Origin of the sequence: Vibrio sp. Vb2880, assembly GCF_033337975.1 — a bacterium.
Classification (GTDB): Bacteria; Pseudomonadota; Gammaproteobacteria; order Enterobacterales; family Vibrionaceae; genus Vibrio; species Vibrio alginolyticus.
The window spans coordinates 57672-99599 of record NZ_JAWORT010000019.1; the positions used below are offsets into that span (position 1 = coordinate 57672).

The window sequence follows — 41928 nt, forward strand, 5'->3', positions numbered from 1 at the left end:
ATTTCGCTGTATTCACTTTTCCGCCCTGAATCGCGGTCGAAAGATAGTCGGTCAAGTCTTGCCCAAGTGCCAGAGTCGGTAGATAGCGCCATGTTTCACCCGCGTTGTAGAGATCCGCTTCGGCATAGAACGATAAAAATGGGCTTTGTTCTTTTGGAAAATCAAGACGGAATGCCCCCAAGACTTGAAGATCAGGCGTTGCTGCCGTCACTTTATCCGCCCACAAACGCCAACCCGCATCATCTTGCTGCCAGATAATATCGACTTCACCTTGTTTGATATTCAGCGGAGCTTGGAATACATCGCCGTACGGAAAGACATCATCAATGACGGTGACTTTTGCTTTAGCTTGATTCACATCCCCCGATACGCTGCCCTGTACGTGATGAAACCCGGGTAGGAGCTCCCATTGTGTCATCGCGAGTTCATCCAGTTCAGCCGAGTAGCGTAAGGTGTCTAAACCACCGTTCATTGACAATCGGACATCTTCGACCCGACCTTTCGGTGCTAGTTTGTTAATAAGGTCACTGGTCGACTCTGACTCTGGAGCCAGCTTGATGAGCGGAATGAGTGCTTCGATGTCGAGCTGAGAGAGATTAAGCATCCAGCCGTTTGGTTGCCAATCAAACGCGACGTCTAGCTCTGGCCAAGGGGTATTATCGGTTCTGATCTGAAGTGAGTGACCATTTACTTTCCAGCCTTGTTTATCTGGTCGAAGATTGAAAATTCCAGACTCAATAAACAGCTCATGATGTCCATCTTCATTCCACACCAACTCGGAAGGCAGCAATTCAACATAAGCATCATGCGGTTGGCTATGTTTGAGCGTTAGCCAAGTATTTAAGCTGACTTTACCCGACTCTGCTCCTGACTCTTCTTGCATGTAAGTGGTCAGCCAAGGTGTGACCGAGACATCTTGAGCACTCACGTAAAACTCACCAGATACATCGCGCAACGAGCCATGATCTTTAAAGTTAGCGCTTACTAACAATGAGTTCAGGCGAACATCGGCAATGCTAACCGTGCCTTCGGCTACGTGACGTTTCCCTTGATTGCTCCAACGAAGCTGCTCAATATCTAAACGGCGAGTTTCACCAGACACCGACTTATACCAAATCCGTGAATCGCTAATAGTGAAGTCTTCGAACTGACGTAAAAGAAGTGAGTCGAGTTGGTCAATGAGTTTCACTTCGCTCTTATCCACTTCAGGCTTCGGATCTTGACGATGAGAAGTCGGCAGAATGTCTACCGTGTGAATGTCTAAAGCGAGGTTATGAATGGTAAGGTCTGCAACTACAGGTTTAAGTTGAAAAAGAGATTGAATAAGGTCGAACTCAATTTGGACTTCTTCAACAGCGAAGCGTGCATCTTGCACGTTTGGTAGATTTGCCTCTAAACCCAGTAACGCAATTGAGGGATGATTATTGCGCCACGTCCCTGCGACATTGGCAATAGAAACGTCAAAACCTGTGCCTTGTTTGACCCAGGTTTTGATCTCATCTTGGAAATGGTTAAGTTGCGGCAGTGTGACGCGAAGCGTGGTTACTAATATGGCTAATAACACCAATACAGTAACTAAACTCCACGCACAAAAACGCCCAAAACGGTTAACACCAGAATTCACAAATGTTCCAAATTACATCATTACGACGTCAAACTGTTCCTGAATGTACAGGGGTTCAGCCTGAACTCGCACTTGCTTGCCAATAAATACTTCGAGCTCTGCCAACGCATGAGACTCATCGCCCAATAGCGCTTCAGCAACAAACGGCGATGCGTACACGACAAAATTATCGGCGTCGTAAGCACGGTTCACACGAGTAATCTCGCGTAATATCTCAAAGCATACGGTTTCGACCGTTTTCACGCTGCCACGGCCTTCACAAGTAGGACAGCCAGAACACAAGATATGTTCAATACTTTCTCGTGTGCGCTTGCGCGTCATTTCAACTAAGCCAAGCTGGGTAAAGCCGTTGATGTTGGTTTTTACTCGGTCTTTCGCCAGCGCCGTTTCCAGTGAGGTAAGTACTCGCTGACGATGCTCTTCGGATGCCATATCGATAAAATCAATAATGATGATACCGCCAAGGTTACGTAAACGTAGCTGACGCGCAATAGCTTGCGTTGCCTCTATATTGGTATTGAAGATAGTCTCTTCGAGATTACGACGACCAACAAATGCACCCGTGTTGATGTCGATGGTGGTCATGGCTTCGGTTTGATCGATGATCAAATAGCCGCCCGATTTTAGCTCGACCTTGCGCTCTAAAGAACGCTGAATTTCGTTTTCGGTGTCGTACATGTCAAAGATTGGCTTGTCACCTTCGTAAAGCTCAAGCTTATCTGTTAACTCCGGTACATACTCAGAAGTGAATTCTTTCAGGTTTTCATATTCAAGGCGGGAGTCGACCATGATCTTATCGAGCTCTGTGCCAACAAAGTCACGCAGAATGCGTTGAGCTAAGCCGAGTTCACCGTAAAGTGTTGAACGCGTTTTGTATTTTGAGCGACGCTCCATGACTTTTAACCACAAACGCTTTAAAAATGCCGCATCTTGAGAGAGCTCTTTTTCATCAGCGCCTTCTGCCGCGGTACGAATGATAAAACCACCGTGCTCATCGCAGTAATGGTTCACCACCTTTTTCAAACGCTCGCGCTCTTTTTCACTTTCAATACGCTGCGAAACACCGACATGGCTGGCCCCCGGCATAAAAACAAGATAACGCGAAGGTAAGGTGATATCCGTCGTTAAACGCGCACCTTTCGTGCCGAGCGGATCTTTGACCACTTGAACAACAATGTCTTGTCCCTGGCGTACCAGCTCAGAGATATCACGGACTTGAAACTGCTGTTTTTCGTTTTCTGCCACACATTCGGTATGGGGAACAATATCTGATGCATGTAAAAATGCCGCTTTATCTAAACCAATGTCGACGAAAGCCGCCTGCATGCCTGGTAACACTCGGCTTACTTTGCCTTTGTATATATTGCCCACAATACCGCGACGCGATTCGCGCTCGATATGTATTTCTTGTAGTACTCCACCTTCAATCATGGCCACACGAGTTTCACTCGGGGTCACGTTAAGCAGCAATTCTGCACTCATGTGCACACCTCAAAACAATTATAAAAATTCTTGAATTAGCTGATCGGTTTCGAACAAAGGTAAGCCTACTACAGCGTGATAACTGCCTTCGATTCGGGTGACAAATCGCCCTCCGAGTCCCTGAATACCATAACTTCCAGCTTTATCGCATGGCTCTCCTGACTGCCAATATTGTTCGATTTCTTCGTGAGTCAGTGGTTTGAACCACACGTCAGTGGTAACGACCACTGAATGTTGTTGTTCCGATGATACAACGCTCACCGCAGTCATCACTTGATGACGACGACCCGATAAGTCAGTAAGCATACGCTTTGAATCTTCAAAACTTTTTGGTTTTTCTAGCACACGGTCATCGCATACTACGACCGTATCAGAGCCCAATACAACGGAATCAGGCTTAGCCAACGCTAAGCCTGCCTGAGCTTTTTCCAAAGAAAGGCGCAACACGTAATCTCGTGCTTGCTCATGAGCCTGTTTGGCTTCCTCAATATCAGGCAATACGATCTCAAAATCATAACCCAGTTGAGCAAGCAGCTCTTTTCTTCTCGGAGAACCCGATGCGAGAACGAGAGATAAGCTTTTCTTCACCGCTTTACCTTACGTGCCATGCACGACGAACTCGTCGCATTAATAAAAACATCCATGGCCAAAGTATACAGTTTATTGCCGCCGTCCACAGAGATAATGGATTAAATACTACGTCCTGGTTCAAATATTCCCCACAGAATATCAAAACTTCCAATAACGCAGTAAAAAAGGCAATTAAAATCGACTGTTGCCACAATGCCATGTTGCGAATCAACAGGAAATTCAGCGCCACAAGGTAGATAACGATCGACATCATCATGCCACGAATTCCAAGCGTTGAGCCGATCAAGATATCCCACAATAAGCCCAACACTAGCGCAGTTCCGACATTCACTCGGTGCGGTAGTGCCAACACCCAATAACACGTGACAAGGAACAACCATGACGGACGTAACACATCTAACACACCTGGCCATGGAATGGTTTGCAGTACCAGCGCAACGAAGAAACTGACGCCAATCACCATTCGGCTAGTCAATACATTATTGGCCATCGGTTACCTCTTGTTCTTGCTCTAACCCTTCATCTACATTGGACCGCAGTACTTTGTGTTGACGGTCTTCATTCGGCCAAATCAGCAGTAGGTAGCGTAAGCGATCAAACTCCACAACCGGCTCAGCCTTGATTGAAGCGAACTCTTGACGCGTATCGTGATCCACATTGGTAACCGTCGCGACTGGATATCCCTCAGGGTAAATGCCACCTAAACCGGATGTCACCAATAAATCACCAACCTGAATATCTGTGCTGGTTGGAATGTGCTCTAGTTGGATTTCATCCATTTCACCATTGCCCGATGCGATCACTCGGATATCATTGCGGATCACCTGGACAGGAATTGCATTTTTCGCGTCCGTTAGCAGCAGAACACGTGCGTTGTGCGCTGCGACAAACGTGACCTGACCGACGATGCCTTTCTCGTTGATAACAGGCTGACCAACGTAAACACCATCAATACGGCCTTTATCGATCACCACTTGATGACGATAAGGTGAAGTATCAACCGCCATTACTTCTGTCACGACTTTCTTTTCATCACGGACAAATGAAGATCCTAACAACTTACGTAAGCGTTGGTTTTCTTCTTTATATTGGTCGAGCAAGATAAGCTCGCTTTTCAGGCGTAGCACTTCTCGCTTTAAGCTGCGATTGCCTTCAACCAATGCCTGATGAGAATTAAAACGTTCAAATACGCCATCGAACATACTACGAGGCAAATTCGCTGCGTACTGAATCGGTGCAACCATACTGTTTAGTAGGTATCGAACGTTGGAAAACGTATCTAGACGACTATCGGCCAGCATTAAGCTCGCCGACACGATGACAGCAAAAAACAGACGTAATTGCAGAGACGGACCTCTGCCGAAAATCGGTTTCATCTTGTTTTTGACCTGATTGCTTCCATGATTATTGAGCCTTACTTGGCAACCTAAAAATACTTAACTAAATACGTTTAGGTATGGAGCATGTTTGAATTACAGAGAGAGCAGAAATGAAGGTGAAGCCCGACATGAGCTTCACCTAAACCTTTATTCTTCAGAGAACAGATCGCCACCGTGCATGTCGATCATTTCTAGAGCTTTACCGCCACCACGAGCCACACACGTTAGTGGATCTTCCGCGATAACCACAGGAATACCAGTTTCTTCCATTAGTAGACGGTCTAGGTCTTTAAGTAGTGCACCACCACCGGTTAGTACCATACCGTTTTCAGAAATGTCTGAAGCAAGCTCTGGTGGGCACTGTTCTAGTGCAACCATGACTGCTGATACGATGCCAGATAGCGGCTCTTGAAGCGCTTCTAGGATCTCGTTTGAGTTCAAGCTAAAGCTTCGTGGCACACCCTCTGCAAGGTTACGACCGCGAACTTCAATCTCTTGAACTTCATCACCTGGGTAAGCAGAACCGATTTCGTGTTTGATCTTTTCAGCCGTTGCTTCACCAATCAAGCTGCCGTAGTTACGACGTACGTAGTTGATCACAGCTTCATCAAAGCGGTCACCACCGATACGTACAGACGATGAGTAAACCACACCGTTTAGAGAGATAACGGCAACTTCAGTTGTACCACCACCGATATCGACCACCATTGAACCTGTCGGCTCAGATACGCGTAAACCAGCACCAATTGCCGCCGCCATTGGCTCGTCGATTAGGTAAACTTCACGGGCACCAGCACCAAGTGCTGATTCACGAATTGCGCGACGCTCAACTTGGGTAGAACCACAAGGAACACAAACAAGAACACGTGGGCTTGGCTTTAGGATGCTGTTGTCATGCACTTGCTTGATAAAGTGCTGAAGCATTTTTTCGGTTACGTAGAAGTCAGCGATTACGCCGTCTTTCATTGGGCGGATAGCGGAAATGTTGCCAGGTGTACGACCAAGCATCTGTTTTGCTGCGTGACCGACTGCAGCAACGCTTTTTGCAGAACCTACACGATCTTGACGAATAGCAACTACAGAAGGTTCATCAAGGACAATTCCTTGCCCTTTTACGTAAATTAGAGTGTTGGCTGTACCTAAATCGATAGACAGATCGTTAGAAAACATGCCACGAAGTTTCTTAAACATACTCTTCGCTCATCCTGCAAAAATATAGAAGACAAAAATTGCTCTAAATGTACCAATGCCTCGCTGTCACAGCAAGGTATTGGTACACAAACATGAGCAGAAAGCCTCAATTTCTTGCAGTTTCCTAACTTAAGGGCAAAAACCTAAGTTGTTACTGTCCGGTTAACCCTGGCTCACCACGGTAAATCACACGGTCATTACCACGGTGAATACCGAAGGTGACGACGGAGGATGGGTTTTCTTCACCAGCTTTCTTATTGTCCCAGTTGTACTTGAGCCAAGGTAAGCCATTTTTTGAATCATCAAGATCTAACCAAACGCGCGTTTGCTGGCGATATGGTTCAGCTTGAGTTGCAGTAATAGAGCGAGAAGAACCTGAAGAAACAGTCCCGCCATCGCCTAGAGTTACCTCTTTTGCACTATTATCTGTCGGCCAAATGTGCACCTGAGAGTCATCCTCAATTTCTCCAAACACTTTAGTTTGGCTGTCATCAGGGTTAACAATAAAACGGCTACCATTCCAGTATTCAACTCGAAGTGGTACATGCAATGTCGAACCTTGGTTGCCGCCTACATCATCTAGATCAACGCGACCAAAGCGGATGTCGGGTTGCCTAACTAAACGGGAGTTGAAATCTTCGTTAGTAATATACTCAACAGGGTCAACATTGCTGGTATACACCAAACCTATCTCTGATTTGGCAGTACCAGTCACAGAGTTAAATGGTCCATCAGGGTAGCTACCACCAAGATCTTTGTTCCAACAAGCACTGCCGATACACTGACCACTATTACCGACTGAGAAGTCTCCGATACTTTTATCAGATTCTTTACTCCAGTCTCCTGCGCCAAAATCAGGTGCATCGAATCGATCAGAGTAATGGTCAATATCGTCTAGGTTGAACTCCGCTTTTGTAACAAAGTCTGCATAGTTCTTAATCGCAGATTTGTTAGCATTCAATGCCTCCACGCTAAACTCGACCCCATCAAAAGGCTGATTCATATAAGCAAAACTTTGTGAACCAGGGTAATTCCAATCGCTGGCGATGACTTGGAAGTATTTAGGATAGAAACGACCAACGGTGACGTCATATTCATCTAGTTTCTCTCCCAAATACGTTGCTTTAGTTTTAAGGTTTAAAGAGCCAACTTCATCCCAAACGTATTCAACTGTTTTACCCGCTTTAGCTTCTTCAGAGCTAAAGTCTAAACTTGAACCTTTACTTGGGTCTAAGTTGGCGATATCACCACCCGATGGGTACAAGACAGAAAACTCAGCATCAAGTGGTGCAGCCGTATTTGAATCAGAGAAATAGTTTTGTGTCAGTGGGTATTCACAAACATTGGTAGCATTACCACGTGAGTCGCTATGAACGACTGGTTTATAGGTCACATTAAAGCTTTCAGCAGAGGCAATAAAGCCATCACCAGTAGCTTGTGTCGCAGGGTTAGCTTTTCCACCATTTTTCGCCACAATATTACATGCGGCAATTTTCCATGGTCGAGACTTAACGCTGAATGAGCCATTGAGAACCACTGATTCTTGCTCACCTTTATCTTCATCCGGAGCGATTGGACACCCATCTGAGTACTGAGGATCACACGTGAAATTCGCATCTTCGAGTTTGATTGTGTACAAGCCCGACTCCATTAGCTTAAAGGTATCTGATGTCTTACCTTGCTCTGAGTCAATAAATTTAGGCTCATATGTTAATAAGCTCGCGTCACTGCGCCCGTCAGCTGGTGTTTCGATTTCCAACTGAACACTTGGTGAGCCCGTGTAACTTTTCACTACCGTTTGCTGGCCATCGCCACAAGCTAATACTCTTGTTTCTATTTGATAATTTTTACCAGCTACGATTGCTTGGTCATCTACGTCAAACTTGAATGGTACAAATTTGAAAGTAGACGTCTGCGTTTTTGATGGATCATTGTCCACCGTAACCTTTAACGTATATTCGTCATTAAGCTCAATACCATTTTGATCTGTAACGGTAACTTGTAGCTTCAACCTACCAAGCTTCGAAGACACATTGCTTGTAGTAAAGCTTGGGTAAGTGCCTGTACCAGTGCTATCAGCGACTTCTACAGAGAACTTATCGGCATCAGGGTAAACCTGCACAGTAACCCCTGTACTTTCCGCATAGCCATCATTCTTGGTTTCTATTTCAAAGCTAGGTTGCTCTGTCCCGCACATCAGCGCATATTGTGTTGCTGGTGATAGCGTTACTTCATAGTTGTCAGAAGGCGTAAAACAGTGGTTGTCGGTAGCATGGATTTCAGCATTATTCGACATCCGAATGTTTTTGGCCGTAATCGCACCATTCACAATCACATTGTTACTTAGAGGCACATCAATCTCGCTGTATAACAGCCCAGAAAATGCAGTGTTGTTACCAAAGTTTACATGACTAGACTGCGAGTCATGCACTAGTACAATTAACTCACCACCTTCCAACTCACCAAAAAAGCTGTTGTTGTTACTGATAGAAACAGACTTTGCATGAATGGTAACTTTTTCATCATCGGGAATAATGATCTTGCCTGCATTATTGATATTGATGGCTCCAACCCAATAAGTACCGGATTCAAAATAAACAGTTCCCGTTTCTTCAACTGATAAATTACCAATGATTTCGTTGTTATTGAACGTTCTTTCACCCACACCATGCTTTCCACTCACAATCACATTCTGCAGGTTAGGATCTTGCGGGCTCCTAAAGCTTTCAAGTGTTTGTTTCTGCACCATCAAGCCAGAGTCACCTAAACAACTCTGGTTGTCACAACTCGCGTTATTGTGCATTGTAATTTTACCCGGCTTGAAACCTACATATCGCTTACCATTACTTAGGCTTGCACCAGAGATGAGGGTGTTATTACTCATCACTAGTTCACCATTTGTATTGGTGTCCCATGTTTGAGCCGGAGATGGAAAAAGCTGACATACATCATCAACTGGCGGCTTATCGAATAAGAAGTACGAAAACGGCTCGACAACGTGACCACGCTCAGAGTCTCTCTGCATATCTTCTTCATTGATAAAGGCCACACCTGTTTTTGTCACTGAGCAGCGACGTAGCCAACCACCATTGTTACCATTACGCGTTCTTTTAGACGCAAGTAATACAGGTGCAGACTTAAAGCCAGAAACAGGAAAATTACTCACTTGTAAGCAACCCTCTGTAATTGGTTTAATGACGTTGTCGTCCAATGCTCCCAACGTATTTCGTGTAGAGCCATCCCCTAACCAGAACTTACGACCATTCACAAAGCCTTGCCCGAGACCAGCAACAAAAGCTACGTCCTCAGATTTAGCTAGCACAGCATTCTTCGTAACTTCTGAACGATCTAAAATCAATGAGAAGCCTTGTACTGTAGGATTAAGTGCAATTGAACTCAGCCACAAAGGTTGCCCATTAATGTAGTTATTCTTAGTTTGTAATTGAACTAAGACGCCAGGGGCAGACGCAAAAGAAGTATTTAGACCAAAGTCCCTAAATAGCACATTTTTACTTTTGTAGGTTGTACCACCAATATTCGAATAAGTAAGGTCGGAGCTTACCTTACCCGCAACAATCATGGCATCCCCATCAAACTTGATAACACCAGGTTCGATAACGAGGTAGTCTATGTCTTCCATGGGAGCATCAACGAAAGTCACCCTCTCACCTTGATTATTGTTGTCCGTGCATCGCCACTTCCCATTATTGTTTTGCTTCAATCGCTTACATGCCGCGCTATGTGGCGGAAACAACTGCTTTACTGTGGCCTGAGTTTTGGACTTTGACCATATACGTAAATTTGAAGGATACTCCGTCCTCTTATCCGCGAAGTTAGACATTGACGCATCAATCGTCGACATCACAAAGACAAGCGGCTCTTCATCGTAGGTGTTCTGAAACTCGATATCACATGTAACACCACGTTCATTATTCAATACCTTACAATTTTCAGCAGGGATGGTGCCAAATTCAAACTGAGGGTTGTTATTTACTGCAGCAAAACTGATTGACGAAAAAAGGAAAAGAGCTACCGTAAGTAACGATGTTATTATTTTTTTCATTGTAATTTACTCCCTTACCCAAACTTCTTGCTGACGTTGAACTTTAGACACTCCAGAACCACAAACAGCCACACTTTTAACCACATATAGCACCACTTCTTCACCAGGAAAGTCCCCTGGTAGCTTACCTGCCTCCTGACATTCAATCGTTGTAACTTTGCATGCTTTATCAAACAAGCCACTGTCAGGCTTAACGCTTTTAGCCTTAATATCATCGCAACGAGTTTCAACAGCAGCGGAACCACCTAAAGGAAAAAACTGAGTTAACACCCAGTCATTACTCGATTGGGCTGTAAACCATGCCTTTGTACCCAAAAACTCACGCGTTAAACCACTTTGATTAGACCAAGTCACTTTCATTAGTGATGCAGCCAAATACCCCATTACGATAATGACAAAGAGCGTCACAATTAACACATTGCCTTTTTGCTTATTATGGAACATTCAGCACCTGCACATCTTGTTGGTACACACTACTTTCACCGGACTGTTCAAACACGAACCTCAGATGCACCAGCCCGCCTCGGTGAAGCGATGTATCGTCATATTTGAAATAGCTCTGAGATTGATCATCAACATAAACAAGATTGTCGGCAATTATTTCGCCGTTACGCTGTATCTGTGCGCCTACAAAGCAATATTTCACTGACTTAGATGAATCATAGAGATAATGTCGATTAGAAACGGAGCGACTAGTTACTGAACTAGCGCCGTTAATGATCTTGTATGATTTATTCGAATCTGGAGAAAGCGCTCCAACATCAACACTATGAGTGGATGAGGTTAAATCACTTAACCGTGTTGGGTTAATCACCATTTTCAAGCCACTATCAAATTCGGGAGCATTATTACCAAAAAAACCCACCACAAACTGTATATCATTACCAGAAATCGCATAAAAACCAGAGTGCTCTATAGGCATAAACATCAGGCAGTTTTTCTCTTTCTCATCGATAAAAAAACTATTCGGCACCGCATGACGAATCTCTCGAGATATTTTCTCAATAACGAATTGCGCCTGAGTTTGTAGTCTCTGCCTATCAATAGTATCAGCATAGCCCTTTGCTCCTAACTGCAAATAACCAGCAATTCCGAGCATGATAAAACTACCAATCACAATAGTGATGACCATTTCTATTAAAGTGAAACCACAACTTTTCATTAGTAATTTCCCCTTATCGCAGACAGTGTTAAAGGCTGTGTTTGTCCGGCGTAAATAGTCATAGTGACTCGTTTGTAAGGCGTGATATCTTCCTGTGAAGGATTATTGACACCCGTTCCATCTGATTCAACGTATTGCACTTTCACTTCAACTCGAAAGTTCTTGTAATCATTTGCCATAGACGTGCCAAGAACGTTACTCAGCTCGTATAACGGCGTAGAGTTACATTTAGCCTTTGTGCTTTTCGTATACCAGCAACCGATATAGTCATCGACATCATTAAAACTAGTTGGATTGGATTCACCACTATCCGCCCCAAGACTTGTGGAACAATCCGTACCACCAAGGACAGTCTCACCACAGCGTACCAAACCACCATCAAAGTCGCTGTTTTCATCGAAGCCTCGCGCCAATATCTGAGACATGAAACCTTGGCCTAATGCGGCCGCGCGGGTTTGATAATGAGGGATGGCGGAATCTCGAATCTGAGGGACAAGAAAAGAAGTAAACGCCACCATCGCAATGCCCATTAAAACAATCGCGATGATCATTTCTATCAAAGTCATGCCACTAGATTTCTTCATGAGCATGTACCTTTTGAAACATAACCTTGAGTATTAATTTCAACTTGGCAGCGGCTTCGACCATGTTTATCTTCAATTAAGATGTTTACAGCACCACTTACAGGATTGCCGAGAAGGTTAAAATTAATTGTATTTGCGGCACCGCTGATAACGGAAAACCTTGCGGACTTATCGATAACCACGTCACTACGGGCATCTTGTGCACTGCCTGTTAGAGCACAGGCAGTAACCGAACCAACACATGAGCTAGAAACTTGTAAACGAAAGTTGTTATCAGGACTTGTAGCATTCGACTGCATACGATTCACCTGCACTTGGCGAATCACAGAAATCACGCGTTCTTGTAATGCATATGCAGAGAAACTGCCAGATCCCATAAAACGGCTGGCTGCAAAAAGTGAAAGGATAGAGAGGAGAACAATCACGAGGATTAACTCCATTAACGTGAACCCTAATGCAGAGCTGCGAATTTTCATAACCCAACCTTAGGCTTAGAACAAGCGAGATAAGTATACGATGAAATTATGAGATTAATGATAGGTTTATAATTTTTCGATTCGAAGTGTGAACAGACGAACAAATAACCAATGTCTAGTTATTTTGCCCTTTTGAACGACCAATTTCTTCTTCAATTCGATCGTAGGTTTCTTTGTTGCTTAGCGTCTCAGAAACGTGCTCAGCGGTTTGCTTGGTTTGCTCCCACTTGGCTTCATAAGTTTCTGGTTCAAAGCTGATAAATCTTGGTAATACCACATAACCGATCACACCTAAGATAACCAGCACAACTACAAACTCTATTGCACTAAGACCCGATGATTTACGCATATGAACTATTCCGAAATTAATCAAAATAAAGAGATAAAGGCCAGACTAGCTGGCCTTTTGAGTAATATTTATTACTTACACTCATTCGCAGTTTTAGTAACAGCGACTGTTGCTGGAGTATCTTTGTCTTTAGCTTGAGTGTATTTAACACATTTCGTGTCGTAGTTATCGAAACCGTATGAAATGTATTTAGGGTCAGCATTAGTATCTACTTTCTTAACAACCCAATCTTCCGATAGACCATCAACAACTAGAGATAGCGCTGCCGAAGTTGCTTCTGGGTAACCAAACTCTAGGTTTAAAGTTGAAGTACCGATACTGATTGCACCGTCAGCTGTTGCCTCTTGACCTTCAATTGCAGCTTTACCGTAAGTAATGCCAGCAGCACCAGTCATAGCACCTTTCAAACCATCAAGAGCTGAATCACGAGCATCATCTTGCAGGTTAAGGAAACGTGGTGCTGCAGTTACCGCTAGAATACCTAGGATTACAATTACCACTACCAATTCGATAAGGGTGAAACCACCTTGTCTTTTCATTGTTTACTCTCTCTATGTAAGCATGCAGTACAACTGCAAAGTTTCGTTTAGGTCACGCGACCATTTTGGATATTGTCAAAACGGTTTGGGGCAGCAACGTTCACTAAAACTGACCGTGAAGTGGATACTGTATCTACCGCTTGAGCAGAATGACGATTCGCCATTATTCAGTTCATGCTGCAATGAGAAAAACACATTATTGTTTACCCTCTATTACAGCGTCTTACTTATGGTAATGATTGCATTATACCGACTTTGATTACCAATTATAGTGATTAGGTGTCAAAAAATTCACTCCGCCGACATTTCGACGTCTATTTTCAGTTGATTAGCTGTTGAAATAACTACAATCGACTGACCATTTTCATAAGTATAGTGACAGACATAACGATCAGTTTTAATGGCTCCACTGATATCTATTAACTTATTGGTCATTATTTTACGTTGTGGATAATGCACTGCTAGCCAATAACCACAATCTAAAACACCTTGCTGAGTAAAGGGAGACACTAACCCGTCCTCAGTCATAGTAAGGTTAAAACCATCCATCAGCATATGCTCTGGCTCGCCTTGTACTAGCCAAGCTTGACGATAACGCTGAACACTATCTTGCATCCAAACTCTCGCCAACTTAGCCCCAGTTACTTGTGCTTGCTCGGTCACAGGACGTAATTTGACCGCCAAACCCACCGCCATAATCGTAGCAATAACCCCAAACACAATAAGCGTTGCTCGGCTTTGATTTTCAACCACCTATTAGCCGCCTTTGATGATGTCGAGCATTCCCCACATTGGTAAGAAGATACCCAATGCCAGCACCATGACCATGCCTGCGACAATCACCAAAAGTAATGGTTCTATTCTTGCGGTCAGCGTTTTTAGATCGTAATCGACTTCTCGATCGTAAAAGTCCGACACCTCCAGCAGCAACTCATCAATACGACCAGTTTCTTCACCTACTGCAATCATCTGAATCACCAATGGGGTAAATATTTTACTGTTGATGGCCGTCACTGAAATGGTGCTACCCGCTTCAATTGCGGACTTCATCTCAAGAATTCGGTTTTCTAAAAAACGGTTCCCTAAGGCTTCCCCGGCCAAAGCCAAAGACTGGTTAAGTGGCACCCCTGATTTCAGCATCAACGAGAAGGTTCTGGCAAAACGAGAAAGCTGCGCACGATTAACGATATCGCCTACAATTGGCAGCCGAAGCCGAAACTTATCGAACTTCTCCCGACCATCAGCCGTCGCCACCCACGCTCTGAATACAGTAAACGCGCCAATCATTGCCACAACCAGCAACACCCAATAATTTACAAAGAAATTAGAAGTCGCGATCAAAATACGCGTCGGCAATGGTAGCTCAACCCCAAAGCGCGTGAACATCGATGCAAACTCAGGGATCACCAAGATATTCAATACAAACATGGCGATGGTGATAAAGATAATGACAAACGTCGGATAACGCATCGCCGCTTTAATGCGTTTGCGAGTCTCAAGTTCCTGTTCGTAGTAATTCGCCAGTTGCAATAGCGCTTGGTCAAGCCGACCCGTATTCTCACCGACGTTGATCATAGAAACGAACAGTGGGCTGAATACTTTGCTGTGTTGCTGCATCGCAGAAGACAAACCTCGGCCATTACTCAGTTCAGAAACGACATCTTCTAGCGCCTCTTTGAGCTGTTTGTTTTCGCAATTTTGCAACAAGCCACGCATAGAGCGCAGCAAAGGCACGCCAGCTTTAGTCAAACTAAACAACTGGCGAGAGAAAAGAATAATTACTTCCAACGGAATAGCAGGCACAAACAGCTTAGACAAGCTCACTTGGCTTTTTGCCGACTCTTTCTCTAACCGTACATTGAGCGGGATGACCCCTTTATTCATCAATGCTTCCGCCGCAGCTTCTGAGTTCACTGCTTCGATTTTGCCGTTAGTGGATGAGCCGTCTAGCGTGCGGCCTTGATAACGAAAAGTTGGCATTCACTTACCTATATGAAAATGGGATCAGTCTTACCAGAAGCATCACCCTCACCTAGGGTCATCACTTCATCCAAACTGACGGTGCCTTGTAGCGCCAGTTCCATTGCAGAAGCAAGCAGTGGCTTATAGTTTTCTGAGCGGCGCGCGGCTTGCGCAAAGCCAACCGCATCATTGGCGCGCAATTTATCCATCATCTCTTGCTCAAGTTCGAGCATTTCAAACACACCGATTCGGCCTCGATAACCAGTCAAGTTACAGTTTTGGCAACCTGCGCCTTTATAAAAAATGGTGCTAACTTGATTTGGGAAACGCCCAGCTAACCACTGCTGGCGAGACTCATCTAAGTGGTCTTCTGTTTTACAATCTGGGCAAACTCGGCGCACAAGACGCTGCGCCACCACGGCTCTGACTGCACTGGCAACCAAGTAACCCGGTGCGCCCATATCGATCATGCGTAACGCACTGTCGACAGCATCGTTGGTGTGGAGAGTACTCAATACTAAGTGACCCGTTAGTGCAGCTCGCAGACCAATTTCTACCGTCTCTTGATCACGCATCTCACCAACAAGAATGATGTCTGGGTCTTGACGTAAAAAGGTTCTAAGAACACGCGAGAAAGTTAGATCGATCTTACTGTTAACCTGTACCTGAGTGATGCGAGGCAGACGATATTCAACCGGGTCCTCTGCTGTAATGATCTTTTTCCCAGGTTCGTTGAGCTCACTCAATGCGCCGTAAAGCGTGGTGGTTTTACCGGAACCTGTCGGCCCGGTAACCAAAATCATGCCATGCGGACGCGCCAACTGTCGACGTAAGCGAGCAAGCAAGTCTGGCGGCAAGCCCGACTCTTCTAACGGACGCAAACCAGCGGACTGGTTAAGCAGACGCATTACTACAGATTCTCCGTACTGCGTTGGTAACGTCGACATACGAATATCAATTGATTGGCCACGAACTTTGATATTGAATCGGCCATCTTGTGGCAAGCGCTTTTCAGAAATATCTAGGTGTGCCATCAACTTCAGTCGAAGAACCAAAGCCGATGCAATGTTCACTTCATTTAAGAGCGTTTCATGCAATACGCCATCAATACGCTGGCGCAAACGCAATACTTGATCGTCTGGCTCAATATGAATATCCGAAGCTCCAACCTGTACCGCATCTTCAAACATGGAATTAACCAGCTTTACAACGGTAACCTCTTCACTGTCGGCCTCATCAATACCGTAATCAAAGCTTTGTACATCTTTATGCTCTTCATGCAGCTGTTCAGCAAAGGAGGCGATCTCTTTAGTACGGCGGTAATAACGGTCAAAGCTTGAAATAAGCTGACGCTCTGAAGCAACAATGAACTCAAGGTTGTATTGACCTAACAAGTTCATCAATGATTCTTGAGTGAACAAGTCCGCAGGGTCGCTCATAGCAACGCGCAGGGTGTCCCCATTTCGAGCAACGACCATCGCACGTAAGCGACGTGCGTGTACCTCAGGTAGAATCTGCACGGCTTCGGCATCCACAGGCGCACGACCAAGATCGATCAGTGGCAAACCAAGCTGCTGAGACAAGAAGTCCAACATTTGCTTTTCGGTAATAAAGCCAAGGTCAATTAACGCATCCCCTAGCTTCTGCCCGGTACTGCGTTGTGCGTTTAGTGCTTGCTGGATTTGTTCTTCAGAGACGATACCTTCCTCAACCAGAAGATCGCCCAAGCGTTTTCTCAACTGAATTTTCATTGTGCGCTCTCCAACTCTTTCAAGATGCTCAAACGGTCACGGATAAATGCTTGCGATTGATTCGAAATGCCAACTTTACCCAGAGCTTGGTTGTAAGAGTGAATCGCGGCAGTAAAAGCCAGGGCGCGCTCTTGTTGAATAGCCAAACCTAACCACCAGCGCGCGTTTTCCGGCTCACGCTGAGTTAGGAGTTGATAGCTCTCAAGCGCAATGTCATTTTGCTTGTGTTTTTGTGCCAATGCCGCACGCATCGCCAAGTAATCTCGACTTGGTACTGGAGGCAAATGAACAAGCGGGCTCAGCGCCGCTTCAGGTTGATTAGCTTTCACTAACAACTTAGACAAGGCCAAGCGGAGTACTTGGTTGTTCGTATCTAGGTTGATGCCTTCTTGAATAATCTCATATGCTTTACGCGTGTCACCTTTACCAAAGTACAACGCTGATAACTTTTGACGCGTGTCTGCATTCATTGGCTCATAACGCAACGCCTCGGCATAAGCCGACAACGCTGTTTGCATATCGTTAGCATCGAGTGCCTTTTCCGCTCGGCTAACCGCTTTAAGAGATAATTGGCGGTGAGTAAGCTCAACCTGCTCAATACGCATTGAGCTGTTTTCTGATGTCGTGCGGGTTACGTGATCGTATTGCTCCTCGCTCGGCATCGTTGCTAACTGCGCGAGTAAAACTTCATCTTCAGAGGCGATATTTATCTCAGATCTTAGCGTGAACCTATCAGTCTCTTGCATGTGAGGCTGTTGCGCTACCGGCTGTGTGGCTGGTTTGGTGTAAACCACTTGAGTTGTATCGGGCGTCATTTTACTCGTTGGCGAGTGAGTGCGCTCCGATGAAACAATTGGTGAGACATTCACAGACGACAGTGGCATAGCGTCGGTTTGAAACTGTGATAGCTCGCCTGAAGGGACAGAACCGCGAGAGACCGCCCAGCTACCAACCGCAAGGCTTAACGAAAAACCGGCGACAAGCCAAAGCCAAGGTTTACTACGTGAGACCCTTGGAATCTCCGCACGAGTAAGCTCTGACGGCGATGTTTTTTCAGCAAGTTCTGATAATGCTTTATTGATGGCACTCAAGGTTGACTCCATCCCCAAAATACGGGTGTTTTAAACTTAGGTTTACGGGCATCAAACGTATCGTGCATAGCGGCGTAAACGTGATGATTTTTCAATAGTGTGCAACGCTCATTAAATGCAGCAAGCAACGACTTGTGGCTAATTTGGTTTATCAAGCGCGGAATCCCCATGGATGAACGCCAAATCGCTTTTTTCTGTTCAATAGAAAAAATGTGCGCCCCATTTCCTGCTTTATCTAAACGATTATTGATGTAAGCCACGCCTTCATCGATAGAGAGAGGACGTAACTGGCAGCTAAACGTAATGCGTTGACGAAACTGCCTTAGCTCATGGTTAGCCAATCTTTCATCCAACTCAGGTTGTCCGAATAACACCAATTGAATGAGCTTATCTTGTCCCGTTTCTAGGTTGCCAAATAGACGCAATGTTTCTAAAGCTTGTGGGGAAAGAGCTTGCGCTTCATCAACGATCAAGACGGTTTTCTTTCCCAAGGCATGTACTTGAATCAAGTGCTCTTGAATGAGGGAAACGATACGCAGCGGATCATCGTTCTCGATACCCAACTCTCTGGCGACAGCAAACTGCAACTGTTCCCCATTCAACACTGGATTGGGTAAGTAAATAAGCTCAACTTCAGATTCAATCTGCTCGATCAGCTTACGGCATACCATGGTTTTTCCAGTGCCGACTTCTCCCGTCACCTTAATCACCCCTTCTCCCATTTGCACGGCAGCTAGGATGGTTTGGATCGCCTCATAGTGAGGGACTAACCCCAAGAACATTTCTGTATTTGGGGTTAACGAAAAAGGCTGAACTCGGAACCCAAAGTGTGACAAGTACATACTCGAATCACAAACCTATTGAAAAACAGAACCTTTCCCAGCGCTTATTGCGCATCTGGGAACCACTCTTGCAGCAGATCACGAGAGCGCTCTAGCTCTTTCTGCCAAGAGTTCACGCCAACTACGGTCGGTTTTAGCAAGATGACCAATTCTGTTTTCTCAGTTACGTTATTCACGTTGCGGAACAAATGCCCCAGTGCTGGTACATCGCCCAAAAATGGGACTTTAGAAACAAGCTCACGATTTTGCTGTTTCATCAAACCGCCGATAACCACAACATCGCCATCTTTAGCACGAATAACCGAGTCTGATTCACGAATAGAGCTTTTCGCTAATGGCAGTTGGATGTTTTGGAAATCTCCGCCTAAGTTCAATTGCTTCACTTCTTCTGTAACTTCAATAACTGCGGGGTGAACATGCAGGAACACATTGCCTTTGTTATCAATTTGCGGAGTCACATCGAGGGAAATACCCGAGAAGAATGGCGTCAGTTCCACTTCAGGAACTGCATTTGAGTTTTCACCGTTGCCTGCATTGCTCGATAGCTCGGTAACAAAGTACTCATCGGTACCCACTTTGATGACAGATTTTTGGTTGTTGGCAGCGGTAATACGAGGGCTCGAAAGGACGTTTAAGTCACCTTGCGTAGACATGAAGCTCAATACAGCATTGAAGTTACCATCCGAAATAGTCACGTTAGTTTGACCGCCCAATAGCGTGCCAATCGCATCCAATGGTGGTAATGTCGACGCAGGGCGGTTGACTACGATACTACCCGAGTTACCAATTGACGCCGATAAGTTTGACCAGTTGATGCCTTGTTGGTAGCCATCATTCAACGTCACTTCTAGGATTTTAGCTTCAAGAATGACCTGGCGCTGCATGCGCTCCTGCGATACACCTAAGAACTCGCGTACTTCGCGAATATCATCTGGAAATGCTCGAACCGTAATAACTCCCGCTTGTGGCGTTACAACCACACTTTGCCCTTTGCCTGAACCAATTAGATTCGCAACAGCTTGCTGCAGCATCGGCCAGAAATCACTTTCAGTGATGGTTTCAATGCGTGTACCGCCCGTAGATGTGGTCGAGCTATCGTTGTTGTTTCCATTGTTAGAGTCTGACGAGTCAGAACTGTCTGAGCTACCACCAGAATTAGACGTACCAGCCGAGGTTACAGAGCCCGTAACAATGCTGGTTAATGAGCGACCAGAACGCTTGAACTGCAGGTAATCGACTGGAATGGTCACAGTACGCATATCTGCTGGGTAGATTTGAATAACTTTGCCAGACCTCACCACGTCATAGCCATACATATTCTGTACGACATTCAGAACTTCATCCAATGTCACATCTGACAAGTTGACAGTGATATTACCTTGTACCGATGGGTGAATCGCCACACTGTACTCTGTGCCTTTCACCAACGAAGCGAAAAAGCTTCTTGCATCGACCGCATTCGCTTGAATACGAAAACGCTTCGAGGTGCCTTGCTCTGATGCAACGTTCGAGTCTAAATTTGGCATCAAGTCTGCCTCAACAGAAGAAGGGATTTCTTCCAATGTGCGGCTGTTCGCTTGATTGATCGATTCATTGAGCGCTTCTTTAACTTCCACTGGATTCCGATGACCCATTGAACATCCCATTAAAGAAGCAATCGTTATTCCTACAACTAATTTGCGCATATCTGATCGGGCTCTGGTTATTATTGTTTTACGTTTAAATCAAAAAGCTCTAGGTCCCACTGACGGTTACCACGCTTTAAAGTTACAAATTCACTATTAATGCTCGCGACGCGATAACCCTTAAATAGCTCGCCTTTTTCGACAAGTTTGTTATCCATAATCGCGATACAATCAGTACTTGGCTTACACACAATACTGTTGAGCTTAGGCAGTCGGTACCGTTTAACTTTTGGTTTCGCTGACGTTTCAACCGCTGGCTTTTCCCAACCAAGTGGGGCCGTTGGGTCCTGGTTTGCCCAAGCGGTTCCTGCCGCTGCCATAACAAGCAATGAGATGATGAGTTTGTTAACCACCAATAAACTCCTCTCTAGATCCTAGTGTGTAGACTTCTAACACAAGCTTCGCTTTCGGGTACTCTTCGACTTTATAACTAAAGCTTCGCCAGTAATAACTCGCAGGAAGGCTCTCCAATTTATTCAGATAATTAGCAATAGAAAAATAGTCACCAGTCAGTTCCATACGAACAGGATGCACGTAGTAACCAGAGTATTGCGATGCTTCTTTATCTTCCGTTATTGGCTCAGATGGCAAGGTTTGCAGAGACAAAAGGTGAATGCCACTTTGCTGCTCCAACACATTTTCAAGCAGCTCAGCCATTTGCGAAGGTGTAATAAGATGCTCGATGATCTCCGCTAATTGCATCGAAAGATGCTGACTCTCAGCTAACAGATTAGATATCGCGCGATCAATCTCAGCATTTGGATCTTTCTTAAGTTGCGCCTGAATACGTAGCGTATCGATTTCAATCTTTTGATTTGCTTGCTTTAAATTACTTAGTTGCCTCTCATTACTGATGATCTCGTTAAGCTTTGGCTCCAATACCAGCGTAAAGAGCAACATGATTACGACAACTAAACCGCACAATGCAGTGAGCACTTTTTCACGCGTACTCATTTCGCCAAAGCGCCCTTCTAATGAGAGCCAGAATTCGTTCATTTCTCTTTATCCTCGCGCGTTTTTAGTTCAAACGTCACAATATCCTTATCATTTCGACCTATTTTGACGTCGTCAAACGTTCGGCCAACCAAGCTAATTTCGTTTTTAAATTGGCTAACCCAATTTGGCACTGAGCTCGGTTTTTTCGCTAGTCCCTTCAGGTCTAAGGTATGGGTATTGATTCGAATTTCGGACAAAGAAATTTCTTGGTTTCCTAGCTTCGCTAATGATTGCATCACGCCAGAGTAACCCGTGCGTTGCGAGTCATCGTATTTCCCGACAGCTTTAAGCGAGTCTCGCTTCGCCTTGACTTCACGCTCTAAGCGGGCTTTAGCTGCCAGCTTATTATTGTCAGGTTGATGTTTACGTAGCTTGACTTGATAACGTTCAAGCTCTGACTTCATGATATCGCCTTTACTTTTTACAATAGCAATCTCATCTTCCAAACCGCTGCTCTGCCAGGTGACATAACCGTAAGAAAATAGAATTGCAGCCGCCGCAACGCCCCAAGATAACGCGATATTTTTTAGCGTCAGGAGCTCTTTTTTCGGTTTTAAGTAATCGGGATATAAGTTGACGCGTCGAGTATTTGAAGTAGCCGCAGTGTCAGCCAAAACATGTCCTGATAGCTCATGTTCTGGTGGTAATAACGGTGAAACCTTAGTACTTAAACGGTAGTTCAGAGCCTGAACAAGCTCGCTCTCATCCTCTTCATCACAGCACACTTTCAATTGATGTAATTGCACGTGGCGTAACTGAGATGAAAGATAGTCAATCGAACGTTGCAGTTCTAACGACAGACTGTCCATCTGTAAATCGCTAGACGGAACCCCCGTTAACGGTGGCGTCACACTGCGAATAGAGCGGTGGAACGCAATAGTATTTTCGACAAAAGCGCTTATACGGAAATGACCACGCACACTGCGTTGTAATAATAGGAAGTTTCCTAGTTCACCCGCAGTCTCTCCCCAAATATCGTCTTCAGGAAGAATGGCTTCTAATGGTAACTGGGCTCGACTGGCCAGTAACACAATCTTATCCAATATTTTTCGCGATAAGACGTATGCTTGCACTTTGGTTGAATTCGGTAACTCGACCGCATCGGCAATAATGTCGATAGCACGCTCAGAGATCAGTTCTTTCAACAAAAACGGTAATGCGGCTGGCCATTCTTGACGCGGCATGACCGGTTTGTCGATTTGGTACATCTGGTAATAGTTATGAGAAAGAACAACCGTTAATGAATCATACGCACTCGCTGCAACGCTCAATGCTTGCTCAACGGCTTTTTCCCAATTGGACTCAGAAATATCAAATTGGTATGGACGACTACTTTTGATTGAAGATGATAAATAAACGGCGTCTGGCTGAATAACCAAAAAGCAGGAGCGATCACCACTAGATGATCGCTTAAGCTTGTCGAATAGTGCTTTGAAATCCATGATTATTATCTTTATTTTTTCCGCCAGCGATTTCGTCTTCCCAATTTAACTTGGGATTCTGATTGAGAATTCGGCAACGCTTGGGGACGAGGAAGAAACTGCTGCTCCGCAGAAAAGTAACGCCCTTGCCCACCATAAACCCCGAGCTCAACTAATGTGTTGAGCTCGTTCTGATTCTCAATACCCACTGCTATAATTTTAGTTTTACTGTTTGCCGCCGCACCTAGCATACTGCGGACAAATAGCTGGTTTTCATGTCGTTGGTCGATTTTTGCTACTAAACTACGATGAAGTTTTAGGTAACGAATGTCCACTTCTTTTAAATAGTGAGTGCTGACGATGGTACGCCCAGCCTGCCCAACCATTAAGTGGCACCCCAAACCGGCCAGCATTTTAGCGACTGGTCGCATAAAGTCTAAGTGTCTTACAAATTGTGCTTCAACAAACTCAAAACTGAGACACTTTCTCTGCTCACGTGACAACTGTAAGAGTTCATCACGAAACCATTTAAAGTACTCTCGGTTAGAAAATGGCGTTACATTCAAATTGAGCGCATACGATCTTGAGTTATCAAAATTATCCTTAAACTCTCTTAAGAATTTATTAATAACTGACTTATCCATTTGCGCTTCATAACCAACCTGTCTGATCGCAGAAATGAACCGAGACGCTTTAACAATCCCATTCTCAGGATCGCGAATCCGACATGTTAACTCTTCATATAATGATTTTTTATGCGTCGCGTCACTTATTGGATGCACAGATTGTGCGTAGAGTATCACACTTTCTGGTGTAAGTGCTGTGTCAAATAACGTTCTCCATCTCACACTTCCGCGAGCTTCTTCATCGTGGTTCCATTTTTTGAAGCGACTCCAATTATTGTTATTTTGTAGTTGCGCACTACGCAAAGCAGTCTCGGCTTCATCAATGATTTGGCTGTGTCGCTCACCTTCTTTATAAGTGGTGATGCCAATATGGCACCAGTTGTCTGGATCAAGTGGCTCTGGCGGCATTAACTTTTCTAACTGGCGAATGCATTGCGAGGCAAGGTTAGCCACATCTTTCGCACTTTGGTGCGGTAGAAAAAGCGCAAAATCAGCATCGTAATAACGGGAAAATACAACATCTGGGTATCGTTGAACTAAATTGGACAATAAACTCCCAACTTCAACAATAAACTCATCCGTAATTTGCTTATCTTGCTCTTCTTCAACCAGTTTCCAGTCTTGAATACGAACTAGCAACACGGCGCCGCGAGCCCCACTTTCTAGTAACGCCGATTCCAACTTGCTATCAAATAACACTCGGTTAGCGGTACCGGTTAGCTTATCAAGGAAGGTTTGAGTTCGAATAAAGGTATCAAATCGGCTTCGCTCTTGACGCGCATCTTGTAACTCTTCGATTAATACATCGAGCGCTTCACTGGCGGTGTAAGGCCATTCTTTTTTGTCACCTTTGGCATACTGCTCCACCCTACCAGCCAGGATCATTCTGCCTCGCTCTTCGAGCATTTCGGAGCCTTCTAATTGTTCCTTAAGCCATGCCACGCCGCGCATTAAGCAGAAGATGATCAATATAACGGCAAGCGTGATCGACCAAAGCGCCTGCATTGAGTAGCTGTAACCTAAGTAAGGGGGAATTGCTTTAAAGTGAATCGTGTAATCTTGATTGTGAGTCAACTGGTACTCAGCCTCAAACAAGACTGACGCTTCCATTTGATGAGAAGTATCTTTGAAGCGATAAACAACGGCGTTGTTGGTCGACAACGTCATTTCGACAATATTGGAAGCCTGCAGCATCTTCGGCATCCAGCGCTGCATAGAATAAGCGGCGTCAGGATCTTCCATCTCCTTGTCGACCACCTCTACGATCCCTTCTAAATAATGGGTGAGATATTCCTGCCCAAGACGTTTAAAAGAGAGGGTGCCACCGACAAACAAGATAAACATGGCGCAGATAACGATCATGGTGACAAAGGCCACCAGCCGTGTGCTTAACTTAAGAGTTGGGGTATACCTCATGAATACCAAATTCCTTTTTTATTCATCATATACCTTATTGAAATATTTATACTTGATAAGAGTTCATCAAACAATCGGATTAGTCTGATAGTGAGAGGCTGGAGCATAAAGAAAATCACACTCATTGATAAGTTTTATTGTTACGCCTAACCTTGCCAAGATAAGCCTGTGAGATCATTAGATTGCGACAATAAAAAAGGCCGCGATATTCGCGGCCTTTTCGATTCAAGCATAAGCAGAATTTAGAACGGGATATCGTCGTCAAAATCCATTGGTGGCTCATTGTACTGCTGCTGTGATTGCTGCGGAGCCTGTTGTTGTGGTTGCTGTTGCTGAGGCGCATTGTACTGCTGCTGAGCTGGCTGTTGAGGCTGACCCCATCCACCTTGTTGCTGCTGTTGACCGCCCATAGGTGCACCGCCACCTTGAGCACGACCGCCAAGCATTTGCATAACACCATTGAAGCCTTGAACAACGACTTCCGTTGAGTAGCGATCTTGACCACTTTGATCTTGCCATTTGCGAGTTTGCAGTTGCCCTTCAATGTAAACTTGAGAGCCTTTACGCAAGTACTCACCTGCTACTTCCGCAAGTTTGCCGAACAACACAACACGGTGCCATTCCGTTTTTTCGCGCTGTTCGCCAGTCGCTTTATCACGCCATGAATCAGAAGTCGCAATAGTAATGTTTGCTACTGCACCGCCATTCGGCATGTAACGAATTTCAGGGTCGTTACCTAGATTCCCCACCAAAATAACTTTGTTAATTCCACGGCTGGCCATGATGTGCTCCGTTTCACTCTGGATATATAAAATTTTAGCGCATTAGAATAGCACGCTTTAATGTTTTGATTAAAGTCTAATACCATTGTGATCTATTGAGTCATCCTCTAGAACCCAAATCGTATTTCAACTTACGTGTGTAGCATTTTTGATTCGCGTTGCAGACATCGTTTCGTGAAGCTTTGAATTCGAACGCATTTATTCAGTAAAGCGATGGTTATGGCCTCTCTTTAATGCCAGTTTATGGCTTCTATTGAACCCAGGGAGATTGGAACACGTGAGAAAGTCGGCTTACGCAAGAAAGCTATTTCTGATCAGTATGGAAGATAATGCGCAAAAAAAAGTGGCGGCACTCGAAAAGTACGTTGATATGAGCATCCCGGTGATTTCAACCGCAGCACTCATGGAAGCCAAGCCACAACACCGTAATAAAATTCTACTGATCGACTTCAGTGAACATAAATCACTTGTTCAATCGATCAAAAACTTGCCTCTTGTATGGAAAAACTTTGAAACCGTTGTCTTCAACGTGCCTAAAAGACTAACCACGGATGAACTTCTTTCATTTGGTCAATTAAAAGGTGTGTTTTATTCTGAAGATACGCTAGAGCAAATTGGAGAAGGGTTAAAAGGCATTGTTAACGGTCAAAACTGGCTGCCGCGTAATGTAACCAGTCAACTTTTACACTATTACCGCAATGTCATTAATACTCATACTGCACCAGCTACGGTAGACCTAACCATTCGTGAGCTACAAGTACTGCGTTGCCTACAAGCTGGCGCCTCGAACAGTCAGATGGCCGAGGAGTTATTCGTCAGTGAATTCACCATCAAATCGCACTTGTATCAGATATTCAAAAAGCTATCCGTAAAGAACCGAGTACAGGCAATCGCCTGGGCAGACCAAAACTTAATGTCATGATGCAATGTGAGCGGCTCTGATAACTGAAATGACGAGTCGCTCATCTTTTTTCCGCACCGAGTCTCACATTTTTTCCTACTTTATTCATGATTCATTGATACCTCTCGTGTTAAAGTTATGCGCAGATTCTTGATAAAAACGAGATAGGATATTCCCCCAATGATAAAAAAATGTCTGTTCCCTGCTGCAGGCTATGGCACTCGCTTCCTACCGGCAACGAAATCTATGCCAAAAGAGATGATGCCAGTCGTGAATAAACCGCTTATTGAATACGGTGTCGAAGAAGCAATCCAAGCTGGTATGAACGGCATGTGTATTGTGACAGGTCGTGGCAAGCACTCGATCATGGACCACTTTGATAAGAACTACGAACTGGAACATCAGATTAGCGGTACCAACAAAGAAGAGCTGTTGGTAGATATCCGTGAAATCATTGAATCTGCAAACTTCACTTATATACGTCAACGCGAAATGAAAGGCTTGGGCCACGCGATTCTAACTGGACGAGAATTGGTAGGCGATGAGCCATTTGCTGTTGTTCTTGCTGATGACCTTTGTGTGAACGAGCAAGAGGGCGTACTGGCTCAGATGGTGGCACTATTTAAGCAGTTCCGCTGTTCTATCGTTGCAGTGCAAGAAGTACCAGCCGAAGAAACGCACAAATACGGCGTTATCTCTGGTGAAATGATCAAAGACGACATCTACCGCGTAGACGACATGGTAGAAAAACCAGAGAAAGGCACGGCGCCTAGCAACCTTGCTATCATTGGCCGCTACATCCTGACTCCCGATATTTTTGAACTGATCGAAAACACTGAACCAGGTAAAGGTGGTGAAATTCAAATCACTGACGCGCTGCTAAAACAAGCAAAAGCGGGCTGTGTATTGGCTTACAAATTCAAGGGCAAACGCTTTGACTGTGGTAGCGTTGAAGGTTACATCGAAGCAACTAACTATTGTTTTGAAAACCTGTATCTAAAAGATGAAAAAACCTCTGAGCTAGGTAAGCACGCAACACAAAAAGCAGTATAAAGCATCGTCTTAGTACGAAATTACTGTATCGAAAGCCCAGCACAACGCTGGGTTTTTTACTTTACTGTTTTTTTATCCAGTAATTTTCTTTGCACATTTCTCACACTATGTAATACTTGCCCCACTTGGTTATACATAGAGCAAAAACGATGGATAAAATAGAAGTTCGCGGTGCCCGAACCCATAACCTTAAAGACATTAATCTTACAATTCCTCGCGATAAACTGATTGTCATTACTGGACTAAGTGGCTCCGGTAAATCCTCTCTCGCTTTCGATACATTGTATGCAGAAGGCCAACGACGCTACGTAGAGTCTCTCTCTGCCTACGCTCGTCAGTTTTTGTCTCTGATGGAAAAACCCGATGTCGACCACATTGAAGGGTTATCACCTGCGATTTCTATTGAACAGAAATCTACTTCTCATAACCCACGTTCAACTGTCGGTACAATTACCGAAGTCTACGACTACTTACGTCTATTGTATGCTCGTGTGGGCGAACCCCGCTGTCCAACGCACCATGCCCCTCTTGCTGCGCAAACCATCAGTCAAATGGTGGACAAAGTCCTAGAGATGCCGGAAGGCAGCAAAATGATGCTGTTGGCACCCATTGTCAAAGAGCGTAAAGGTGAGCATGTTAAAACGCTTGAGAACTTAGCGGCTCAAGGCTTTATTCGTGCGCGTATTGATGGAGAGACTTGCGATCTGTCCGATCCTCCAACCCTTGAGCTACATAAAAAGCACACCATTGAAGTCGTGGTAGACCGCTTTAAAGTTCGTCCAGACTTACAACAGCGCTTGGCCGAATCTTTCGAGACAACACTCGAATTATCAGGCGGAATTGCGGTTGTCGCGCCAATGGATGGCGACGGTGAAGAGATTATTTTCTCCGCCAACTTCGCTTGTCCACAATGTGGTTACAGCATGCAAGAGTTAGAGCCGCGACTTTTCTCATTCAACAACCCTGCTGGTGCATGTGGCACTTGTGATGGCTTGGGTGTTCAACAATACTTCGATCCAAGCCGAGTCATTCAAGATGATTCATTAAGCTTGGCACAAGGTGCGATTCGCGGTTGGGATCAAAAGAACTACTACTACTTCCAAATGCTCACCTCATTGGCCGATCATTATGGTTTTGACCTCCATGCCCCTTTTAATTCTCTGCCAAAGAAAACGCAAGATGTCATTCTAAAGGGCTCAGGTCGTACTGAGATTGAGTTTAAATACATCAACGATCGTGGCGATATTCGCGTTAAACGCCATCCATTCGAAGGTATTCTGAATACCCTAGAACGTCGCTATCGTGATACAGAATCCAACTCTGTCCGTGAAGAGCTTGCAAAATACATCTCCACTAAATCTTGTTCAAGCTGTGGCGGTACTCGTCTACGCCTCGAAGCACGTAACGTGTTTATTGCTGATACGACACTACCTGAGATTGTTGAACTCAGCATTGCTGATGCATTGGAGTTCTTCCATTCCTTGAAACTGGAAGGTCAACGAGCCCAAATCGCTGAAAAAGTGATGAAGGAAATCAACGACCGCCTGCAATTCTTAGTTAACGTCGGTTTGAACTACCTAAACTTATCACGCAGTGCAGAAACCTTATCAGGCGGTGAAGCTCAACGTATTCGTTTAGCAAGCCAAATTGGTGCAGGTCTTGTTGGTGTCATGTACGTCTTAGATGAACCGTCGATTGGCCTCCACCAGCGTGATAACGAACGACTCCTAAAAACACTGACTCATTTGCGCGATTTAGGTAATACCGTACTTGTGGTAGAACACGATGAAGATGCGATTCGCTGTGCAGATCATGTCATAGATATTGGTCCTGGTGCTGGCGTACATGGTGGTAATGTTGTTGCGGAAGGCACCATGGAAGAGATAGTCGCGAATCCGAATTCTCTGACAGGTCAGTACTTAAGTGGTGTTAAAGAAATCGCAGTACCGAAAGATCGCACGCCGCGAGATCCGAAAAAAACGGTTGAGCTATTAGGCGCAACAGGTAATAACCTTAAAAACGTTAACCTTTCAATTCCTGTTGGGTTATTCAGCTGTATTACAGGGGTATCTGGCTCAGGTAAATCAACGCTGATTAATGATACTTTCTTTAAAATTGCGCATACCCAACTTAACGGAGCGACAACGGCTCAGCCTTCGCCTTATAAATCGATTAAAGGTCTAGAGCACTTCGATAAAGTCATCGATATCGATCAAAGCCCAATTGGCCGTACACCTCGCTCTAACCCTGCAACCTACACGGGGATCTTTACCCCAATCCGTGAACTGTTTGCAGGCACACAGGAGTCGCGTTCTCGCGGTTACAAGCCGGGCCGTTTTAGTTTTAACGTACGCGGTGGTCGTTGTGAGGCCTGTCAGGGTGACGGTGTTATCAAAGTAGAAATGCATTTCCTACCAGATGTTTATGTGCCATGTGATGTGTGTAAAGGTAAACGCTACAACCGTGAAACGCTCGAAGTACGTTACAAAGGTAAAACTATTGATGAAGTGCTAGAAATGACGGTCGAAGATGCACGCACCTTCTTCGATCCAGTTCCTGCCATCGCTCGCAAACTACAAACACTGATGGATGTGGGTTTGTCGTACATACGATTGGGTCAAGCGGCAACAACACTCTCCGGTGGTGAAGCACAGCGTGTGAAACTGGCGCGAGAGCTATCCAAACGTGATACAGGAAAAACCTTGTACATTTTGGATGAACCAACAACCGGCCTTCACTTCCATGATATCCAGCAGTTGCTCACTGTACTGCACAGACTTCGCGACCACGGAAATACTGTCGTGGTGATCGAGCATAACCTGGACGTCATTAAGACTGCGGACTGGATTATCGATCTTGGTCCTGAAGGGGGTCAGGGTGGCGGCGAGATAATCGCTCAAGGCACTCCGGAAGATGTGTCGCAAATCGAGGGTTCGCACACAGCTCACTTCCTCAAGCCTATGTTGAAGTAGAAAAAACAGGTAAAGTATCGAGACCAGCAAGTGCTGGTCTTTTTTCATTCAAAACAACGCAATAACTATGGCTACTATACATGTAAGTGGAACAAAGCTTTCTCCCGAAAAAGTACAGGTTCCCCTCAATCGCAAGTTTCTCATTGCCTTGGCAACACTATTTGTGTTGGCAATGCACTTTTTCATGCCCAACCCCGGCGGTTCGGGGCTTTCGCTTTCGTTCAATGCGACAACTTGGATTGCTTTTAGCTTTGCATTAGGCATTGGGTGTTACCAACTTGCGAATAATCGAGTACTACGTTACTCAAAACTAACCATCGGCTTGTTCATTAGTGCTCTTATCATGACGGTGCCCATTCTGTACCCAAATGCGAATAGCAGTTTGGCAGCCAATAAGCTCATTGGCCTGTGGTGTGGTGTCCTGTTCTTTATTGTCTTACAACAATTTCATTTCAGTAATAAACATCGCCAACGCCTATTATGGTTCATTGTCCTTGCGGTTGTTATCGAAGCCATTTTTGGTTTGACACAATATCTGTATCTCAAACCAGGCAATCCGTTTGGTTACGACACGGTGGCCAATCGTCCTTATGGTATTTTCCAACAGCCCAATGTAATGGCCAGCTTTCTTGCGACAGGGTTGGTGATTGCCAGCTATTTACTTGCACGTCAGCCCTACAAATACGATCGTAAGTTAAGCGATGTTTACCTTCTCTATGCCGTACCAGTTTTAACTTTACCACTAATTGTGGCGTTGGCTTCACGCACTGGTTGGTTAGCCTCGGTCATCGCCGTGTTGTTGGTCATTCCATACATGTACCGCTTTGCAACCAAAGGGCGCTTTATCCGCTGGGTTGTGTCACTTGTAAGTGGGCTCTTACTCTCAGTCGTTGTCATGCATCTTGCCTTTCCTGATGGAGGTGGGTTAGCCGCAGAAAAAGTAAATATGGAGTCTCCTCGAGCGTATACTTTTCCGCAAACATTAGACATGGTGATTGAAAAGCCTTTTACTGGTTATGGATATGGCAAGTTTGAATCTGAGTACATGCTGTATACGGCTCGTCAACATGCCCTAAATGAGAATTACCCAGCTGGTTTGCCAGCCATGGATCATCCGCATAACGAGCTGCTTTACTGGGGAGTAGAAGGTGGCTTACTGCCAATACTCGGCATCTTCTTAGCGATGGCACTGGTACTGTATCGAATCTATCAAGCCAAACGCGGAACTCGTCTTGCGTTGCTGGCCTTGTTTATACCTATCGTATTGCACTCACAACTGGAATACCCTTTCTACCACTCTCTCGTGCATTGGTTGATCTTCGTTATCCTACTGTACTGGGTCGATCAGCGCGTCTCTCGTTATCGACAAGTCGGCTTTAGTACTATGACCAAAAGCTTGCTGCGTGTTTTTAGTTTGGTACTTCCCGTTGCGTTTACGTTTTACATGGTAAGCGCATTACATACGAACTATGTATTGACGAAGTTTGAGACCACTAGACCAACTAACCCTGATATTCTGAATCAAGTCAGTAACCCTGTAGTTTGGAAAGACAGGTTTGATTGGGATGTCTACAGCACGTTTTTAAACCTTGGGCTGTACCAACAAGACGCAACCTTGATTCAGCCTTATATCGATTGGTCGCTAAAAATCATCAAAGATAAGCCTCGTCCTGCATTTTATAATAATTTGATTTTGGCCTACCAAGGCTTAGATGACTCAAGTAAAGCGGAGCAAATTAGATCTGAAGCGCAGTTTTTGTTCCCGAAGATTGATTTCAGTGACGTCAATAACCAGCCACCTTCTCAAGCAATATCTGCCTCACCAGCCCCCACTTCAGGAGCTGAGTAATAAATACCAAAAAGCGAAGGGATGACCTTCGCTTTTCTTTATCTCATTGCTGTATGATTTTATTCAGTGAGTGACTCTTCTAACGCTTTTAAGCACAGCGCAACGTTTTCAGATCGAGCGCCGTAACCCATTAAGCCAATACGCCACGCTTTACCAGCTAATGCCCCAAGGCCTGCACCAATTTCTAGGTTATAGGTTTCTAGCAAGTGAGCACGAACTTTTGCTTCATCAACTCCTTCAGGCACGTAAATCGCATTTAATTGTGGCAACCGATGGGCTTCGTCCACAACAAATTCAAAGCCTAACTTTTGTAAGCCATTTTTGAGTTTTTCATGCATCAGTTGGTGACGAGCCCAAGCGTTTTCTAATCCTTCATTTTTCAGTATCAATAAAGCTTCATGAAGCGCATACAAGCTATTAACTGGCGCCGTATGATGGTAACTACGCTTGCCTTCTCCACTCCAATACCCCAAAACTAAACTCTGATCGAGGAACCAACTCTGTACTGGTGTTGTTCTTGCTTGAATCTTTTCAATCGCGGCAGGAGAAAACGTCACTGGTGAGAGCCCAGGTACACATGACAAACATTTTTGACTACCAGAGTAAACCGCATCCAGTTGCCACTCATCCACTTTTAACGGCACACCACCAAGTGACGTCACCGCATCAACAATAGATAATGCATTATGCTGTTTCGCCAGCTTACCCAATGCTTGAGCATCACTGACTGCACCAGTTGAGGTTTCCGCATGCACAAAAGCAAGAATTTTTGTATCTGGGTGCTGTTCGAGTGCTTGCTCGACTTTATCAATGGAAACAGGCGTCCCCCATTCATCATCGACGATAACAACTTCACCACCAGCACGGACGACATTTTCGCGCATGCGTTCACCAAATACACCGTTACGGCAGACGATCACTTTGTCGCCTTTCTCGATCAAGTTTACAAAGCAGGTTTCCATCCCTGCACTACCAGGGGCTGAAACCGCAATAGTGAATTCATTGTCAGTTTGAAAGGCATACTTCAATAGCTGCTTGAGCTCATCCATCATACCGATAAACAGAGGATCAAGGTGACCTACCGTAGGACGGCTTAGTGCTTGTAACACTTGAGGATAAATATCAGAAGGACCAGGTCCCATTAAAATACGGTGAGGCGGAATAAAGCTTTGGATCGACATGTCAGCTCCTTGATTATCTTTTATCCTGAGCATTCTAAAAGTTCTATTCAATAACATGGCTCAGGTGTAGGGTTCTTCACCCTAATAGATTTTTCCTCTATCAGCAATTAGCCGTAAGTATGGAGGTCAAACCAGTGTCACAAAATCGTTAATAAAAAACACCATAAAGGTTGAAATATTGATTGACATTAAGGCCTCAAAACCGTTCAATGTTTGAGCTTTATGTAGAAGAGGAGCGCTACCCAGGTAGATGATTTGTGGAACCGCAATTCCAACACCAATCATTGAGGGGGAGTAGTGCCGAGGTAAGTCAAAGTTGCAGGATTTGACTTGTCGGTTGAATTGGGCTGAATCCCATCAACTGTCATCAGCGCAGTCTGATGAAGGGCTTCTGAGGGTAAATTTTTCAAATAGCATTCTAAATACCTCTCTTTTTGCTCTGTTCCTTTTCTCACTAAACATTGGATGTACAATTTTTTAGGAAGTCGTGGGAGAACGCAGTGAGCGCATTTAACGTAGCTAAATTCGGTGGAACCAGTGTTGCCAACTTTGAGGCAATGAGTCGTTGCGCCACCATTATCGAAAACAATCCAAATACTCGCCTGGTCGTGAGCAGCGCTTGCTCTGGCGTCACCAACCTATTGGTAGAACTCGCCAACGGTGTTCAGGATCAAACGCACCGTACTGAGCTGCTGCAAAATCTGGCCAACATTCATGACGCCATTTTAACTCAGCTCGAAGACAGCACGAAAACTGCTGCCGAGGTGTATGGCATATTAGATACCGTAACCAGCCTGGCCGAGGCTGCATCTATCCAAGCTAGTGCGAAGTTAACCGATCATTTAGTCGCATGTGGCGAACTCATGTCGACGCATATTCTAACTCAGTTAATGTGTGAGCGAGGCATTCAAGCTGTGCGCTTTGATATCCGCGATGTGCTGCGTACTGATGACAACTTTGGTCGCGCGGAGCCAAACATTGAAGCAATTTCGACGCTTGCGCAAGATAAACTCGTACCACTTTGCCAACAATCCGTTGTTGTTACTCAAGGCTTCATAGGATCTGACGAAGCCGGTAATACAACAACATTAGGTCGAGGGGGCAGCGATTACAGCGCCGCCTTAATTGCTGAGAGCGTTAAAGCGGCAGGGCTAGAAATCTGGACTGATGTTCCGGGTATCTACACAACAGACCCGCGAATTGCACCAAAAGCCTCACCAATTCCCGAGATCAGCTTTAGTGAAGCTTCAGAAATGGCTAACTTTGGCGCTAAAATCCTTCACCCTTCTACGCTAGTACCCGCATTACGCCACGACATTCCGGTATTTGTAGGGTCATCGAAAGAGCCTGAAAAAGGGGGAACTTGGATTCGCCACCAAGTCGAAAGCTCACCGTTATTCCGTGCGCTAGCTTTGCGTTGTAACCAAACCATGGTAACGCTACGCAGCGCCAATATGTTCCACGCATACGGATTCTTAGCGAAGGTTTTTGAGATCCTTGCAAAGCATAAGATATCTGTCGATTTGATCACAACATCTGAAATCAGTGTATCGTTAACACTTGATCAAACCGATACATCCGGCGGCGCGCCGCAGCTGCCGCAAGCTGTACGAGAAGAGTTAGAAGAGCTATGTAAGGTAGAAGTTGAACATGACCTATGCCTCGTTGCTCTCATTGGTAACAACATGAGTGAGAGTAAAGGCTACGCGAAACAGGTTTTTGGCACGCTAGAAGACTTTAACCTACGCATGATTTGTTATGGCGCTAGCCCTCACAACTTATGCTTCTTGCTCCATGAATCGGTATCGAAACAAGCCATACAAAAACTCCACACCGAGTTGTTTGAGAAGTAAGTTCAACTCAATAAAACAAAGGGCTGCGTATCTGCAGCCCTTTGTTGTTTCATTAGTTGTTACATTTGGACGAGGTAAACATCAATTTAACCGTTAATGTTTGGCCCTAACCATTTTTCAGCCTCGATCCTATCCCACCCCTTACGATCGGCGTAACTCTCTAGCTGATCTTCTTGGATCTGTGCGATCGCAAAGTAACGTGAGTCAGGATGAGAGAAATACCAACCAGAGACTGACGCGCCCGGATACATTGCATAGCTGGAGGTTAGAGTCATGCCAATGTTCTCTTCCACATTAAGTAGCTCCCAAAGCGGTCCTTTTTCAGTATGCTCAGGGCACGCTGGATAACCTGGTGCAGGGCGAATACCTTGGTATTTTTCACGAATGAGATCATCGTTAGATAAATCTTCATCCGCAGCATAACCCCAAATTTCTTTACGGACACGCTCATGCAAATACTCAGCAAACGCTTCGGCTAGGCGATCCGCCACCGCTTGAATCATAATTGCGTTGTAATCATCTCCCTGTGCTTTGTATTCATCAGCAAGCTCTCGTTCACCAATACCACCAGTGACAGCAAATGCCCCTATCCAATCATGTTTACCCGACTCTTTAGGTGCGATGTAGTCGGATAAACAATAGTTGAATCCTTTTGGTTTCTCGGTCTGTTGTCGCAAGTTACGTAATACTTTCACAACGTCGGTACGAGTTTCATCAGCATAAACTTCAATGTCGTCCCCCACGCTCGCAGCAGGGAATAAGCCACACATTCCACGCGCTTTTAACAGGCCTTCTCGCTCAACTCGATCAAGTATCTCGTTGGCATCTTCGAATAAACGTTTTGCTTCTTCACCAACTTCTTCATGTTGGAAAATTGTTGGATACTTACCCACAAGTGACCAAGTCATAAAGAATGGTGTCCAATCAATGTATTGACGTAATATAGCCACATCAAAATCATCGAAGATATGAATGCCAGGCTTAACAGGCACTGGAGGGGTGTAAGCTTCCCAATCGATCGCAACTTTATTCGCTCGAGCCGCTTCTAATGTCACTGGTTTGGTTCTCGGTTTCTTTCGATTATGTTGATCACGTACTCGGTCGTAATCAGCTTCAAGTTTCTCAACAAATTCAGGACGACGTTCATCTGACAATAGAGAAGTACATACGCCCACCGCACGTGAGGCGTTGTTCACGTAAACCACTGGATGCTTGTAATTTTGCTCAATCTTAACTGCTGTATGGGCTTTTGACGTTGTTGCGCCACCGATGAGAAGAGGTAAGTTAAAGTCGAGACGCTCCATCTCTTTTGCAACATGCACCATTTCGTCTAATGAAGGCGTGATCAACCCTGATAAACCAATAATATCGACGTTTTCTTCTTGCGCTACTTTTAAGATCTTTTCGCAAGGAACCATGACACCAAGATCGATAATTTCGTAGTTATTGCACTGCAATACAACGCCAACGATATTTTTCCCGATATCATGTACATCACCTTTGACCGTCGCTAGCAAAATCTTACCGTTTGTTTGTCCCACCTGCTTTTCTGCATTGATGTAGGGCTCCAGATGCGCGACTGCTTGCTTCATCACTCGTGCAGATTTTACGACCTGAGGAAGGAACATTTTACCTTCACCAAACAAGTCTCCGACGACGTTCATCCCATCCATTAATGGGCCTTCAATCACCTCTAATGGCTTTGAAGCGTTGACACGAGCTTCTTCGGTATCATCAACGATGAACTCAGTTATTCCTTTCACTAACGCGTGCTCTAAACGCTTTTCAACAGGCCAAGTTCTCCACTCAAGTGCAGAGGCATCCTCCTCTTTACCTACCCCTTTGCCTGCATATTCCGCCGCGATATCTAACAATCTCTCAGTGGCGTCATCACGACGGTTAAGAACGACATCTTCCACAGCCTCACGCAATTTTTCAGGCACGTTATCGTAGATTTCTAACTGACCCGCATTCACAATCCCCATATCCATACCATTTTTAAAACAGTGGTAGAGGAACACCGCGTGAATCGCTTCACGTACATAGTTATTGCCACGGAAAGAGAATGAGACGTTAGAAACACCACCCGAGATCATCGCATGTGGTAAATCACGTTTGATATCGCCAACGGCTTCAATGAAATCCACCGCGTAGTTATTATGCTCCTCGATCCCCGTAGCAATGGCAAAAATGTTTGGGTCAAAAATGATGTCTTCTGGTGGAAAGCCCACTTCATCAACAAGAATTCGGTAAGCGTTGGTACAAATTTCTACTTTGCGCTCACGTGTATCTGCTTGCCCAATCTCATCAAACGCCATCACAATCACAGCCGCACCGTAACGGCGGATCAACTTAGCTTGTTCAACGAATTTCTCTTTGCCTTCTTTGAGAGAGATCGAGTTAACAATGCCTTTGCCTTGGATGCACTTAAGACCGGCTTCAATAACCTCCCACTTGGAAGAGTCAACCATGATTGGTACTTTTGAGATTTCAGGTTCTGACGCACAAAGGTTTAAAAAGCGAACCATACAAGCTTGTGCATCCAACATGCCTTCATCCATGTTGATATCGATAATTTGAGCGCCATTTTCAACTTGTTGACGAGCCACATCGAGCGCTTCATCGTACAGCTCTTCTTTAATTAAGCGCTTAAAACGCGCAGAACCGGTTACATTCGTACGCTCACCGACATTGATAAATAAAGAGTCTTTATCAATAGCGAGTGGCTCTAGGCCAGACAAGCGACAAGCAACGGGAAGTTCAGGTAATTGACGAGGGGCGATATTTTCAACCGCGAGTGCCATTTGGCGAATGTGCTCAGGAGTTGTACCACAACACCCACCAATCAAGTTTAAAAAGCCACTTTGAGCCCACTCTTTAACATGCTTAGCCATATCTTCTGGCGACAAATCGTATTCGCCGAATGCATTCGGAAGCCCAGCATTTGGGTGAGCGGAAACAAAAGATTCTGATATACGCGAGAGCTCTTCAACATAAGGACGCAGCTCATCTGGACCAAGTGCACAGTTCAAACCAAACGAAATCGGTTTAACATGACGTAATGAGTTGTAAAACGCTTCTGTGGTTTGACCGGATAATGTCCGACCGGAAGCATCAGTAATAGTCCCCGAGATCATCACAGGTAACTCAATACTCATCTCTTCAAACACACTTTCAACAGCAAATGAACAAGCCTTAGCGTTAAGCGTATCGAAGATGGTCTCGATAAGAATAAGGTCTGAACCACCTTTAATAAGCGCTCGAGTCGATTCAGAGTAAGCCTCAACTAACTCGTCGAAAGAAACATTTCGATATCCGGGGTCATTTACATCAGGAGAAATAGAACAAGTTCGGTTTGTCGGCCCTAAAACCCCTGCGACATAACGTGGTTTATCGGGTGTTTTTGCGGTCCATTCGTCTGCAACTTCACGTGCAAGCTTGGCAGCTGCAAAGTTAATTTCTTCACTTAGGCTTTCCATCTCGTAGTCAGCCATTGCGATAGTTGTTGCGTTAAAAGTATTGGTCTCAAGAATATCTGCACCCGCTTCTAAATATGCAGCGTGAATTTCCTTGATAAGTTGAGGCTGACTTAGAACCAACAGGTCGTTGTTACCTTTTAGATCACAATGCCAATCCGCAAAGCGCGTTCCTCGATAGTCTTGCTCTTCAAGTTTGTACCCTTGAATCATGGTTCCCATACCACCATCAATAAAAAGAATACGTTGCTTCAATTGAGCTTCAATCTGTTGTATTACGTTACTTCCCACAGTACAGCCTCATTCCTTTAGTTATCTTTCCATCCTATCACACAAACTTCAGGAGTCTAGACGTCTAAACGTAGAATTAATGATTATTTTATATCCTTCTTAACTTGCAAAATAATCACGAAAAAATGTTTGCTATTTAAGCAGCATCAGCCGAGAATTCCATTCATAAAATGTTACAAATAGAGAGCTCTATGTCGGTCTATCATACTTTATGTTTTCTATCCGCAGCTGCGATGCTAATTGCTTTTGTAAACAGCAAGATAGGAAAGATGCAAACCACCATTGCGATTACCGCAGGTTCAATGGTGCTTTCACTTCTAATCTTAATTGCGGGTCAAAACAACTGGTTCCATCTCACCGAAATTGCGACGGAGACGGTCACAAGGATTAACTTCGAAGATTTCTTGCTCAAAGGCATTCTTGGCTTCTTACTATTTGCTGGTGGACTAGGCATCAAACTCCCGAACCTTAAAGATCAAAAGTGGGAGATCACTGTTTTAGCCCTTGGAGCTACACTGTTTTCTACGTTCTTTATTGGATTTGCGCTGTATGGGTTTTGTCAGTTAATTGGCATCCAATTTGATTTGGTCTACTGCTTACTATTTGGTGCTCTAATATCGCCAACTGACCCAATCGCTGTATTGGCTATTGTGAAAAAACTAGATGCTCCTAAACGTATCTCCACTCAGATTGAAGGAGAATCGCTCTTCAATGATGGCTTCGGTTTGGTTATCTTCGTCACTCTATTTACGATTGCATTTGGCACTGAGGCACCAACTGTAGGTAGTGTCACCTTACTCTTCATCCAAGAAGCTATCGGTGGTATCACATATGGTTTCGTCCTCGGTTTGCTATTCCACTACTTGATCAGTGCCACCGACGATCACTCAATGGAATTGTTACTTACCATTGGTGTCCCAACAGCAGGTTACGCATTTGCTGAATACATCCATGTATCAGGCCCACTCGCGATGGTTGTATCCGGTATTATGATTGGCAACTGGACACGCTTTATTGGCTTTTCAAAAGAGAGTGAAGATCACCTTGACCATTTTTGGGAGCTTGTTGATGAGTTCTTGAATGGCGTGTTATTCCTACTGATCGGCATGTCGATGCTGCTATTTGAATTCCACAAAGAAGACTGGATCATGATGGCTATTTCAGTCCCTCTTGTACTAGCAGCTCGCTATCTAAGTGTATTTCTTTCTTACATAGGCTTTAAACGTTACAGAAAATATAATCCATGGTCAGTGCGTATTTTGACGTGGGGCGGTTTACGCGGAGGCCTAGCACTAGCGATGGCGCTTTCTATTCCATCTGGTATTTGGGTGATTCAAGATAAGTTAATCGATGTAAAAGAGATTATTCTTGTAATGACCTACTCCGTCGTTGTTTTCTCTATCCTCATTCAAGGCTCAACAATCACTCCAATGATTGAAAAAGCAAAAGCAGAAGAGAAGAAGATGGAAGAGAATAACCAAGCAATAACCACTCCGGAACATGCGGAGCCATTGGACTCTTAAAGACACGTAACTTAATAAATAAAAAGCAGCTACCTAGCTGCTTTTTTCATAACTAATTTTCAGACTCCCCTTCAAGGACTAATGCTCCTTATTCTTTGATATACCTTCAAATATACTAAGAATCGCTACGCTACATTTTCATAGATACTAACTATTGCCGATAGATAGTATTCATAGACGAGCCTTTTAATTTACCCATTTTCATCTGTATCACTTCTCTTCCCTTGGCAATATAGGCTCCTCGTAAACATCAAAGCTAAACTTCCACAATACTTAGCAATGAGCGAGTTTGTATTTTTATGAGAAAGAGACATTTAGGGTGATTGCGTTCAGAACCCAAACGGGTTAGAAACCTCACCGAGATAAAACTGAGCTGGCACCCAGGTAGCAAAGCCTTAACGGAAGTTTAAATCCCTCCCTCTTGAACTCAGTGAGACTAAACTTGTATTCAAAGTCCTCCTGTTTTCAAATTAGAAACAAGCGACAACTCAAACAATTAAGCTCTGTCACATAACTAGATTTTCTAATATCGAATAAAAGGAGCTTTGGTTAGAGCTTGGTATCGGAATAAGGCTAAGACTAAGGCACAGAGTTACATGCTAGCTCGTTCACGACGATATTAAAACCATGTGAAGAGGGTAGTGTAACTCTAGATGCAAGGTTTCAATATGAAAGTGAGTTTCAGGTAAGTCGGGGGAACCAGAACGAAAAAAGCCCCAGTATTTCGACTGGGGCTTAATATAAGTGGCGGAGTGGACGGGACTCGAACCCGCGACCCCCGGCGTGACAGGCCGGTATTCTAACCAACTGAACTACC

The 41928-nt window shown here is 44.7% G+C and carries 32 protein-coding genes and 1 riboswitch (1 of these 33 cut by a window edge); of the genes, 6 read left to right on the plus strand and 26 right to left on the minus strand.

Annotated elements, in window-relative coordinates; genetic code table 11:
* The 24 genes from R7M92_RS18590 to R7M92_RS18705 form a co-directional block, all read right to left on the minus strand.
* A protein-coding gene (locus R7M92_RS18590; protein ID WP_318133962.1) for a YhdP family protein crosses the window boundary here: on the minus strand, positions 1 to 1624 show its 5' portion. 2258 nt of this gene lie to the left of the window's left edge; the window shows 1624 of its 3882 coding nt (coding positions 1-1624); it begins with the start codon at positions 1622 to 1624; the stop codon falls past the left edge of the window.
* Between the two features lie 12 nt (positions 1625 to 1636).
* Positions 1637 to 3106: a ribonuclease G gene (gene rng / locus R7M92_RS18595; protein WP_005381138.1), complete on the minus strand. Its 1470-nt coding sequence runs from the start codon at positions 3104 to 3106 to the stop codon at positions 1637 to 1639.
* An 18-nt stretch (positions 3107 to 3124) separates the two neighbouring features.
* Positions 3125 to 3694 carry a Maf family protein gene (locus R7M92_RS18600; RefSeq protein ID WP_005381139.1) on the minus strand — a complete coding sequence of 190 codons (570 nt, stop codon included), beginning with the start codon at positions 3692 to 3694 and terminating at the stop codon, positions 3125 to 3127.
* Between the two features lie 4 nt (positions 3695 to 3698).
* Positions 3699 to 4187, minus strand: a complete 489-nt coding sequence (gene mreD / locus R7M92_RS18605) for a rod shape-determining protein MreD (RefSeq protein ID WP_318133964.1) — start codon at positions 4185 to 4187, stop codon at positions 3699 to 3701.
* On the minus strand, positions 4177 to 5073 hold the full coding sequence (mreC, locus tag R7M92_RS18610; protein ID WP_005381142.1) for a rod shape-determining protein MreC: 897 nt from the start codon (positions 5071 to 5073) through the stop codon (positions 4177 to 4179). Before mreC ends, mreD begins: the two co-directional genes overlap by 11 nt.
* A 150-nt stretch (positions 5074 to 5223) precedes the next feature.
* Entirely contained in the window at positions 5224 to 6267 is a 1044-nt protein-coding gene (locus tag R7M92_RS18615; RefSeq protein WP_005381144.1) for a rod shape-determining protein, read from the minus strand.
* A 151-nt stretch (positions 6268 to 6418) separates the two neighbouring features.
* On the minus strand, positions 6419 to 10330 hold the full coding sequence (locus tag R7M92_RS18620; protein WP_318133966.1) for a DUF6701 domain-containing protein: 3912 nt from the start codon (positions 10328 to 10330) through the stop codon (positions 6419 to 6421).
* Between the two features lie 6 nt (positions 10331 to 10336).
* Positions 10337 to 10774, minus strand: coding sequence for an MSHA biogenesis protein MshP (locus tag R7M92_RS18625; RefSeq protein ID WP_213877784.1), 438 nt, complete (start codon positions 10772 to 10774; stop codon positions 10337 to 10339).
* Entirely contained in the window at positions 10764 to 11492 is a 729-nt protein-coding gene (locus tag R7M92_RS18630; RefSeq protein WP_318133968.1) for a PilW family protein, read from the minus strand. The genes R7M92_RS18625 and R7M92_RS18630 overlap by 11 nt, the downstream gene beginning before the upstream one ends.
* Positions 11492 to 12076: a type II secretion system GspH family protein gene (locus R7M92_RS18635; protein ID WP_262606368.1), complete on the minus strand. Its 585-nt coding sequence runs from the start codon at positions 12074 to 12076 to the stop codon at positions 11492 to 11494. Before R7M92_RS18635 ends, R7M92_RS18630 begins: the two co-directional genes overlap by 1 nt.
* Positions 12073 to 12552 carry a type II secretion system protein gene (locus R7M92_RS18640; RefSeq protein ID WP_017636197.1) on the minus strand — a complete coding sequence of 160 codons (480 nt, stop codon included), beginning with the start codon at positions 12550 to 12552 and terminating at the stop codon, positions 12073 to 12075. The genes R7M92_RS18635 and R7M92_RS18640 overlap by 4 nt, the downstream gene beginning before the upstream one ends.
* 115 nt (positions 12553 to 12667) lie before the next feature.
* A complete protein-coding gene (locus R7M92_RS18645) occupies positions 12668 to 12901 on the minus strand; it encodes a hypothetical protein (RefSeq protein ID WP_017821316.1) in 234 nt (77 codons plus the stop codon).
* Positions 12902 to 12972: 71 nt separating this feature from the next.
* Complete coding sequence (locus R7M92_RS18650) at positions 12973 to 13440, minus strand: type II secretion system protein (protein ID WP_005381181.1); 468 nt, start codon at positions 13438 to 13440, stop codon at positions 12973 to 12975.
* Between the two features lie 291 nt (positions 13441 to 13731).
* Positions 13732 to 14193, minus strand: a complete 462-nt coding sequence (locus R7M92_RS18655) for a hypothetical protein (RefSeq protein WP_031781206.1) — start codon at positions 14191 to 14193, stop codon at positions 13732 to 13734.
* A gap of 3 nt (positions 14194 to 14196) precedes the next feature.
* Positions 14197 to 15420 carry a type II secretion system F family protein gene (locus tag R7M92_RS18660; protein WP_005381186.1) on the minus strand — a complete coding sequence of 408 codons (1224 nt, stop codon included), beginning with the start codon at positions 15418 to 15420 and terminating at the stop codon, positions 14197 to 14199.
* Positions 15421 to 15428: 8 nt separating this feature from the next.
* A complete protein-coding gene (locus tag R7M92_RS18665) occupies positions 15429 to 17153 on the minus strand; it encodes a GspE/PulE family protein (protein ID WP_158159799.1) in 1725 nt (574 codons plus the stop codon).
* Positions 17150 to 18244 (minus strand): tetratricopeptide repeat protein, encoded by a 1095-nt coding sequence (locus R7M92_RS18670; protein ID WP_318133970.1) that lies wholly within the window; start codon positions 18242 to 18244, stop codon positions 17150 to 17152. Before R7M92_RS18670 ends, R7M92_RS18665 begins: the two co-directional genes overlap by 4 nt.
* A complete protein-coding gene (locus R7M92_RS18675) occupies positions 18241 to 19086 on the minus strand; it encodes an ExeA family protein (RefSeq protein WP_176311176.1) in 846 nt (281 codons plus the stop codon). Before R7M92_RS18675 ends, R7M92_RS18670 begins: the two co-directional genes overlap by 4 nt.
* A gap of 44 nt (positions 19087 to 19130) precedes the next feature.
* The gene (mshL, locus tag R7M92_RS18680) at positions 19131 to 20771 is read right to left on the minus strand and encodes a pilus (MSHA type) biogenesis protein MshL (protein ID WP_318133973.1); all 1641 of its coding nucleotides are present in this window, start codon (positions 20769 to 20771) and stop codon (positions 19131 to 19133) included.
* Positions 20772 to 20791: 20 nt separating this feature from the next.
* On the minus strand, positions 20792 to 21124 hold the full coding sequence (locus R7M92_RS18685) for a hypothetical protein (RefSeq protein ID WP_005381196.1): 333 nt from the start codon (positions 21122 to 21124) through the stop codon (positions 20792 to 20794).
* Positions 21117 to 21767: a type II secretion system protein GspM gene (gene gspM / locus R7M92_RS18690; protein ID WP_005381197.1), complete on the minus strand. Its 651-nt coding sequence runs from the start codon at positions 21765 to 21767 to the stop codon at positions 21117 to 21119. The genes R7M92_RS18685 and gspM overlap by 8 nt, the downstream gene beginning before the upstream one ends.
* Positions 21764 to 23209 (minus strand): hypothetical protein, encoded by a 1446-nt coding sequence (locus R7M92_RS18695; RefSeq protein WP_025767597.1) that lies wholly within the window; start codon positions 23207 to 23209, stop codon positions 21764 to 21766. The genes gspM and R7M92_RS18695 overlap by 4 nt, the downstream gene beginning before the upstream one ends.
* Positions 23210 to 23220: 11 nt before the next feature.
* On the minus strand, positions 23221 to 25230 hold the full coding sequence (csrD, locus tag R7M92_RS18700; RefSeq protein ID WP_171346111.1) for an RNase E specificity factor CsrD: 2010 nt from the start codon (positions 25228 to 25230) through the stop codon (positions 23221 to 23223).
* A gap of 242 nt (positions 25231 to 25472) precedes the next feature.
* Positions 25473 to 26012 (minus strand): single-stranded DNA-binding protein, encoded by a 540-nt coding sequence (locus tag R7M92_RS18705; protein ID WP_005381235.1) that lies wholly within the window; start codon positions 26010 to 26012, stop codon positions 25473 to 25475.
* 277 nt (positions 26013 to 26289) lie between these two features.
* On the opposite strand from R7M92_RS18705, the gene R7M92_RS18710 reads away from it, so the two are divergent.
* The 4 genes from R7M92_RS18710 (at position 26290) to R7M92_RS18725 (ending at position 32787) form a co-directional block, all read left to right on the plus strand.
* Positions 26290 to 26934 (plus strand): LuxR C-terminal-related transcriptional regulator, encoded by a 645-nt coding sequence (locus R7M92_RS18710; RefSeq protein WP_005381237.1) that lies wholly within the window; start codon positions 26290 to 26292, stop codon positions 26932 to 26934.
* A gap of 159 nt (positions 26935 to 27093) precedes the next feature.
* Positions 27094 to 27966, plus strand: a complete 873-nt coding sequence (gene galU, locus R7M92_RS18715) for a UTP--glucose-1-phosphate uridylyltransferase GalU (protein WP_005381239.1) — start codon at positions 27094 to 27096, stop codon at positions 27964 to 27966.
* Between the two features lie 149 nt (positions 27967 to 28115).
* Positions 28116 to 30938: an excinuclease ABC subunit UvrA gene (uvrA, locus tag R7M92_RS18720; RefSeq protein ID WP_005381241.1), complete on the plus strand. Its 2823-nt coding sequence runs from the start codon at positions 28116 to 28118 to the stop codon at positions 30936 to 30938.
* Positions 30939 to 31005: 67 nt separating this feature from the next.
* A complete protein-coding gene (locus tag R7M92_RS18725; RefSeq protein ID WP_318133975.1) occupies positions 31006 to 32787 on the plus strand; it encodes a PglL family O-oligosaccharyltransferase in 1782 nt (593 codons plus the stop codon).
* A gap of 59 nt (positions 32788 to 32846) precedes the next feature.
* On the opposite strand, the gene R7M92_RS18730 is transcribed toward R7M92_RS18725, so the two are convergent.
* Positions 32847 to 33968 carry a pyridoxal-phosphate-dependent aminotransferase family protein gene (locus tag R7M92_RS18730; protein ID WP_033907426.1) on the minus strand — a complete coding sequence of 374 codons (1122 nt, stop codon included), beginning with the start codon at positions 33966 to 33968 and terminating at the stop codon, positions 32847 to 32849.
* 220 nt (positions 33969 to 34188) lie between these two features.
* Positions 34189 to 34367, plus strand: a riboswitch (Lysine riboswitch).
* 101 nt (positions 34368 to 34468) lie between these two features.
* Here R7M92_RS18730 and lysC point away from each other — a divergent pair.
* Entirely contained in the window at positions 34469 to 35821 is a 1353-nt protein-coding gene (gene lysC / locus R7M92_RS18735) for a lysine-sensitive aspartokinase 3 (RefSeq protein WP_042523508.1), read from the plus strand.
* 86 nt (positions 35822 to 35907) lie between these two features.
* On the opposite strand, the gene metH is transcribed toward lysC, so the two are convergent.
* Positions 35908 to 39588 carry a methionine synthase gene (gene metH, locus R7M92_RS18740; RefSeq protein WP_318133977.1) on the minus strand — a complete coding sequence of 1227 codons (3681 nt, stop codon included), beginning with the start codon at positions 39586 to 39588 and terminating at the stop codon, positions 35908 to 35910.
* 191 nt (positions 39589 to 39779) lie between these two features.
* On the opposite strand from metH, the gene R7M92_RS18745 reads away from it, so the two are divergent.
* Positions 39780 to 41111, plus strand: a complete 1332-nt coding sequence (locus R7M92_RS18745; protein WP_318133979.1) for a sodium:proton antiporter — start codon at positions 39780 to 39782, stop codon at positions 41109 to 41111.
* The last annotated feature ends 817 nt before the right edge of the window (positions 41112 to 41928 follow it).

What these genes read in the sequence shown, in the direction of transcription:
- R7M92_RS18725 (WP_318133975.1), top strand. Translation starts at nt 31,006, where the DNA reads ATGGCTACTATACATGTAAGTGGAACAAAGCTTTCTCCCGAAAAAGTA.
- galU (WP_005381239.1), top strand. Translation starts at nt 27,094, where the DNA reads ATGATAAAAAAATGTCTGTTCCCTGCTGCAGGCTATGGCACTCGCTTC.
- R7M92_RS18635 (WP_262606368.1), bottom strand. Translation starts at nt 12,076, where the DNA reads ATGAAGAAATCTAGTGGCATGACTTTGATAGAAATGATCATCGCGATT.
- R7M92_RS18665 (WP_158159799.1), bottom strand. Translation starts at nt 17,153, where the DNA reads ATGAAAATTCAGTTGAGAAAACGCTTGGGCGATCTTCTGGTTGAGGAA.
- R7M92_RS18730 (WP_033907426.1), bottom strand. Translation starts at nt 33,968, where the DNA reads ATGTCGATCCAAAGCTTTATTCCGCCTCACCGTATTTTAATGGGACCT.
- gspM (WP_005381197.1), bottom strand. Translation starts at nt 21,767, where the DNA reads ATGAACGAATTCTGGCTCTCATTAGAAGGGCGCTTTGGCGAAATGAGT.
- R7M92_RS18615 (WP_005381144.1), bottom strand. Translation starts at nt 6,267, where the DNA reads ATGTTTAAGAAACTTCGTGGCATGTTTTCTAACGATCTGTCTATCGAT.
- R7M92_RS18620 (WP_318133966.1), bottom strand. Translation starts at nt 10,330, where the DNA reads ATGAAAAAAATAATAACATCGTTACTTACGGTAGCTCTTTTCCTTTTT.
- R7M92_RS18705 (WP_005381235.1), bottom strand. Translation starts at nt 26,012, where the DNA reads ATGGCCAGCCGTGGAATTAACAAAGTTATTTTGGTGGGGAATCTAGGT.
- mreC (WP_005381142.1), bottom strand. Translation starts at nt 5,073, where the DNA reads ATGAAACCGATTTTCGGCAGAGGTCCGTCTCTGCAATTACGTCTGTTT.
- uvrA (WP_005381241.1), top strand. Translation starts at nt 28,116, where the DNA reads ATGGATAAAATAGAAGTTCGCGGTGCCCGAACCCATAACCTTAAAGAC.
- csrD (WP_171346111.1), bottom strand. Translation starts at nt 25,230, where the DNA reads ATGAGGTATACCCCAACTCTTAAGTTAAGCACACGGCTGGTGGCCTTT.
- R7M92_RS18675 (WP_176311176.1), bottom strand. Translation starts at nt 19,086, where the DNA reads ATGTACTTGTCACACTTTGGGTTCCGAGTTCAGCCTTTTTCGTTAACC.
- R7M92_RS18695 (WP_025767597.1), bottom strand. Translation starts at nt 23,209, where the DNA reads ATGGATTTCAAAGCACTATTCGACAAGCTTAAGCGATCATCTAGTGGT.
- mreD (WP_318133964.1), bottom strand. Translation starts at nt 4,187, where the DNA reads ATGGCCAATAATGTATTGACTAGCCGAATGGTGATTGGCGTCAGTTTC.
- R7M92_RS18745 (WP_318133979.1), top strand. Translation starts at nt 39,780, where the DNA reads ATGTCGGTCTATCATACTTTATGTTTTCTATCCGCAGCTGCGATGCTA.
- R7M92_RS18640 (WP_017636197.1), bottom strand. Translation starts at nt 12,552, where the DNA reads ATGAAAATTCGCAGCTCTGCATTAGGGTTCACGTTAATGGAGTTAATC.
- R7M92_RS18660 (WP_005381186.1), bottom strand. Translation starts at nt 15,420, where the DNA reads ATGCCAACTTTTCGTTATCAAGGCCGCACGCTAGACGGCTCATCCACT.
- R7M92_RS18630 (WP_318133968.1), bottom strand. Translation starts at nt 11,492, where the DNA reads ATGAAAAGTTGTGGTTTCACTTTAATAGAAATGGTCATCACTATTGTG.
- R7M92_RS18645 (WP_017821316.1), bottom strand. Translation starts at nt 12,901, where the DNA reads ATGCGTAAATCATCGGGTCTTAGTGCAATAGAGTTTGTAGTTGTGCTG.
- rng (WP_005381138.1), bottom strand. Translation starts at nt 3,106, where the DNA reads ATGAGTGCAGAATTGCTGCTTAACGTGACCCCGAGTGAAACTCGTGTG.
- mshL (WP_318133973.1), bottom strand. Translation starts at nt 20,771, where the DNA reads ATGCGCAAATTAGTTGTAGGAATAACGATTGCTTCTTTAATGGGATGT.
- R7M92_RS18650 (WP_005381181.1), bottom strand. Translation starts at nt 13,440, where the DNA reads ATGAAAAGACAAGGTGGTTTCACCCTTATCGAATTGGTAGTGGTAATT.
- R7M92_RS18625 (WP_213877784.1), bottom strand. Translation starts at nt 10,774, where the DNA reads ATGTTCCATAATAAGCAAAAAGGCAATGTGTTAATTGTGACGCTCTTT.